Below are 53,727 nucleotides of genomic sequence, written 5' to 3' on the forward strand. Positions count from 1 at the left end.
ACGCGACTGCCCATGCCACCGTCGCACAGCAGAACCTGGTCCTTGAGCGCGTCGAGAAGATGCGGGCGAGACATGCTGGGCATACCCTTCAGCGAGACGGAACGGAGACGGAAACGGGCTGGCGCTGGGCCAGCCAAAGCCGCACGGCAAGTGGCCCATCGATGCTGCGCGCGGTTCGAAGCGCACAGCCCGCGGCCCCGAGCCAGCCGGCCATCTGGGCATCATCAAAACCCGGCCAGCGATGCGCGTGCCGGCCGAGCAGGTCGGCTCGCGCATGTGGTGCGAGGTCCACGATCAGCAATGCGCCATCCGGCCGCAGGACGCGCGCCGCCTCGGCCAGCGCAGCGGCCGGGTCTTCGGCATAGTGCAGCACCATCTGCAGCGTCACGGCATCGAACCCTGCATCCGGCAAGGGCAGGCGGTACATGTCTGCCTGGCGGACGGAACAATGGCTCAACCCCCGCTCCGCCAGACGCGCGCGCGCCAGCGCCAGCATCTCCCGGCTTGCATCAACGCCGAGTGCGCCGGCGCAGCGGGATGCCAGAACCTCCAGCAGCCGGCCCGTGCCACTGCCGATGTCGAGCAGCCGATCGAGCCGTTCGGGCAGCGCCTTGATCAGCGCGGCCTCGATTTCGGCAGCAGGCAGTTCCAGTGCCCGCATCTCATCCCAATCAGCGCCATGACGCTGAAAGGCGTCCGAGGCTGCGCGCGCACGCTCCGCAGCCAGCCGGGCGGCAGCGCGCCGGTCGGCGGCCAGCAGGGGGTCATCCTCGGGCAGGCGAGCCAGGATCTGACGGGCCAGGTCGGCATGGGCCGGTAACTGGAAAAAGACGTTGGCACCTTCCGGCATGCGCTCGAGCAATCCTGCCTCCACCAGCAGCTTCAGATGCCGCGAAAGCCGAGGCTGCGACTGGCCGAGAATGCCGCAGAGGTCCGAAACGCAGAATGAACCGCGCGCACACAGCGAGAGCAGACGCAGCCGCGTCGGCTCGGCGGAGGCGCGAAGCTGGGCCAGAAGATCATCCATGCGCTTGTAAATGACATAAAGATATCCTTATGTCTAGTGTATGGCTTGGTCCGTCGACGCCCGCATCCCCCTGCACCTACTCAGCCCGCTCCTCCTGGACGCGGCATTGCGGAGTGCACCTGCCACCGCGCTGCTGGTTGAGGGTCGGGAGTTGGAGGGCCTGGCCGCCCCAGCCGTCCTCCAGGTCCAGTTCAATCCTGGCGACCAGCGGCACAGGCTGGACTGCAATTGCTGCGCCGGACGCGGCCCGGTGGCTGAGGCGCTGGACCGGATGTTTCAGGCCCGCATCCGCGGCCAATGCGTCTGGTTCGAACAGGTGATCGGCGTGGTGCAAAGCGCAGAAGCGCGAGCCGAAGTGCTTGAGGCCTTGGCGCAGGACCCGCTGGCGAAGGCGCGCTTTCGGCCCGCCTGACGCCGTGGTTTCAGACGAACTGAGCCTCCGCCTTGCCGAGGCCGGAAAACCGCGCCGTCAAAGGCACCCCAGGCGCGGGCCGTCGCGCCGGCGTCAAACCTGCCACGACCAGGACAGCGCCCGCCGGCAGGCCGCCACGGGCACGCGCAGCCGACGCAGCCTCCATGAAGGCCGCTTACAGATCGAGAATTCCGCCGCGCGCGCGGCTGGCCGGATTGCCCAGCGCCACGCGTAGAGGCGTTGACGGCCGAGCACGCGACTTCTTGACAACAAGGTAGCCGAGCAGCGCCCGATCCGCGATGCAGGACTGGTAGAAGCTCTGGATCATGTAGCTCTTGGCCCCGTCCGGGTTGCCAAGAATGCGGTCTGAGGAGGGGTTGTTGAACTCGGCCCCATCGATCACCCCGCGCTCCAGCGCTGGCACGATCTCCCCGCCCGGCAGCGCCGTCACCGCCGCGCCCATCGCGTTGAACAGATCCGTCGCCAAGCCAACCGTGCGATAGCGCAGGCCGCGAAGCTGATCGACGCTGGTGATCGGGTTCTTCAACCAGCCGAGAGGCTGGGTCAGCATCGGGCTGGTCTGGAAGCCGACGACATTGACCCGCAGAATGTCGCGGGTCCACTCATTCTACAGGGCCTCGCCGCCGCCGTAGTTGAACCAACCCAGATATTCGTGCGCATGGCCGAACCAGGCCGGTGGAGTGCCGAACAGGCTGAAGGTCTTGCTGTTGTCGAACCAATAGGCCGAGACGCCGTGGCCGCCATCCAGGGCGTCGGCGGAAACCGCTTCCAGGAGCTGGAATGCGCCCACGACGCCGCCGGCCAGCGACAATTTCAGCCGCACCCGGCCGCTCGCCATGGCGTTGACGCGGGTGACGAAATGATTGGCAAATTCGTGAAAGATGTCGCGCTGAAGCTAGGTGGACTGGAACCGCAGATTTACCGTCTGCGCGCGGCTGACATTGGGGGTGGCCAGAACGGCCGTTCCCGTGGCGCCAACAGCGGCCGCCTTGAGCAGCCGACGACGGCAGGTCCCATGCGATGTGTTCTAGGTCCTGCTTCCCTCCAGACGTGCCGCCTGTTCAATTTCGGAACGCTCGACGGCGTGCTTCCCCGAAATCATTGAGCAACGTCAGACTGGTAAGTGACCGTTTGAAAACACCGGCGGGTCGGTCCCACGGTGCTTTGCTGCTATTTCGTGACGAACGCCTTCTCGACCACGTAGGTCGCCGGCCGATTATTGGCCCCCTCTGTAAAGCCTCGCGCCTCCAGAATGGCTCGCATGTCCGCGTTCATCGCCTCACTTCCACATAGCATGGCTCGGTCGCGCTCGGGGGAGAGCGCTGGCAGGCCGAGATCGGCGCAGAGACGCCCGGATTCCACCAGCGTCGTTGGCCGCCCCTGGTTGCGGAACGGCTCCCGCGTCACGCTGGGGTAATAGACCAGCTTGTCATTCACCAGCTCGCCCAGCAATTCATGCTCCGGCAGGTCCTTGACGAGCAGGTCGTGATAGGCAAGCTCGGCAACCTCCCGCACCGCATGGACCACAACGACACGATCGAAGCGGTCGTAGGTCTCTGGCTCACGCACCAGGCTCAGGAAGGGGGCAAGTCCGGTGCCCGTCGCGAACAGCCACAGGGTGCCGCCCGGGAGCAGGTTGTCGGTCACCAGCGTGCCGGTGGCCTTCCGCCCGATCAGGACCCCGTCACCCGGTAATACGTGCTGGAGGCGGGAGGTCAGGGGGCCGTCCTGCACCTTGATGGACAGGAACTCCAGGTGCTCCTCCCACGGTGCGCTGACGACGGAATAGGCGCGTACCAGCGGCTTGCCCTCGACCAGAAGGCCGATCATCGCAAATTGGCCGGCCACGAACCGGAAATGCGGATCGCGCGTGCAAGTAAAGGAAAACAGGCGGTCCGTCCAATGATGGACCGCCAGGACCCGCTCCAGGAAAAAACCGGGCGGTGCGGCCATGGCGGCCGGCGGAGCGCTGGGGGAGGACATGGCGCCCGTATGCGACAAAGCGGGTTCTGCTGCAATGCGGATGGTTGCGCGCAGACCCCGGCTCGCCGAACGCGCAAGCCTGCGGCATTGTGGCGGTTCTGAACCTGCCGAAGGTCCCACTCTGCATGACCCAGCCGCCGCCCCTCGGTGCGCCTGTCGACCCGACGCCTCGTCCCTTGCCCGCGCGCGTGCCGCATCGGGGGAAGGCGGTGACCTTGGAGCCGCTCGCCGTCAGGCACGCCGCCGAGCTGTGGGATGCGGCCCAGGCGGATGCCGGCGGCGAGGGCTGGGACTATATGGGCTATGGTCCCTTTGCCGATGCTGCCGCCATGCAGCGTCATGTCGCGGCCTTTGCCTCGCAGCACGACCCCATGGCCTGGGCCATACGCCCGCACAGCAGCGGCGCCGTCGCCGGCTGGCTTACCCTGATGGAGATGCAGCCCGCCAACGCGGCGATCGAGCTCGGCCACATCTGGTTCTCCCCGCGGCTGCAACGCACGAGGGCGGCAACGGAGGCGATGTTCCTGCTGATGCGCCACGCCATGGACGACCTGGGCTACCGCCGCCTGGTCTGGAAGTGCAACGCCCTGAACGCACCGTCCCGCCGCGCCGCGACGCGACTCGGCTTTGTCTATGAGGGCGAGCTTCGCGCCCATCTGGTCGTCAAGGGCCGACGGCGCGATACGAGCTTCTACTCGATCCTGGCCGACGAATGGCCTGCACGGCGAGACCGGATCGCGGCGTGGCTGGACGACGGCAACTGGGACCACCAGGCACGCCCACGCCGGTCCTTGAGCGAGGCCCCACTTGCCGACGTCGGCTGATAGGTCGGGCGCTTGCGTGAAGCAGGTCGCCGCAGCCTGCCAGTTGTATTTAGATAAATCCTATCGCAGGGTACTGTCCGGTTCGGGATGGTAACAGGAGCATTGCCATGCCGCTTGGTTTGGAAGACAGCGTTGGGGCTTTCGTGCCGGGCGACCGGGTGGAGTTGGTCGGCGCCACGGCGGGACCACTCGCGGAGCTCGACTTCGCCGTCAAGGACCTGTTCGATGTGGCTGGCGCCACGACCGGCTACGGCAACCCCGACTGGGCCCGGACCCATGCCCCTGCCGCCGCGACCGCGCCAATCGTCATGGCCCTGCTTCAGGCCGGCGCCACTCTGCGTGGCAAGACCAAGACCGTGGAACTCGCCTATGGACTGACCGGCGAAAACGTCTGGTACGGAACGCCCATCAACCCGGCGGCGCCCGACCGGTTTCCAGGTGGTTCCTCCTGTGGGTCGGCCGCCGCCGTCGCCGCAGGCCTGGTCGATTTTGCGCTTGGCACAGACACCGGCGGATCCGTGCGGATCCCCGCAAGCTATTGCGGCATTTTCGGCATCCGTCCCTCCTGGGGCGCCGTGAACCTGACCGCCGCCTGCCCGCTCGGCCCGAGCTTCGATACCGCAGGCTGGTTTGCGAGCCGCGCCTCGGTCCTGCGTCGGGTGGGCGATGTTCTCCTGCCGCCGGGGGGCGAGGGCGCACTGGGTCCGCTGGTCAAGGTGCAGGAAGCCTGGGTCAACGCCGTACCCCACACGGCGACCGCGCTGGTCGGTGCTATCGCGAAGATCGAGCGCGTTCTCGGCCCCTGCCTTTCCATGCATGTTGCGCCGGAAGGCCTGACCCAGCTTTTCGAGAATTTCCGGGCTGCACAGGCCGAGGAAGCCTGGGCGAGCCTCGGTTCCTGGGTCGAGGCGATCCGCCCGACCTTCGGCCCCGGGGTCGGGGAGCGCTTTGCCGCTGCCAAGGCCACAGACCCGGCCGTGGCGGCCGAGGCGCGGGCGTTCCGCGGCCTGTTCCGGCAGCGAGTGCAGGCCCTGCTCGCGGGTGGCGCCGTGCTTGTCTACCCAACCTCCCCGGTCCCGGCGCCGCGCCTGGATGTGGCTTTAGAGGCCCAACAGGCGGTACGGGAACGCACGATGGGCGTGACGGCGATTGCTGGCCTTGCAGGCCTTTGCGAAGTGTCCCTGCCGGCTGCCCGGGTTAACGGCGCGCCGGTAGGCCTTTCGCTGGCGGCAGCGCCGGGGCGTGACCGCGCCCTGCTGGCGGTGGCGGAGCGCGTCGCCGCGGAGCTGCGCCTTGCGGTCTGAGCCCGCGATGCTTGCCCCCAAATCCGCGTCAGCCTATCGCTGAAGCTTGGCGCCGCCTCCGGGACCCTTACCCATGCTGATCCGTGACGCAATCGCGGCCGATCTTCCCGCCATCACTGCGATCTACGCCCATCACGTGAAGGTCGGCACCGGCACCTTCGAGGAGGAACCGCCGGGCCTGGAGGAAATGGCGCAGCGCATCGCCAAGGTTCAGGATGCCGGCTGGACCTGGCTGGTGGCGGAGCAGGACGGCGTGGTGATCGGCTACGCCTACTTCAACCAGTTCCGGGATCGCTCGGCCTACCGTTTCTGCGCCGAGAATTCGATCTATGTCCGGGATGATGTCCGTGGCCAGGGCGTCGGCAAGGCCCTGGTCGAAATCCTGCTGCGCCGCGCCACAGATTGCGGCTTCAGGCAGATGCTGGCGGTAATCGGCGATTCCGAGAATGTCGGCTCCATCGGCCTGCACGTCTCACTCGGCTTCCGGCAAGCAGGCGTGCTCAAGGCAGCCGGGTTGAAGTTCGGCCGCTGGGTGGATGTGGTCTTTATGCAGCGCGCGCTGGGTGACGGCGATCGCACCTCGCCGCTCTGAGAGCCCATCGTCACCGGATTGGCAGATGCCTGACGATGCCCCAACTGGATCTTCAAGCCTGCCCGGCGGCGTCCCCCCGCCAGATCTGCAATTTGCGGTAGATCGTCGAAGGGTTGACCCCGAGTAGCGCGGCCGCCCGCGGCACGTCCTGCGCCACGCGGTCGAGTGCTGCTAGGATGTGCCGTTTCTCGACCTCTGCCAGCGGCTGGAATGCCTCCGTCTGCTGCGGGGGCGCCAAGGGTACCGTCTCGTAAGACGCGAACATCTGAGCGGGTGGGGTCAGCGTGGGCAGGGGCGGCTCCATCGGCACGGCCAGCCGCGCATCGGGTTCAGTGGGTGGGGGGCCAGCGGGGTCCGGCACTGCGGCAGCCGGTCCCGCCGCGCCGCGCAGCAGCATCGGGGGCAGCATGGACAGTTCCACCCGATCGCCATCGTGCAGCACCGCGATGTTGCGAACCACATTCTGCAACTGCCGCACATTCCCAGGCCAGGAGTAGGCGCGAAGCACCTGCTCCACCTCCCAAGCGCAGCCGCGCAGGCGCTTCCCTTCCTCCCGCGCGAAAGCGGCCAGGAAATGACGTGCGATCAGCAGCCTGTCTTCGCCGCGCTCACGCAGCGGCGGAAGGTGCAGCGGCACCACATAGAGGCGATAATACAGATCCTCCCGAAACCGCCCCGTCTCGACCTCAACCCACGGATCGCGATTGGTCGCCGATACGATGCGAACATCCACCTTTTCTGGGCGGGAGGCGCCTACCGGTTGGAAGGTGCCGGTCTGCACGAATCGCAACAGCTTGACCTGCATTTCGAGCGGCATTTCGCCAATCTCGTCGAGGAACAGGGTGCCGCCATCAGCGAGTTTCGCGGCGCCGGCACGGCTGTCCGTGGCGCCGGTGAACGCCCCCTTCACATGGCCGAATATCTCGGACTCCAGAAGGTCCCGCGGGATGGCGCCACAGTTCAGGGTGATGAAGGCCCTGTCCCTACGCGGGCTGGCCCGATGAATCGCGTCCGCCGCGAGTTCCTTTCCGGTACCACTTTCCCCGGTGATGAAGACGCTGGCCTTGCTCGCTGCAACGCTATCGATCGTCCGGTAGACGGCCTGCATGGCCGCCGAGGCGCCGATGAAGCCAAAGAAGCGATCGCGACCAAGCTGTGCCTTTGCCTCCCGCAACTCGGTCGCCAATGCGCGCTTCTCCAGCGCGTTCTGCAGCGTCACCGTCAGGCGCGCCTTGGCGTAGGGCTTGACGATGAAGTCAACGGCACCCTCGCGCATCGCCTCCACCGCATGGTTCACGCTGCCATGCGCGGTGACGACGATGATAGCTGCCTCCACGCCCTCGGCACGAAGCCGGCGCATGGTCTCGAATCCGGAGAAATCCGGCAGTTCCAGATCCATGAGGATGGCATCCGGGCGCCAGGCCTGAGCGATCTGGACTGCTTGTGCGCCAGTTTCCGCGACCCGGGTTTCCAGGCCGAGTGTCCGCAACAAGGCCCCAGCGACTTCGGCCTGCGTCGGTGTATCCTCGACAATCAGGACCCGAGCCGCGGACGCGGCCATGCGGCGCTAGCTCGCCCCGGGCGGGTGCTCCGCCAAGGCGGACAGTTCGGCCAGCGCCTGGGCTGCTTCCTGCCTGACCTGAAGCGCCAAGGCACGCGGGTCGGCGGCGTTGCGATGATCCATGGCGATCCGCGCAACCTGCTCCAGGCGCCGCGCGCCTACGGCGGCGGCTGCGCCGGCAAGGCTGTGCGCCGACCGCCTGTAACCTTCCTCATCGCCAGCAGCGACGGCCTCTTCCAAAAGCCGCGCCAGCCGCCCCAGGTCGTCCTCGAACGTCCGCAGGATTCGCACGAAATCCTCGCGCGGTAGGTCCGACGCAAGCTGTCCAGCGATTTCCGGGTCAATTGCGCTCACGGTCTATTTCTCGCATTGCAGGGCAATCCGGTCAACGCGTGCGGCGTTTCGAAGGCATCGAGACCGCCCCTACTGCACCCGCTGGTCCAGGGCCCGGAGGCCGAACAAGTCACGGGCCGCGGCACGCGCCATCGTGCTGCTCGGCTGCTGGGCAAAGGCCGAAAGCCGCAGAAGTGCGGCCTGGACACGAAGCCCAGCCAGCGCCGCACAATCGGCCTCCAGTGCCAGATGGCTGGTCCTGCACTGCTGCACGGCGTCCGCATCCAACCGGCTGACCGGCGGGGCATAGGCATCCGCAACGCGGCGGCGCGCGGTGCGCCGCGCCTGGCCCTCGGAGCCATCCGGATCCACCGCGCGCACCAGCCGATCCGCCAGGCTGCGCGGCAGACAGCCAGCGGGCGCGCAGGCCGCGAGATGCAACCAAAGGTCCCAATCCTCGGCGCGCTGCAGTTGCTCGTTGAAGCCGCCTACGGCACGCAGCAGCGCGGTGCGGGCCATGACGGTGGAGGTCGCCACCACCGGCTCCGCATAGATGACCGCCTGGGCGTCCCGGTCCAGGATGAAGGCCTCACGCCGCATGCTATGGCGCGCGACAAAGGCCCGGCAGCGGCCAAAGCCCGTGGCAAGCTCGGTGCCGTCTTCGGCGAAGCGGCGATGCTCGGTGAAGGAGAAGCCGATATCGGGGTACAGCCGGTGCAGCTCCATCTGCGCAGTCATCTTGCCACGCCGCCATCTGTCATCGGCGTCGAGAAAGGCAACCAGCGGCGCCTGTGCCGCCGCAAGACCGGCGTTGCGCGCCGCCGCCGGCCCGGCCGCGGTCGTGGCCAGGGGCCGCACCCGACGATCGTAGGCCGCGATGCCGCGGAGGTAGCCGCCCGTCCCATCCTGGGATCCGTCATCGACAGCCAGGATTTCGATCTCGTTTGAAGCGCCAAGCGAGGCGATCGCACCCGGCAGCCAACGCAAGGCGTTGCGGGCGGGGATCACGACACTGAGCCGGGGCTGGGGGTGCAAGACGGACCTCTCGATTTGCATCGGGCGACCAGGAATGGGGTCGCCATGAGGTCCTCACTGCATGCGGCGTACCGGCAACCTGCATCGCATTTTGCGAATCCTGAGGCGGTGCCGCTTTGGTCAGCGGGCGCCGTAGCGCAGCAGCATGGCGCGCAGCGGGTCGGCGCCCGGATTATGCGCCTCCATCGCCACCACGATCTGCCGCGCGGCATGGTCGCGTCCGTAATAGGCGCGTGCGGAGTTCGGCCGGTAGGACAGCACCGACCCGGACAGGGACACTCCGGCAAACAGGCCCCGCGACTTGGCAATCGCCACGATATCGGCGCCCGCGGCCGCCGTGGTGCTGCCCTGGATTCCACCGCCGATGGTGGCGAAGACGAGCGAGGCGTCCGCACCGACCTTGAACTGGCTGTCCATGATCGCCTGAAGCCCACGATCGCTCATGATCATCATGGCCACCATGGCATCCTGCACGCCGATCTGCAGGCCGATGCTGCCGGACGCGAGGCCATAGAAAGCGGGCGATGACCAGGACCCGGCGCCGTCCCGGCCGACCAGGACGCAGGACCCGCCCTCCCCGCCCAGGATGAAGCCGGCGCGGAAGACGCGCGGGCAGACCATGACCGCCCGCGCCCGTTGCAGGAAGCCGATCGCATCGGCCGTCATATCGCCGGTGCTCATCAATTCCTGCACCGCAAGCGTCGCGCGGTCGACCAGCGCCTGTTCTTCCTGCTGCGCGACCGCCGGCAGGGACACCACCGGCAGGGAGAACAGCAGCCCGATGGCAAGCATCATCCCACGGAACATGAAAAGCCCCCCGCAACCCTATGTCGGGGAACACTCTACATGCCTGCGACTCGGGTGTCCAAGGCGAAGCGACAGGGCGCCGGAGCCCTATTCCGTGGCGGGCAGGGTGAAGGGCTCTTCATTCACCGCGGCCACGCGCCAATCCGCTCCGTGCCGCTCCAGCCGGGTCATGGACAGGTTCCGGACCGAGAAGATCAGCGCCTGGTGTGGGCTCAGCCCCATCGCCTGTGCGATCGCCGCACGAATCGAGCCGCCATGCGCGACGATCACGATGTCGCGGCCCGGCGTGTCCTGCACCAGCCGGTCCAGCACCGCCGAGACCCGCTCCACCACCTCGGCAAAGGATTCGCCTCCCGGCGGCTTCTCCTCCGCCGCATGGGGCCAGAAGGGGTGCGGCGGGTGGCGGATCAGGGCTGCGAAGCGTTCGTGCGACAAGCCCTGCCATTCGCCCAGATTTTGTTCCGCGAGATCCGGCTCCACCACCAGCGGCGTCGGCGCGTAGCCGGCCGCAAAGATGGCGGCCGCGGTGGCGCGGGTGCGGGAGAGTGGCGTCACGACCCAGCGCGCACCCTCCGGCAGCCGCGCCGCCAGCCAGCGATAGGCCGCGGCCTCCTGCCGCAAGGCGAGCTCGCATAGGGCAACATCCATGCTGCCGTAGACGACGGCGCGGGCGGAGGGCTCCACCAGCGCATGACGGACAAGAAACAACCGGGTGATCTGCACGGCCCCGGTCTAGCCGGAGCGCCGACGCTCCACCAGAGCACCCTGGAAGACGCGGATCCCGACTTCCCACCCCCAGGCGATGGCGGCAGGACGATCGACGCCGACCAGGACCACCTGCTCCGGCCGCAGCAAAGCCCGGTCGAGGCAGGCCGGCGTTGCCACCGGCAGGTCGGCCGACCAGCGCAGCCGCAGAAAATCCAGTTCCAGACGCTCCGGCGGCAGGACCGCGAGCAATTCGGGTGGTGCGTCATCCAGCGCCGTCCGGTACCCGCGACCCCGCGCCGTGTCACGCGCGGTGATGAACCCGGCCGGGTCCGCCAGGATATCCGCAGGTCTGAAAGCCAGCGTGATGTCCTGTCGCCGCCCGGATGGCAGGCTGCTGTCAAATCGCTGAAAGGCCGGTGTCGCCAGCGTGGCCGGCACCACCGCCAGGCCAACGCGGCGCCAGGCGAGTTGCACCGCCGGCCGCCCAATCTCGGCCAACATCCGTAGCTCCGCCAAGCGCGCCAGCCGCCGCTGGAGGGCGGAGCAGCTCCCGATATCGACGCCCGGCAGCACGGCCTCCGCCAGGCTGCCCCAGGCGAGGCGCCGATCCTCCCAAAGCGACTCCGCAGGTTCCCCCTCGGGGTCAAGTCGGCAGACGCCCTGCGCGATCGTCATCGCCTCCAGATCCGCCTGTGCCAGCGCCCGCTCGGCCATGGCCAGGTCGAAGCTGTTGATGGGGCTGGCATCCGCCACCACCCGGGGTGCCTCGTCGATCTGCCCCATACCCAGGCTTTCGGCGGTGATCGCCAGCAACTGCGCGGCCCCGGCCGGCAATCGCATGGCCTGCACTGCCTCGCCGGCCGCGGCATCCAGCGTCCGCAGCAGCGCGAGGCGGGCGGTCTCCAGCACCAGACCCGGCGGGGCGGAAACCGCCACCACATCGCCGTTGGGCAGGTCGAAGACACGGGTGCGCGCCGCGGCGAGAACCGGCTCCAGCGCATCGCGCAGCAGCCGCTGGTGATGTGGCCGGCGCGCCGCGGGTCCGAGGCCGGACAGGCGAAGGTGCAGCACCTCCCGCACCGCATTCGCGGCGACGCTTTCCCGGACCAGCGTTGCCAGCTCGGCGGCGGCGCGGACCCCGCCCGGGCGCCGGTCGCCGTCGATCTCGACCCTCATGCGGCGGGCCGGGCCGGTGCGGCTGCCGGCTGGAAGTTGGCCGCGCTGAGCGCCGCCGAGACCGGCAGTGCAACCTGAAGCCCCGGCCCGGCCTCGGCGGCGGGCCCCTCAAGCAGGCGCAGCCCACAATTCCCGGCCCAATCCAGGGCCACGTCATCACACACCCCGGCAAGAATGATACGCCCGGGGTCGGCCCGGCGCAGTGCCGACATGGCGGCTGGCGCCGCCAGGGCCGGAGACCAGGTGATGCGAAGCCAATCAGCCGGCAGCGCCTCGATCGCCAGTAGGCGGAGCGCAGCGGCGTCGATTCCCTCAAGCTCCAGCGCCCACCCTTGCAGGGCCAGGCTTTCCCGCCGAGCTTGCAGGGCGGCCGGATTGGCGGCCATCTCCAGCCCCAGCGTCGCCACCAGCGCACCGCGCCCGCCTCCGCTGCCGCCGTCGCCACGGCCACTCAGCGGCGCCGGCGGCACGGGCAGATGAAGCGGCCCCGGCAGCGAACTGCCCATCAGTTCCCGCCGCTGCGACGGATCTCCAATTGCGATCAGCAGCCTTGCTGCCAGGGTACGCGTTGCGTGATCGAGCAGATCTGCATCGCGGCCCAGGCCGCCGAGCAGGCAGGCCAATGGCTGGCGCCCAATCGAGAGACGCAGGAAGGCGGGCCTAGCCGGGCCGCCCGAGGGATCCAGGCGCATCCCGGTGACCCGTCGCACCACCCGCTCCAGCGGCAGGGCACGCAACCACGCGTCGAGGCAGGCCAAGGCCGGGCCGGTGCCAGTTGGGCCAGGCGCCCCGGCCTCCGCCGCGGTCGCATAGGCCTGCAGCGCCGCAGCATCCCGCTCCAGCGACCAGAGTCCGGTGACCTGGCTTCCGATCAGCCGGTCGATCAGCCCACGAAGCCGCACCGCCCGGCCAGCTTCGGCGCCGATCAGAAGCAATTCTTCATTTGGTCCATCCAGCACCACCCCGCCCGCGGCAAGCGCGCCTTCCTGCAGTAGCGCGCGGGCCACACGACGCCGGTGCGGCGGCATCGCCGGGACCCGTAGCGCCACCCGACCCATGGGGTTGCGCAGCGCCTCCCGCATCACGGCGAGCAGCGGCGTCTGAAAGCCGGCGGCTGCGGCCGCGGTGGTTGAGTTGGAACCTTCGGACATGTTGCGTGAGACCGCGAGGATCGGGATGGCGACGGCGCCCCCGGCCCGGCTACAGTCCACTCGCAATGGCTACCAGACAATTAATCGGCGCAACGTCCACAGCGTTCTCACTGGCGCCGGCGCCCGGCTCGCTCCCGGCGGGCAAGCGGATATACGCGATCGGTGATACCCATGGCTGTTTTGCGCGGCTGGCCGATCTGCACGGAATGATCATCGCAGACCTGGCGGCGCGCCCGATCGCCCAGCCTCTGCTGCTTCATCTGGGGGACTATGTCGATCGCGGCCCCGACAGCGCCGGCGTGCTGGCCCGGCTGGCGCAGCCGATACCGGGCCTGCCCATGGTGAACCTGATGGGCAACCACGACCGCATGATGCTGGATGCATTGGCCCAGGGAGCGGCAACGGAGGCCGTCTCGCTCTGGCTGCTCAATGGCGCGGGCCCGACCCTGGAAAGCTACGGCGCATCGCCCCGCAAGCCGGAGAGCTGGGCGCGGATCCCGACGGTACATCTCCAACTGCTGCACGCCTGCCGCACCAGCTTCGCTGCAGGTGGCTATCTGTTCGTTCACGCGGGCATCCGACCTGACCGCGCGCTGGACAGGCAGGATGATGCGGACCTGCTCTGGATCCGGGAGCCCTTCCTGTCCTGGCGCGGGGCGCTACCGGCTGTTGTTGTGCACGGGCACACCCCAGCGCCCGGCCCGGAGATCCGCCCACACAGGGTTGGCCTCGACACCGGCGCGGTTATGGGCGGGGACCTGACCTGCGGCGTGTTCGAAACGAACCAGATTGGTTTCCTGCGTGCCTGAGGGCCGTTTTCCGGCGCTGCTTTCGGGACGCGCACCGCCAGCGTGCCTTGCACCGAGCGCGGCGTTTGCGCTACGCCAGCAGGATGCAAGGCCCCGCGCCCGCCGATCTACCCATGCCAGAAATCCCGGTCGGCGAACTGACCGAGGCGGTGCGCCTCCTCAAGCGCGCCTCGGTTCTTGTTGTCGGCGACGCCATGTTGGATCGTTACGTCTATGGGCAGGTTGAACGGGTCAGTCCGGAAGCCCCCGTCGCCGTCCTGGCGGTCGAGCGGGAAGTCGCGATGCCCGGCGGGGCCGGCAACGTGGTCCGCAACCTCACGGCGCTAGGCGTGGCGGTCGCCTTCGTATCGGTGGTGGGTGACGATCAGGCGGGCAGTGACCTGACTGGTCTGATCGGCGGCCAGCCGAATGTGGAGCCCTGGCTTCTGGTGCAGGGCGGACGCGCCACCACCACCAAGACACGCTTCATCGCTGCCGGTCAGCAATTGCTGCGGGCCGATCACGAGATGCCCGGCCCGATCCATCCGCGCCTGGCGGAACGCCTGGTGCGGATTGCCGCCGATGCCGTGGCCGCGACCACGGTGATGGTCTTGTCCGACTACAACAAGGGTGTACTCTCCGGTGACACCGCCCAGCGCCTGATTGCCGCCGCGCGCGGCGCCGGGCGGCGTGTGGTGGTTGACCCCAAGGGCATCGATTACGCGCGGTATGCCGGCGCCGACCTCATCACCCCCAACCGCGCCGAGCTGAAGCTGGCGACCGGCATGCCGGTGGACACGGAAGCCGCCCTGGTTGCCGCAGCTGAGCGTTTGCGGGCGGATCACGGATTCGGCGCCGTGCTGGTAACCCGCAGCGAGGACGGCATGACCCTGGTGGCCGCCGAGGGCGTGCGTCACTTCCCCGCGGAAGCCCCTGAGGTACACGATGTCTCCGGCGCTGGGGACACGGTGGTGGCGGTCGTCGCGGCAGGCCTTGCGGCCGGGTTGTCCGCGCTGGTGTCCGCGCGGCTGGCAAATATTGGTGCAGGCATCGTGGTTGGCAAAGTCGGCACCGCCGTGGCGCGCGAGAGCGACCTGCTAGAGGCGCTGACGCCGGAACGGGGCGCCCTGCGAAAGGTCGTATCGCGCGCCCAGGCGCAGGAACAGGTGGAGCGCTGGCGTCGGCGTGGCTGGCGCATCGGCTTCACCAATGGCTGCTTCGACCTTCTGCACCCTGGCCATGTCCACCTACTGGAACAGGCACGGTCCTGGTGCGACCGCCTCGTGGTCGGGATGAACGCGGATTCCAGCGTGAAGCGCCTGAAGGGCGAAACCCGGCCGATCCAGGGCGAGGCCGCCCGCGCCGCCGTGCTCGCCTCCCTGGCCTCTGTGGATCTGGTCACAGTGTTCGAGGAGGACACGCCCCTCGAATTGCTGCGTCTGCTGCGGCCGGAAATTCTGGTGAAGGGCGCTGACTACACCGTGGACAAGGTGGTCGGCGCCGATCTGGTGACCGATTGGGGCGGGCAGGTGCGCCTTGCAGCCCTTCTGCCTGGCCAGAGCACCACGGCCACCGTCGCCCGCATCCGCGGCTGATCTACTCCACCCGCAGGGCGGACCTGATCTCGGACTGCCCGGCCGGATCCTGGATCGCCGCCAGCCGCCCCGCCGCCACCGTGGCGTAGCGATGCAGAAGTGCGCGGCGCCGTGCGGGGGCCAGTGGATGCGCCGCGGCTTCCCGGACCAGGGAGGCATCCGGCCCATCCGCCACCATCAGGCCGACCTCCGGCGGCAGCAGGACTTCGGGGAAGTCGAGATCGACGGCGAAATACAGCCGGTCGCAGAAGGCCCGGTACTCCGGCCATTTCCCATCGCTGAGGAAATCCCGCGCGCAGGACTTCACCTCCACCACCGCGAACCCGCCATCGGGTAGCAGCGCCAGGATGTCGGCGCGCCGCCCATTTGGCAGCGGCATTTCTCTCAGCGGAGCCCAGCCGCGCTGGGCGCAGAAGCGGGCCGCGGCTCGGCACACGGACAGGGTGCGTTCGGGCGTGGTCGTAGCGATTGCCTGGGACATGGCGTCATGTTCGCCTTGTGTTCGCCAAAAGGTCAACTGCGTTGCACATTGCGGAACCAATCGCTTCGCCGCGCGTGTAGGAATTATGGTCGCCACACGCTTCGCAGTTGCTGTGCATATCCTCCTGTTGCTGGCCAATGCGCCAGGCGGCCAGCTCACCAGCGGCCGCCTCGCGGAAAGCGTCGGCACCAACCCCGTGGTGATTCGCCGCTTGGCTGGTCAATTGGCCAGGGCCGGCCTCATCCGCATCCGCCGCGGTCCGGGCGGCGCGGAGCTGGCCAAGGCGCCGGACAGCATCACGCTCGGTCAGGTCTGGCAGGCGATGCGCCGCAAGGGCCTGCCCCTGTTGCCGGTTCATCGCGGCCCCGCCCGCGCCGAGACCAGCCCCGCCCCGGCCATTCCCGGCCTGCTCCGCCGCGCCTTTGATTCGGCGGAAGCGGCGATGGAGGCGGATCTGGCCGCCACCACCCTGGAAGATCTGTGCCAGCAATTGCGTCAGCCGGCAGACGCTCAGGCGACCTGATCGAGCCCCGCGCGCAGGGACGCCGCTTCGGGCGCCGAAGCATCAAGCAGCCCGTGCCGCAGAAAGAAGTCGATCAGGACCAGGTTCACGTTGAATTTGACCTGGCCCCGATCGCGCACCTCGGCAAGCAGCTGCGCGGCCGGCCAGAGCTCGAAGCGTTCCACCTCATTGTCATTCGGCCGGGGCACGAAGCCCTCCGGCAGTTCCAGGTCGTGGCAGTGCAGCACATCCCGCCGCAGGCCTTCAGGCGTCGCCATCACATAGGACACCCGCCCGACGGGCCGGGCCTGTCCGGCGAGTTCGGGCGGGATGGAGGCCTCCTCCGCCGCCTCCTTCACCATTGTCTCGGCAACCGAAAGCCCGGCGGGGACGCCGCCCGCCACCAGATTGTCGAGCTGGCCCGGCGCGACGGATTTGTTGCGCGATCGCAGACCCACCCAGACATGCAGGCCATCGGCGCGGCGGACGAAGCCATTGACATGGACCCCCTGCGACATGACGCCGAAGGCCGGCATCGCGCCGCGGTCGAGCTGGGCGAGGACCGGATCCTCCGGGCTTGGGCGGACGTCAAAATTCTCCTGCCGCAGGGTTAGATGACCGCGCCCGGCCAAGCCCCGGACCACCGCGGCCAACGCTTGGCTCCGAGCGCCAGGCGCACGCAGGCGGCTGGACAGCGCGACGCCCCGGCCGTCGAAGTGGAAATCCCGAGGGTAGAAGGCCAGCGCTCGCGCCAGATCTACCCCCACCCACCCCACCTGCTCCTCCCCGATGCGAAAGCGGATGAGATTGGCCGGGGAGGCGATGTTGTTGCAGGCAGCGACATGCCGCTCGAAGGCGGGCCAATCGGGATCGGGTCTGGGGCTGGCCGGGGTCATGCGCCCCTGTAGCGCGCTCCACGCATGCCACGGAAGCCCGGAGGGCTGTTTGCGCCGCGACTGGAAAGCCCCACCTTGAGGGCAACAAGGCTCCGGAGCTTCCCGTGCAAACCGATCAAACCCGCGAGCGCGGTCATCTGCGAACGCTGCTAACGCTCGTGCCCTATCTATGGCCTAAGGGTGAATTTGAACTCCGCCTTCGCGTGGTGGTCAGCTTGGTGCTGCTGGTCTTCGCCAAGGCGGCCAATGTGGTGGTTCCCATCGCCTTCGCTCGCGCCGTCGATGCGCTGGCCCCCACGGCTGGCCCGGCCGCGACCATCGCCGCGGTTCCGATCGCCCTGGTCCTGGCCTATGGACTGCTGCGCTTGACCAGCAGCGCCTTCAACGAGGCCCGCGACGCCATCTTCGTGAAGGTGCAGGGCCGCGCCTCCCGCCGCATCGCGCTGCAGGTGTTCCGCCACCTGCACGCCCTGTCGCTCCGCTTCCACCTGGACCGGCAGACCGGCGGCCTGTCCCGCGTGCTGGAGCGCGGCACGCGCGGCATGACCTTCGTGCTGGACTTCCTGCTGTTCAACATCGTCCCGACCATCTTCGAGATTGTTCTGGTTGCGCTGATCCTGTGGGGGATGTTCGACTTTACCTTCAGCGCCGTCATCATCGTAACGGTCGGCATCTACATTGCCTTCACCCTGATGTTCACCGAATGGCGCCTGCGCTTGCGCCGGGCGATGAACGACACGGACACGGAGGCCAACACCCGGGCCGTGGACAGCCTGCTGAACTTCGAGACGGTGAAGTATTTCGGCAATGAGACGCATGAGGCGCGCCGCTACGATGCCAGCCTGGAACGCTATGAACGCGCCTATGTCCGGTCCGAAATCAGCCTGAACGGGCTGAATTTCGGCCAACAGACGGTTATCGCCATAGGCCTTACGGTGGTCATGATGATGGCCGCTGGGCGCGTTTCCCAGGGCGGGATGTCGGTAGGCGACTTCGTGCTGGTCAATACCTACATGATCCAGCTGTTTCAGCCGCTGAATATCCTCGGCTTTGCCTACCGCGAGATCAAGCAGGGGCTGGTGGACATGGAGGCGATGTTCACCTTGATGAAGCAGGATCGCGAGATCGCCGACGCCCCCGCGGCCCACGCTTTGGTCGCCACCGGCGGCGAGGTGCGGTTCGAGGATGTGCGCTTCGGCTACCGCCCGGACCGGGAGATCCTGAAGGGCGTCAGCTTCACCGTGCCGCCGGGCCAGACACTCGCCATCGTCGGCCCGACCGGCGCCGGCAAATCCACCATCAGCCGTTTGCTGTTCCGCTTCTACGACACCACGGGCGGCCGCGTGCTGATTGATGGGCAGGATGTGCGCGACGTGCAGCAGGACAGCGTTCGTGCCGCCATCGGCGTGGTGCCGCAGGACACCGTGCTGTTCAACGACACCATCCGCTACAACATCGCCTATGGCCGCCCCGGCGCAACCCAGGAGGAAGTGGAGGCCGCAGCCCGCGCCGCGCAGGTGCATGATTTCGTGGTGCGCCTGCCGGATGGCTACGACACCAAGGTCGGCGAACGTGGCCTGAAGCTCTCGGGCGGGGAAAAACAGCGGGTCGCCATCGCCCGCACCCTGTTGAAGAACCCCCGCATCGTCATCCTGGACGAAGCCACCAGCGCACTCGACACGCGCACGGAACAGGACATCCAGGCAGCGCTCCGCGATGCAGCTCGCGGCCGCACCACGCTGGTCATCGCGCACCGGCTATCCACCGTGGTGGAGGCGGATGAAATCCTGGTGCTGCAGGAGGGCCAGGTGGCCGAGCGCGGGCCGCATGCGGCCTTGATCGCGGCCGATGGTCTGTATGCCGCCATGTGGCGCCGCCAGTCCGAAGCCGTGGCGGCGGCGGAAGCGGCGGCGGCGGCCCAGGCCGCGGCGGAGCTGCCCGCTTGACCCCCGCCAGCAGGCCCACTGGATGGGCGGCGGGGGTTTCCATGCCGCGCCCGCCTGCCTATGTCCGTTCATTGTAAGGGAGGCCACCTATGCAGTTCGACCCCCAGGGCGTGGCCCCGGAAGATCTCAGCCACGCCGGTTCCGTGGTGGACAAGGCGATAGAGTACATGATCGAGCAGGGCATCGCGCCGATCTCCATCGCGTCCGCCCTGCTGGGCGGCTCCCTCGGCATGCTGGCGCGCAGCATGGATGACCGGTCCGTCGCTGGCGTGCTGAAAAGCGCCCTGGCCTCGGTCGAGGGCGGCGAGTTGGCCGAGATGCGGCGCGCGGCGGAAGCCGAGCCGGCTGCGAATACCTGACCAAGGCTTGACGGGATGGGGCTTATCCGCGATACGCCCCGGCTCCGGACCACCTCCGCGCGCGGCTGCCTGGACCACTCGGCCCAGGACCCGTGCGTGTGCTTTTCGGGATGAATTAGTCATGGCCCGCCGCTGCGGTATCACCGGCAAGGGCGTGCTGACGGGTAACAACGTCAGCCACGCCAATAACAAGACGCGCCGGCGTTTTCTGCCGAACATGCAGGAGACGTCGTTCTTCTCCGACATCCTCGGCACGCCCGTTCGCATGCGCCTGTCGGTGAACGGCATCCGCACGGTTGAGCATAATGGGGGCCTCGACTCCTTCCTGCTTGGCACGCCGGATCGCCGCCTGCCGGTGGAGGCGCTGGTCCTCAAGCGGCGCCTGGTGCGGGCGCGGGACAAGAAGGCCGCGGCCTGATCTGCCCAGTGCGGCCTGCCTATGGCGGTGCCGCGCTCTACGGTTGACTTAAGGCGGGTTACATCGCGGGTGCCATTGGCACAAAATCGAGTGGGTTAAGCCGCCAAATCGGTCGCCTTAACCACAAGGCAACAGTCCTACGCCAATCTCTCGGCGATGTGGACCGAGTCGACCCTCGCCGTTGCCCTGACCTTCACCTTGATCCTGATCGCCCTGGCGATCCGGACCCGGGCGGCCCTTCGGAATGCGCGCGATCGCGTCGCCTCCGCCGAAAGGCTGGCGGCGGCGCGAGGACGTTGCCTTTCGCTGGCTGCGCAGGAATTGCGTGGACCGGGCCTGGCGCTAATGGCGCAAACGTCGGAGCCGCAACCCGGCGCCGTGGCGCTCCCCCGTGAAGACAGCCAAACCCAAGCGGTCGCGAAGCAGTTGCTCCGCCTCGCCGATGACCTGGCCGATTTTGCCACCGAACCCTGCCCGCGCGCCCTGCATGAAACGCCAGCCCTTATTGGGCCGGTCATCGATGCCGCCGTGGCAAGCGTAGCGGCCCAGCTTCGCCCCGGGCGGCGCCATTGGAAGATCGAGCCGGAACTGCGCGGTCTCCGGGTCCGGGCCGACAGCCGGGCGCTGGAAGGCGCCCTCGCCGCCCTGCTCCGCCGCGCAGCCCGGCATTCCCGGGACGGCGATGTGGTGGCCCTGCGCCACATGCTGGGCAGTGAGACGATGGCGATCGTGGTGGAGGATGAGGGGGATGGCCTGCCAGCCCAGGACCTCGTCACGGAGGCCGCAAGCAGCGGACCCGGTCTGGGGTTCAGCACCGCCAATGGCACAAGGGGCCTAGACCTCGGCCTGACCCTGGCGCGATCCCTGGCCGCCGCGCATGGCGGTGAGATCCGGCTGGAAAGCGCACCGGGGATCGGTGCGCGGGCCTGGCTCACCCTGCCGCGTTCGCGACTGCTGGATGCCGCCTGATCAAAGCGGCATCTCGAACAGCAACAGCAGGCTGCGCTGCCAGATGCTCTCATTGTCATCCGACACCAGCGCCACCAGCACCCGCCCTTCCCGCTCCGTCACCGCCACACCCTCGTAATTGTCTGTGGGCAGTGGCGGGACCAGATCCATGAGCGGTTCGCCCTCGATCACCCCGCCAGCGGCAGCCGCGCGCAACACCGCGGGCGAAAGCCGCACCAGGCGGCCGGCGAATCCGGCAAGCAGGCCGAAGGATCGCTCCAGCACCAGGAACCCGCCATCCGGCATGGCGGCGGCATCGACTGGGACATGACCGGCGGCCGGAAGGTAGCCGAAGCTGCGCCACTGGCACGGCTGGCCGATCCAGCCCATGCGGCCGCCCTGCGGCGCGGCGAGCCCCTCCGAAAGGGCAAGCCAGCGCCCGTCAGGCAGCACCGCGAGCGATTCCAGCGCGGCATTGCGGGGGGAACGCTCCAGGCCAGGCGGCGCCAACACCAGCTCGCCCGGCCCATCCAGCCGCCGGTGGCGCTGAATCCGGTGCCTTCGTTCAAAGCCGATCAGCCAGGATCCGTCCGGCAACCGCGCCAGCGCTTCCGCATCACGCCAGGTTGCGGTGACCGGCTGCCCGCGCGTGTTGCGAAGTGGCCCGGATCGGACCAGGTCCAGCCGGCGCGGGCGCCAATCTTCGTCCAGCGTCAGCGCCATTTCCACGAAGTGGCCCAGATCGCTGATCGCCGTCAGCATCAGCTCCGAGGTCATGTGCAGCCCGGAAAGCCCACCAAAGCCGAGCACGCCGGTATTGATCTGCAGGCCACCAAGCAGCCGCAGGTCGCCCGGCACCGGATCCGGCAGGTCAAGCGGCAGGCTGAACGCGGCACGCTCCGCCCCACCGGCGCAGCCCGGCAGGGTGGCCAGCGCGGTGGCGAGAAGGCCGCGGCGGGTGGTCAGGCGACCAGCGGTGCGCGCTCTCGGCTCGCCCGCTGCCAGGCCAGTGCCGCGTCCTCGTCGAACAGCTCGGCCAGCTTCTTCATCATGGTGCCGCCCAGCTCCTCGGCATCCACGATGGTGACGGCGCGGCGGTAGTAGCGGGTGACGTCGTGGCCGATGCCGATGGCGATCAGCTCCACCGCCTCCCGCCCCTCGATCTCGCCGATCACCTTGCGGAGGTGGCGCTCCAGGTAGTTACCGGGGTTCACCGAGAGCGTGCTGTCATCCACCGGTGCGCCATCCGAGATCACCATCAGGATGCGGCGATGCTCAGTGCGGGTCAGCAGGCGCCTGTAGGCCCATTCCAGCGCCTCGCCGTCGATGTTCTCCTTCAGAAGCCCCTCGCGCAGCATCAGGCCGAGGTTCTTGCGGGCGCGGCGCCAGGGGGCGTCGGCAGATTTGTAGACAACGTGGCGCAGGTCGTTCAGCCGGCCCGGATTGCGCGGCTTGCCCTCCTGCACCCACCGCTCGCGGGACTGGCCGCCCTTCCAGGCGCGGGTGGTGAAGCCCAGGATCTCGACCTTCACCGAACACCGTTCCAACGTGCGGGCCAGGATGTCGCAGCACATGGCGGCCACCGTGATCGGCCGGCCGCGCATCGAACCGGAGTTGTCGATCAGCAGCGTCACCACCGTATCGCGGAAATCCGCCTCGCGCTCCTTCTTATAGGACAGCGACTGCATCGGGTTCACCACGACGCGCGCCAGCCGCGCGACGTCCAGGATTCCCTCCTCCAGGTCGAATTCCCATGCGCGCTGCTGCTGCGCCATCAGCCGGCGCTGCAGCCGGTTGGCCAGTTTGGAAACCACGCCCTGCAGATGCGAAAGCTGCTGGTCGAGTTGCTGGCGAAGGCGGGCCAGCTCGTCCGCGTCACAGAGGTCGTCCGCTTCCACCACCTCGTCGAAGGATTTGTTGAAGGCGCGGTACAGCGAGGCGTCATCCGTCGCCGGCACCTCCTTGCGCTGCTGCGGACCGCCCGGGCGGTCATCGCCCTCGGCGGCAGCGCCTTCCTCCTCGCCCTCCTGACTGTCATCCTCGGCGGCGTCGCCTTGCATGGTCTCGGGCTGGGCGCCGAGCATGCTCTCGGTGTCCTGGGCCTGGGATTCACCCTCGCCGGACTGGTCCTGCTGAGAGGAGGTTTCGCCGCCCTCGCCTTCCTCCTCATCCTGCTCGGCCTCGGTCTCCACCTCCGCCTCGGCCAGGTCGAGGGCGGCCAGCAGCTTGCGCGCGGCGCGCCCGAAGGCGTCCTGGTCGGTGCTGCGCTCCGCCATTTCGGCCAGGGCCGTCTCGGCCGATTCGCCGAGCGTGTCCCGCCACATATCCAGCACACGCTGCGCCGCTTCGGGCGCCGGTTCGCCAGACAGCCTTTCGCGCGCCAGCAGGCCCAGCGCGGCCGCGAGCGGCAACTGGTCCTTCCGCGTCATGCGATCATAGCCTTCCGACTCGCACTGGTCGGAAAGCCGGGCGCGGAGGTTGGCGGCGACGCCGGCCATATGCTGGCTGCCCACCACCTCGACCCGCACATCCTCCAGCGCGTCGAACACTTCCCGAGCTTCACGGCGGGCGGGAATACGGTTGGCGTGCACGCCTTCATCATGGTGGCGCAGCTTCAGCGCGATGGCATCCGCCGCACCGCGCAGCTTGGCCATCTCGGAAGGTGGCAGCGCGCGAGTCGGTAGCGGCAGGCGGGCGCGCTTGCCGGCAAGGCCGGAGGGGCCGGGCTGGTAGGCGACCTGCACTTCCGGCTGGCGCGCGATGGCGCGCACAGCGCCGGCGGTGGCCCGCTTGAATTCTTCCTGGCGCGTCTGGTCGGGCTTGCCGCTCATCGGTCGTGATCCGTCATCTAAGCCCGGACCCCGGGCGCGCATCTGGCCCGTACCCCGGGCGCGGCGGGCGGCGGGTTCAAGCCCCGCCGCCCCATGGCAATCCGCGTTTAGCCTGCCTTACGCAGCAGGCTGCCGGAGGACAGTTCCTCATTGAAGCAGCGCTGGTAGTACTCGGCCACCGTGCCGCGCTCCGCCTCGTCGCACTTGTTCAGGAAGGTCATGCGGAAGGCAAAGCCGAGGTCACCGAAGATCCGGGCATTCTCGGCCCAGGTGATGACGGTGCGCGGCGACATGACGGTGGAGATGTCGCCGGCGATGAAGCCGGCCCGTGTCAGGTCGGCCAGCGCCACCATGGCTTCCGTCTGCCGCTTCATCTTCGCGTCCTTCTCGTCCCAGCCGAGCTTGGCCATGACGATCGACGTCTCCTGCGCATGCGGCAGGTAGTTCAGCGTGGCGACGATGTTCCAGCGGTCCATCTGCCCTTGGTTGATCTGCTGCGTGCCGTGGTACAGGCCCGTCGTGTCGCCCAGGCCAACAGTGTTGGCGGTGGCAAAGAGACGAAACATCGGGTGCGGGCGGATCACCTTGTTCTGGTCGAGCAAGGTGAGCTTGCCCTCCACTTCCAGCACGCGCTGGATCACGAACATCACATCCGGGCGGCCGGCATCGTATTCGTCGAAGACCAGGGCGCAGGGATGCTGCAAGGCCCAGGGCAGGATGCCTTCACGGAATTCCGTAATCTGCTTCCCATCCTTGAGCACAATCGCGTCTTTCCCGATCAGATCGATTCGGGAAATGTGGCTGTCCAGGTTCACCCGGATGCAGGGCCAGTTCAGCCGCGCCGCCACCTGCTCGATATGCGTCGACTTGCCAGTGCCGTGATAGCCCTGGACCATGACGCGCCGGTTGAAGGCGAAGCCGGCCAGGATGGCGAGCGTCGTGTCGCGGTCGAAGCGGTAGGTGCTGTCCACCTCCGGCACATGTTCAGTGCGGCGGCTATAGGCCGGCACCACCATGTCGCTTTCAAAGCCGAAGACGTCGCGTACTGCGACTTTCGTATCCGGCATGTCGATGGCGGAGGTGGGGCTGGTCTCGGCGAGGCTGGCGGCCTTGTTCATCTGTCGGTCCGGCTGTGACATTCGATCATAATCCTAAGGCGCCAGAACGGGCGCGGCTACCCGGCAGGTGCGGGTGCGGGCGTGGCTTTGCCCGGAAGCTTGCGACGAACCAGGCTGTAGGCGCGGTTAATGTCCTTCAACCGTTCCTCCGCCTGACGATCCCCGCCATTGGCGTCGGGGTGGAAGCGCTTGGCGAGTTCTTTGTAACGCGAACGCAGCGCCAGGGAATCCACCGGCCAGACAAGGCCCAGAACGTCCAGCGCGGCGCGGAGTTCAGGCGGCGGCTCATCCGGTCGTGGCTGCTTCGGGCGGCGTTGGGCATGCAGCGGCGTGGCGCCCAGCACGCCCAGTGGGTCGCGCAGCACCTCGGGGTCGAAGGGGTTGGCGCCACCGAGGCGGCCCAACGGCCAGGTGGGGCGCTGCCAGCCGCTATCTTCTCGCAAATGCCGTTCGATCTCGCCTGGGGACATGCCCTTGTAATAGTCCCAGGCGCGGTTGTAGGCCCGCACATGTTCCAGGCAGAACCAGCGATATTCGTTCAGGGATTTGCGATCGCGCGGCGCGCGAAAGGCGCCGGGTTCCGGGCAACCGGGGGACTCGCAGGGGCGCACAGGCGCCTCCGGCTCCGCAGTCATTGTTCCGATACGGTCGCCACGTCGCGCCATGTGCCGGTTATGGTCGCGGGGTCCCAACCGCGCAAGGCGCGGGCACGAAACGGAGCCATGCCGGATTCGGCCATGGCGAAGCCCACAATACCGCCCATATCAAAGGAGTATTCATGTCCGACCGCGCCACCCGCATTCAAACCAGCCTGCAGCAGGCCTTCGCCCCGGCCGAGGTCACGGTGCAGGATGACAGCGCCCAGCATGCCGGGCACGCCGGCGCCCGGCCGGGTGGAGAGACGCATTATTCGGTGCGGGTGGTGAGCCCCGCCTTCGCCGGCCAGTCCCGTGTCGCCCGGTCCCGCGCCGCGCATGAGGCTGTGGCAGCGGAGTTCGAGGCCGGGCTGCATGCCCTGTCGCTCCGCCTGCTGACGCCGGATGAGGCTGCGAAGGGGTAGTCTACTCCGCGCCGCCACCCTCTCGGTGCCGCTGCACCACGGGGCTATCCTCGGCATAGGCATAGCAACTGCCGATCGGCAGGCGCCGCGGCGGCGGCGCGGCGGTCACGTCGCCAGCGGCAATCGCCGCCTCCCGCGCCGCCCGTTCGCGCCGCCACTTCCAGGGCGCGATGGTCTGGTAGGCCACCGTCGCCATCTGGGCCATCACCTCCCGCAGGTGGGTGCAGCCCAGCACGCCGCCGACCCGGTCCTTCACCGCCCGGTTGAAGCCCGGCCCGATGGAGACGCCAGCCAGCGAGGCGAAATTCGCCGCCACCTTCGGGCAGACTTCATAGGGGGTGAAGTCGGACACCGCCTCGCAGGCGCGGATCACCATGGACTCGTCCACCGTCAGCCGCACCCACATGCCATGCAGCGCCTCCCCCGGTGCGATGGTGCCGCGGTCCATGTTGTCGAAGGGGTAGGATTTGGTATCGACGAGGTGCGCCTCGATGTCGAACAGCCCGTCGGTCCGGTGGTAGCCGTCCATGGTGATCTGGCGGCGGTGCAGCGGAACGCGCGGAACCTCGGGCTCGGAAAGCGGCATCGGGCAGGAACCCCCGGATGGTGCGGTGCGATGTGGTGCTATGGCATGCACCTGCCCAACCGGGAAGGCTACTCCCCGGCCCCCTCATCCCGCAGAAGGGTGGCCACGGTGCCGGGCGGCACCTCGGCCGTGGTGAAGGTATCCCCTGGCGCACGCAGCAGCACGAAGCGCATCGCCCCGTCGCGGACCTTCTTGTCCTTGCGCATCCGCGCCATCAGCCGCTCCGCGGAGAAGCCACGCGGCAGATCCGCGATACGCGCCGGCAAGCCGCAGGCTTGCAGGTGGGAGATCACCCGCCCCGGTAATTCCTGTGAACAGAAGCCCATCCGGGCCGAGAGCGACGCGGCCAGACAAAGCCCTACCGCCACCGCCTCCCCATGCAGCAGCGTGCCGCTATAGCCGCACTCGGCCTCGAAGGCATGGCCGAAGGTGTGGCCGAGGTTGAGCAGGGCTCGGCCACCCTCCGCACTCTCCTCCCGCTCATCCGCCGCCACCACGCCGGCCTTGAGGCGGCAGGATTCCAGCACCGCATGGGCCAGCGCCGCCGGGTCTCCGGCCACCGCTCGCGCACCCTCCGCCTCGCACCAATCCCACAACGCGCCCTGCAACAGCCCGTGCTTGGCCACCTCCGCATAGCCGGCGCGCAGCTCCCTCGGCGGCAGCGTCGCCAGCACGCCGGTATCGGCCAGCACCAGCAGCGGCTGATGGAAAGCGCCGACCAGATTCTTTCCCAGGCCAAGATTGATCCCGGTCTTGCCACCCACCGAACTGTCCACCTGCGCCAGCAGCGAGGTGGGCACCTGGATGAAGGGCAGCCCGCGCAACGCCACCGCCGCGGCGAAGCCCGCCAGGTCACCCACCACGCCGCCACCCAGTGCCAGCACCGCGGTGCGCCGGTCCGCCCCCGCGGCCAGCGTCGCCTCCACCACCCGCTCCAGTTGGGCGAAGGATTTGCTGGCCTCGCCCGGCGGCACCGCGATGGTTGTAACTACCACGATGCCCGCCTCCGCCAACCCTCCCAGCAGGGTGGGCAGATGCAGCGGCGCCACGCTGGAATCAGTCACCACCACCACGCGCCGCGCCGGCAGCACGGGCGCCAGCAGCGCGCCGGCCCGGGCCAGCAGACCCTCACCCACCAGGATATCGTAGCTGCGTTCCGCGAGGCGCACCTTCATCCGCGCCGGCTCCCGATGCGCGTCCAAGGCCTCCATAACCCGGCGCGTGGTGGTCTCCGGCGGCTCGTCGGTGCAATCCACGATGATTTTCGCCTCTGCGAAGGTGGGGTGGCGCTCGATCATCAGGCGTTCCAGCACCTCGCGCGGGTCCCGGTTGAGAAACAGCGGCCGATGTTCCCGCCCCGCCACGCGGCGCAGCAGCACCGGCAGCGTGCAGCGCAGCCAAAGGGCGAGCGCGCCCGAATCGGCCACGGCGCGGCGGGTTCGCGCATCTGTGAAGGCGCCGCCGCCGGTGGCCAGGACCAGCGGCGGCCCGGCCAGCAGGCGCGCGATCACCCGGCGTTCCCCATCGCGAAAATGCGGCTCCCCATACCGCGTGAAGATTTCCGTGATGGGCAGGCCGGCGGCCAGCTCGATCTCGGTATCTGCGTCCACGAAGGGCAGGCCGAGCTTCGTCGCCAGGCGCCGCCCGATGGAGGATTTGCCGCAGCCGGGCATGCCCACCAATACCACGCTGCGGCGTGGCGGGGTGGGGTTCGCCGGTTCGGGCGAGGGGGCGTCCGGCGTGGGCCAGGCCGGAAAGGCGGTGTTGCGTGACACGGTGGTGAAGGCTAGCACACCGGAACGCGCACGAGGATCCGCCCCCACGATGTTCCGAAATCCCCTCCTGCTGCTGCTCGCCCTGGCCGCTGCGCTGCTGGGGATCGGCCTGCTCGGGATCGGCGCCTTCCCGCCCTCCGTGACGCCGGAGCCGGTAGAGCGCGTGGTGCCGGCGGACCGCTTCGGAACGCGCTGACCGCAGCAAAAGCCAGATGGACCGCCACGGCGAAGCCTTCCTGGAGATGCTGGCCGCGGAACGTGGCGCCGCGCGCAACACGCTGGCCGCCTATGCCGCGGATCTGGCGGATTTCGCCGAATTCTGCACTCCGCGAGGCATTTCCTCTCTAACGGCGGATGCCGCCACCATCCAGAGCTACCTCCGCGCCGTTTCCGATGCCGGCCTGTCGGCGCGCACCGCCGCCCGCCGGCTTTCCGCCCTGCGCCAGTTCTTTCGCTTCCTGGTGCAGGAGGGTCTGCGCAAGGACGACCCGACCGAATTGCAGCAAAGCCCGCGCCTGCCCGCCAGTCTGCCCAAGCCATTGGCCGAGGCCGAGCTTGCCGCACTGCTGGACGGCGCCGCTCGCCTGCCCGGCCCCCGCGGCTCCTTCGCCCTGGCGCTGATCGAATTGCTCTACAGCAGCGGCCTGCGCGTGAGCGAGTTGGTCGCCCTGCCCGCCAATGCGCTGCGCCCCGACCAGCCGCTGGTCACCGTGCGCGGCAAGGGCAACAAGGAAAGGCTGGTGCCGATCTCCGCCCGCGCGCGCGACGCGGTGCTGGCCGCCGCGGCCGCCAAGCCGGAGCCGGAGCGGAAATCCCGCTGGCTGTTCCCCTCCCGCGCCGCCGGCGGCCATGTCACCCGCCAGACCATTGGCCTGGTCTTGAAGGATGCGGCGCTGGCCGCGGGGCTGGACCCGGCGCGGGTCAGCCCGCATGTGCTGCGCCATTCCTTCGCCTCCCACCTGTTGGCGCATGGCGCGGATCTGCGCAGCCTGCAGATGCTGCTGGGCCATGCCGATATCGCGACCACGCAGATCTACACCAAGGTGCTCGAGGAACGGCTGCAACGCCTGGTCGAGGAACACCACCCACTCGCCATCCAGGAGCCCGCCGCATGACCGCCCTCGCCCGCCCGCACCGCAGCGAACTCGCCGTCCCAGCGATTCGCCCCGAACTGTTCCCCAAGGCCGCCGCCGGCGCCGCCGATGCCGTGTTCCTCGATTTGGAAGACAGCGTGCCGGAGGCGGAGAAGGACCGCGCCCGCGCCAATGCTGTCGCCGCGATCCGCGACATCGACTGGGGCCGCAAGATCCTGGCGGTGCGGGTGAACGGCCAGGACACGCCGCATTTCTACAAGGACCTGATCGCCCTGCTCGAAGCCGGGGACCGACTGGACGTGGTGATGATCCCGAAGGTGGGCGACCCGCGGGAGGTCTTCGCCGCCGACCTGCTCGCCACCCAGATCGAGGCGAGTGCCGGCCGCGCCCGCCGTGTCGGCCTCGGCCTGGTGATCGAGACGGCGAAGGGCTTGGCCCATGTCGAGGCCATCGCCACCGCCTCCCCCCGCACCGCGAGCCTGCATCTCGGCGTGGCGGACCTGGCCGCCAGCCTGGGCATGCGCACCACGGCAATCGGCGGGCTGAACCCGGATTATGCCAGCCCGGCCGGCCTGCTGGACCCCTGGCATTTCGCGGTCGCCCGTCTGATCACCGCCGCGCGCGCCGCTGGCCTCCGCCCGATCGACGGCCCCTATGGCGATTTCCGCGATGCCGAGGGCCTGGAAGCCAGCGCCCGCCGGGCCCGCGCGATGGGCGCCGAGGGCAAGATGGCGATCCACCCCGGCCAGGTCGCAGCGCTGAACGCCGCCTTCCAGCCGGATGAAAAGGAAGTCGCCCAGGCGCGGCGCGTGCTGGCGGCGATGGAAGCCGGGCGGCTGGAAGGCCGCGCCGCGGTGGCGCTGGACGGCAAGTTGCTGGACATCGCCTCCATTCGCCAGGCGGAAGCCATGGTGGCGAAGGCCGAACGCGCCGCCTGAGCTGTCCCTATGCCTTGTGGACGCGGAGCGGCCCGAAGCTCTGCGCCACGGGCATCACCTGCAGCGTGTTCACATTCACCCGCGCCGGCCGCGTCGCTACCCAGTGCACTGCGTCCGCAATGTCTTCCGGGTTCAGCGCCTCCGTCCCCGCATAGGGGGCGGCGGCCTTCTCGGCATCGCCCTTGAAGCGCACTGCGCTGAATTCGGTGCCGCCGACCAGCCCCGGCTCGATATCCGTCACCCGCACTGCCGTGCCGAACAGATCGGCGCGCAGGTTCAGGCTGAAATGGCGGACGAACGCCTTGGTCGCGCCATAGACATTGCCGCCGGGATAGGGCCATTCGCCGGCGGTCGAGCCGATGTTCACCACATGCCCGCGATCCCGCGCCACCATCCCCGGCAGCACGGCGCGCGTCACATACATCAGCCCCTTGCAGTTGGTGTCGACCATCGCGTCCCAGTCATCGAGGTCCGCGCCCTGGGCCGGGTTCAGACCGAGCGCCAGCCCGGCATTGTTCACCAGCAAGTCGATCTGCTCCCACCCCGCCGGCAGGCTGGCCACGGCGTGCTCCACCGCCGCGCGGTCCCGCACATCCAGCACCACGCAATGGCAACGCGCCGCGCCGAGCTCGGCCACCAGCGCATCCAACCTTTCCGCGCGCCGCCCGGCGGCCAGGATGCGCCAGCCATCGGCGGCGAAGCGCCGGGCGATGGCCAGGCCGAAGCCGGCGGTGGCGCCGGTGATGAAGGCGGTCGGGGCGTGCATCGGGCTTCTCCAGGTTTCAGCCGACGCGCAACAGCGTCGGCCCATGGGTTCGCAGCCAGGCGGCCGCGGCGTTGCGGTGTGGGGTCAGGTGGCTGACATGGGCCCAGAACCGGGCCGAGTGATTCATCTCCCGCAGATGCGCCACCTCATGTGCCACCGCGTAATCCAGCACCCATTCGGGTGCCATCACCAGCCGCCAGGAAAACGCCAGCGAGCCATCCGGGGCGCAGCTTCCCCAACGGCTGCGCGTATCCTTCAGGCGGATGGCGGCGGGCCGCACCGCCAGCGCTTGGCTGTGCCGCACGGCCAGCACGCCGATCCGCCGCTGCGCTTCCGCCCGCAGGAAGGCCATCACGCGGCCCGGCAAATCCGCCGCCACCCCGCCCACCACAATGCGATCACCCTCCAGCGAGCCGTCCGCGGATCGTGGATCGTGCCGGATCGTGCAGTCTTGCCCGCCGAGCATCACGCTGCCGCCATCCAGCAGCTTGTTGGCCGGTGCCAGCGCCGAAAGCCGGGCCAGCACCCAGGGCCCATTGGCGCGCAGCAGCGCCAGCCCCGCCCGGCGCGCCGCCTGCGGTGGCAGCACCACCACCACCGCCCCCTGCCGAGGACAAATGCGCAGCGAAACCCGCCTCGCCCGCGCCGAGCGCTTCCACTGAACCTGGCAGGATCCGCCCGCCTCCGGCAACGCGATGATTTCCGCCTCGGTCATCCTGGCCGCCGAAACGCCTCTCGCACCCGCGCTGCCTGCGCGCGGAAGGCACAACCCTCGGCATGGTCGTTGATCAGCCCCATCGCCTGCATGAAGGCATGCAGCGTGGTCGGCCCGACAAAGGCCCAGCCGCGCCTCTTGAGGTCCTTGGACAGCGTGATCGAGGCAGCGGAGGTCGCAGCCCCGTGCGGCGGCAGGCTGGCCGCATCCGGCTCATGCCGCCAGACATAGGCGGCCAGCGAGCCTTCGCGCGCCACCAGCTCCTGCGCCCGCCGGGCATTGTTGATCACCGCCTCGATCTTGCCGCGGTGGCGGACGATGCCGGCATCGGCCAGTAGGCGCGCCACATCGGCCTCCGTGTAGCGGGCGATGCGGTCGATTTCGAAATTGTCGAAGGCCGCGCGGAAATTCTCGCGCTTGGCCAGGATGGTTCGCCAGCTCAGCCCGGACTGAAACCCTTCCAGGCAGAGCTTTTCGAACAGGCGCCGGTCGTCGGCGACGGGAAAACCCCATTCGCGATCGTGGTAGGCGATGTAGTCGGGCGTCGCGCCGCACCAGTGGCAACGCGGACGCCCATCCGGGCCTGTGATCGTGCCGGTCATGGCTCAGCCCGCCAGCGCCTTCAGTTCCACCTCGACGAAGGACAGTTTTTGCGTCCCCGCATTGACCACATTGTGCTCCACGCCCGGGTCGCGGGTGTAGGACAAGCCCGCGGTCAGCGTGGCGTTGGCGGTGGCGCCGCCGGGCAGTTCCAGCAGCAGCGTGCCGTCCGTGATCGGAATCACCACGTAGCCCCAGCCATGGCGATGCCAGCCGGTCTCCGCGCCGGGATCGAAATCCCAGCGCGTGACGCGGACCATGGCATCATCCTGCTGCACCGTGCCGATCGCTGGCGCCCGGCACGTCAGCGGCGTGCTCACTCCGCCGCCACCTTCATGCCCAGGCCCGGCAGCGGCAAGGCGCCGGCCGCTTCCATGTTGTCCCACGCCTTCTGCCCGGCTTCGGTCGAGAGCGGCAGGTGCGGCGGACGGATGTTGCGCCAGGCGGCATCGCCAGTCGCGCGGGCAATGATCTCGCGCAGGCCGGGGATCAGCGGGGACGCGGTGGCGGCCTTGCGGGTCGCGTTCAGCACCGCCTGCGCGGCATCGGCCTCCGGCCCCGTGCGGTGCTTGTAGACGATGGCGCCGAAGCGGGCGTTGACGTTGCCGGCGGCGGTGATGCAGCCCGCGCCGCCCTCGGCCAGGATCTTTTGCACGTATTCGTCGGAACCCGAATAGACCTCGAAGCCGTCCTTGGCGAAATTGTCGATCATTGCCTTCATGTTGGCGTAGTCGCCGGAGCTGTCCTTCACGCCCTTGATCTGCCCCGGGAAGGCCTTCAGCAGCCGCCCGATCAGATCCAGGCTGAACGGCACCGCGGATTGCTGCGGGAAGTGATACAGGTAGATGGCGATGCCGCCGCCAACCCGGTTCACCACTTCAGAGAAGTAGGCGAAAAGCCCGTCATCCGACGGCGCCTTGTAGTAGAAGGGCGGCAGTACCAGCACGCCGCGGCAGCCCTGCGCCTTGGCGTGCTTCGTCAGCTCCACCGTATCGACGAGGGACGCGCAGCCGGTGCCCGGCATCAGCTTCGTAGCCGGCACGCCGCGGGCAATGATGCCCTCCAGGATCTGCTTGCGTTCATCGAAGCCGAAGCTGTTCGCCTCGCCCGTGGTGCCCAGGATGCCGAGGCCGTTGCAGCCATTCGCCAGCAGCCAGTTGCAGTGTGCGGCATAGCGATCGAGGTCCGGCGTGTAGTCCGCCGTCATGGCGGTCAGGGCCGCCGCGTTGATGCCGCCGAAAATCGCGTCTTTCATGGCTTCGGGTCCTTCCCGTTGGGTAATCTTCAGGCCCGCCTGAGGCGGGGTATCGGCCGTGCCGCTGCGGGCCAGCGGCCCGGCCAGTCCACGGCATTTTCCTCCAGCGCGCCAGCATCCCGTTCCGCCACGCTGCGGCCGCGGACGGAAACACCGGCACTGTGCACCGTCTCCGGATTGCCGGAGACCAGCGGATGCCACCAGGGCAGGTCCCGCCCCTCGGCCAGCAGGCGATAGGCGCAGGTTGGCGGCAGCCAGTCGATCGAGGCCACCTTGGCCGGCGTCAGCTTCACGCAATCCGGCACGCGCGCCTTGCGGTTCGCGTAGTCCTTGCATTGGCAACTCTGCCCGTCCAGCAGCCGGCAGGCGACGCTGGTCCAGACCAGTTCCTCGGTCTCCGCATCCCGCAGCTTGTGCAGGCAGCAGCGGCCGCAGCCATCGCACAAGCTTTCCCATTCCGGCCGCGTCATCGCGCCGAGCGTCTTGGTCCGCCAGAAGGGTTCGGGGCCAGGTACGGGGGTCGCCATGGCTGGAACGCTACCCCCGGCGGCAGCGGCTGAAAACGCCGCTCTCCGCATATCAGCCCTCGGCTGTGTCGCGGAAATAGGGCTCCACGGTGCCCTTCAGCTTCAGCGTCAGCGGCATGCCCTTGCGGTCCACCGCCTTGCCGACCGAAACCCGCACCCAGCCTTCGCTGACGCAGTATTCCTCGACATTGGTTTTCTCGGTGCCGTTGAAGCGGATGCCGATGCCGCGCGCCAGCAGCGCCTCCTGATAATGGGGGCTGCGCGGGTCCACGGACAGGCGGTCGGGCAGGGTCTCGGGTGCGTCTTCGCTCATGCCGAGGTGGTAGTCGCAGCGGGCCGCGATGCCAAGGGTTCCTGCAAGCGGCGCAGCGCCGCCAGGAAACGTGCGGCAGCCTGTTCCGGCGGCCAGGGCTGCCAGGGGGTGCCGCCATGTTCCGCCACCAGCGGGTCCTCCTCCATCACCGGGGCGCGGATGCCGAGGGTCGCGCGCACCTCGGCGCGGGACCAGCCGGCGACATGCACCGCCTCCGCCGCCGCCATCGCGACATCCAGCTTCTTGTGCAGCTTTTTCTCGACGGGATTCCACGGCGGCAGGGCGTAGCGCTGCGCCACCACCGCCCAGAGCCGGTCTTGCAAGGCCAGGAAGCCGGGGCCCAAAAAGGGCTTCAGCGGGGAGATGCAGTCGAAATTGGTCAGCCCCTCCTCCGCATCGTGCAGCAGTTCGCGCAGCGCCTCCGCGCGCCCCGGTGCGGGTGTTGTCCGCAGCCGCAGCGCCAGCACGGCCAGCGAGTGCTGCGCCACCGAAAGCGGCGCGCCCGGCCAGATGGAGTGCCCACCCCACCGAAAAGTCCGCGCCAGGCCGGTGGCCAGATCCTCATCCGTCCAGTCGAAGGGGGTCGGCGCCAGCAGGTCCAGCCGGCGGCCGGAGGGCAGGCGGACCCAGGCGCGAGCCTCGTTCAAGGTGCCGTCAGGTCGAAATCGGCGGTCACGGCCAGATCCTCGCTGAACCAGGACCGGATCGCCGCCTGGCGCTGGCCGCAATATTCCGGGTGGCCCGCCGCATCCAGCCGCATGGTTAAATCATGCCCCGGCACCAGCAGCGTCCCCGGTACCGCCCGCCACAGCGACCAGATGCCCGCCATGGAGGAGCAGGAGGCCGCCGCATCCATCGTCATGTCGGCCGCCATGGACAGCATCTCCGCCCGGTTCTTCGCCGCATCCCCGCTGAAGATGACGGGCGGGTCGTTCACCGCCAGGTAATACACCAGGCAGCCCGGCGTGTGGCCGGGCGCGGCGATGGCATGCACCCCCGGCAACGGCTCATCCCCTGCCGAAATCCGCCGCGTGCGCGGGTTTTGGGCCAGTTCGCGCACATGCAGCTCCGGCAGCGCGTTGAAATCCCAGGGCTCGGCTTCCGCCCATTCCATCTCGGCGGCGCCGATCCAGACGGTGGCGTTGGGTAACAGCGGCGCATTCACGCTGTGGTCCCAATGCGCATGGGTCAGCAGGATATCCGTCACCTCCTCCCGCTTCACGCCGCGCGCCGCCAACTGCTTGGCCAATTCGGGCCGCACGCCGAAGGACCCGACATCCACCAGGGCGATCCGCCCCTCCCCGCGCAGCAGCGCGATGGTGCTCCAGCCTAACGCGCCATGGCAGACGGATTTGCCCGGGTAGCCCTGTACCAGCACGTCCAGCGTATACATCAGCGAGCCCTCGATCATCCCTCCCACAGTAGCGGGGTTGCGGAGCGCGCCAAGCCGGCCGATTCTGGCAGGCACATGAAGTTCCTGCACGCCGCCGATATCCACCTCGATAGCCCCATGGCCGGATTGCAGGCGCGCGCCGACCTGCCGCCGGACCTGCTGCGCCACTGCACCCGCCGCGCCTTCGCCGCGCTGGTCGACCTGGCGATCGCGGAGGACGTGGCCTTCGTCATCATCGCCGGCGATTTGTATGACGGGGACTGGAAGGATTTCTCCACCGGTTTGTTCGTCGCCGAACAGATGAAGCGCCTGGCGCGCCCCTGCTTCCTGCTGCGCGGCAACCATGATGCCCGCTCCGTCATCACGAAGGAGCTGGCGCTGCCGGCGAACGTCTTCGAATTCTCCACCCGCACCTGCCAGACGCATGAGCTGGGCGCGATCGGCATCGCGCTGCACGGCCATTCCTTCCCGAACCGGGCGGTGCCGGAGGATCTCTCCGCCGGCTATCCCGAGCCGCGCCGCGGCTGGCTCAACATCGGCGTGCTGCACACCTCCGGCAACGATCCCGGCGAGCACGAAACCTATGCCCCCTGCGACCCCGGCCTGCTGCGGCTGAAGGGCTACGACTACTGGGCGCTCGGCCATATCCACCAGCGCCAGGTGCTGGGCGAGCATCCCTGGATCGTCTTCCCCGGCAACATCCAGGGCCGCCACATCCGGGAGACAGGCGCCAAGGGCTGCAGCCTGGTTACGGTGGAAGACGGGCGCATCGCCGCCGTCGAACATCGCGCCCTGGACAACCTCCGCTGGGCGCTGCTGGAGGTTGAGGCGGCGGAGGACGCGCCGCTGGCCCGCCGCATCGCCGATACCGTCGCCGCTGCGCTGACCGCCGCCGAGGACCGCCCCCTGCTCGCCCGCCTGATCCTGACCGGGGAGGCGATGCCCGGCCTCGCCACCGATGCCGAGCGCCTGGCCGCCGAATGCCGCAACGCCGCCATCGAGGCCGGCGGCACCCTGTTCATGGAAGCCGTGCGCCTGCGCACCCGCCCGCGCCGCAGCCTGGAGGCCGGCGCGCTGGACCCGCTGCGCGCCGCCTTCGAGGCCGGCCTGGCCGACCCCGCCCGCATCGCGGCCCTGCTGGCCGAAATGGCGGCCCTGCGCGCCAAGGTGCCCGCGCCAGCGCGGGATGCGCTGGACCTGCCGCAGGATGCGGAGGGCCTGTCGCGCCTGGGCGAGGAAGCCTGGGCTCTGGCGGCGGCCGCCATCGCCGCGGAACAGCCGGCGTGAGGCTGCTGCGGCTGGACCTGCTGCGCTACGGGCATCTGACCGACACGCAGCTTGATTTTCCCGAATCGGCGCCGCTGGTGGTGGTGCTCGGCCCGAACGAGGCCGGCAAGTCCACCACCCTGTCGGCAATCGGCGATGCGCTGTTCGGCTTCCCGGCGCGCAGCCCCTACGCCTTCCTGCACGAAACCAGCGCGCTGCGCCTCGGCTTCGAGGTGTTGGGCCGCGACGGCAGCCGCAGCGCCTTCCAGCGCCGCAAGGGCAACAAGAACACGCTGCTGGATGCCGCCGAAAATCCGGTGCCGGATGCGGCGCTGCTGCGCCTGCTCGGCGGCGCGAGCCGCGCCCTGTTCGAGACCACCTACGGGCTGAACGGCGCGACGCTGCGCGACGGCGCGCTGTCCCTGCTGCAAAGCGGCGGCGAGGCCGGCGAAAGCCTGCTGGCCGGCATGGGCCTGCCGCATCTCCGCAAGGCGCTGGACCGGCTGGATGCGGAGGCCAGGGCCCTGCATGGCGATGGCCGTGGCCGCCGCGCCCTGTCCGCCGCCGCCGAATCCTGGGCCGAACAGCGCCGCGCCGCGGAAGACGCCGCCATCCGCCCGCGCGACTGGCTGGAGATCAAGGCCGCCTATGACGGCCTTTCCACTGCCATCGAGGAGGCCACCGCCCAAGGCGACACCCTGGCCGCCGAGGCCGCCCGGCTGCACCGCGCCCGCCGCATCCTACCGCTGCTGGCCAGCCTCGACGCGCTGCGGTCGGAGGCCGAGGCGGTGGCCGATGCGCCCGCTTTGCCCGCCGATGCCGCCGCCACGTTGCGCCAGCTTCTGGAAGATCACCGCCTGGCCGCTGAGGACCAGCGGCGCGAATCGGCGGAAGCGCAGGCGCTGGAGGCCGAAAGCGCCGCCCTGCGACAGGACCCGGAGGTGCTTGCGGCGCAGGACGAACTCGACCTGCTGGCCGCCCGCCGCAGCGGCGCGCTGGAAGCCGCGCGCGACCTGCCCGGCGTGCAGCGCAAGGTGGAGGGTTTCCGCGCCGAGGTGGAGGAAGCCGCCGCCCTGCTCGGCAGCACGGCCAGCCCGGAGGACTTGCGCGAGGCCCTGCCCCGCGCCGCCAACCGCCAGGCCGCCCAGGCGCTGATCCGTCGGCACACCGAACTGGCCACCGCCCAGCGCAGCGCCGAGGCGGCGCTGGCCGAAGCCATCCGCCAGAGGGATGCGGCGACCGCTCGCCTCGCCGCCTGCCCCGTGCCGCCCGCCACCGCCCCGTTGCGCCGCGCCATCGATGCCGCGCGCGGTGAAGGCCAATTGGATCGCGAATTGGTCGCGGCGGACCGCGCGCTGGCGGAGGCTGCGCGGCAGGTTGCCACGGCGCTCTCCGCGCTGCCGATCTGGTCCGGCGACGCCGCGACGCTGGCCGCCCTGCCGCTGCCCCTGCCCCCTGCGACCGAGGCGGCCGCGAAGCAGCTCGCCGATGCCACCGCCGCGGCCGACGCCGCCCGTGCGACCGAAGCGGCGCTCGCGGCCGAGATCGCCGACCTTGAGGAGGCACTGCAACACCTCGCCCGCGGCGAGACGGTGCCGACCCCCGCCCGCATCGCCGCCGAGCGCGCCCGCCGCGATGCCGCCTGGGCCGCGCTGCGCACACATTTGACGGCCGGTACCCCCGCCGACCCGGCCCTCCCCGACACCTTCGAGGCCCTGCGCGACCAGGCCGACCGCCTGGCCGATGCCCGCGCCGACGATGCCGGCCGCGTCAGCGACTACACGACCAAATCCGCCCGCCGCGACCTGCTCCGCGCCCGCGAGCCGATGGTCCGCGCGGCCTGCCTTGAGGCGGATGCGGCGGCGGCAGCGGCCGAGGTCGCTTGGCAGGCGCTATGGCAACCCGCCGGCGTCGTGGCGCAGAACGCCGCCACCATGGCCGAGTGGCGCCGCAACCGCGCCGAGGTGCTGCGCCTGGCAGAACAGGAGGCCGCCGCGCAGCGGAAGCGGGATGAACTCGCCGCCCGCCGCGACGCCGCGCTGGCCGCCCTGCACGCCGTATTGCCCGGTTCGGAAACCTCACTGGCGCCCCTGCTCGACCGCGCCCAGGATTCGCTGGCCGAGGCCGAGGCCGCGCAGCAGCAGCACCGCGACCTGGCCCGGCGCGCCGCGGAGGCCGCGGAGCAGGTGGAAGCCGCCCGCCACGCCCAGTCCCGTGCCGCCGCCGCGCTGACCGGTTTCGCCCCGGAGTGGCGCGCCGCCACCGAGGCGCTGCGCCTGCCGGCCGACGCCTCGGCTGAGGCGGTGGAACGCGCGCTCGGGGCCTGGACCCGCGTGGCGGAGGCCGCAAAAGCCTGGCGCGGCGATGCGGCGCGCGTCGCCGACATGACCCAGGCAACCGAGACCTTCGGCCGGGACACAACGCAGGTGTTGGACCGCCTCGGCATCCCGCCCGGTGAGGACTCCGCGCCGGCCCTGGTCGCCCAGCTCACCCGCCGCCTCGCCACCGCGCGGGAGTCGGCGAAGGAATCCGCCGCACTCGCCAAACGCCTGCAGGACCGCCGCCAGGCCGCCGCCACCGCCACCACCCGTCTCGCGGAGGCCGAACGCCGCCTCGCCGCCTTGCGCGAGGCCGCGGGCGCCGAAGACGTGCCGGCGCTGGAGGAGGCGATCCGCCGCGCCGCCGCCCGCACCACGCTCCGCAGCGCCATCACCCATGCCGAGGCCGCGCTGCGCGCCCAGGGCGATGGCCATGACGAGGCTGCCCTGCGGACTGAGGCCGCCGGCACCGACCCGGACCAGGCCACCGCCCGGCTGCATCGCATCGAGGCCGAGCAGGCCGCGCTCCGCGAACGCCTGGCCACCCTCGGCGCCCAGCGCCAGGATGCGGAGGCTCGGCTGGCCGCCATGCAGCAGGGGCGGGACGCCGCCGCCCATGCCCAGCAGGCCCGCCACCATCTGGCGGAGGCCAGCACGGCGGCCGAACGCTACGCCCGGCTGCACCTGGCCCGCACCCTGCTGCAATCCGGCATCGAGCGCATCCGCCAGGAACGCCAGGGCCCGCTGCTGCGCGAGGCCAGCCAGCATTTCGCGCTGCTGACGGAGGGCCGCTACGCCCGCCTCGCCACAGATGAAGATGAGTCCGGCCGCACCCTGCTGCGCGCGGTGCGCGATACCGGCACCGAATGCCCGGTGGACGCGCTCAGCGAGGGCACGCGGGACCAGCTTTTCCTCGCGCTGCGCGTCGCCGCCGTGGAAGCCCAGGCCGCCTCCGGCGAACCGCTGCCCTTCATCGCGGACGACCTGCTGGCCACCTTCGACGATCGCCGCGCCAGCGCCGCGCTGGCCCTGCTGACGCGCCTCGGCGCCACCACCCAGACCATATTGTTCACTCACCACGCGCATCTGGCGGAGCTCGCCGCGCGGCAGGGGGCGGTGGTACGGGAGATGCCCGGCTTCCAAGCCCTGGCCCAGCCGGCGTAAGCTCCGCCAAACGGAGGAATACGAGAATGGACGCCACCACGCTGCCGCCGGTGCTCCGCCTGGCCCCTGATGACGGTGTGCTGATCGCCCGCATCGCCCTGCCGCCCGGCACCACCGTGGCGCCGGGCATCACGGTCGGCGAGAAGCGCATCCCGCCCGGCCACAAGGTCGCGGTCCGCCCGCACGCCCCGGGCGAGGAAATCCGTCGCTATGGCCAGATCATCGGCTTCGCCACCGGCCCGATCGCGCCCGGCGACTGGGTGCACACCCACAACTGCGCCATGGGCGATTTCTCGAAGGATTACGCGTACAGCCGGGAGGTGAAGGCCACCGCCTATGCCAACACGCCCGCCAGCTTCATGGGCTTCCGGCGCCCGGATGGCCGCGCGGCGACGCGCAACTACATCGGCATCATCACCAGCGTAAACTGCTCCGCCCATGTCGCGGACCTCGTCGCCGATGCCTTCAAGCGCAACCCCTTCACCGGCACCGACCCGCTGGCCGATTTTCCGAATGTGGACGGCGTGGTGGCGCTGACCCACAAGACCGGCTGTGGCATGACGGAAGGCGAGCCGCTGCGGCTGCTGCGCCGGACGCTGGCCGGCTATGCGCGGCACGCCAATTTCTCCCACGTCATCGCCATCGGCCTGGGCTGCGAGGTGAATCAGCTCGGCGGGCTGCTGGAGGAACAGCGCCTGGCCGGCCGCCTCCGCAGCATGGACATCCAGGAGATGGGCGGTACCCGGAAGACCGTGGAAGCCGGCATCGCCTTCGTCCGCGAGGTGCTGGCCGAGGCCAACGCCGCGCAGCGCGAACCGATCCCGGCGAGTGAGCTGGTGGTCGCCCTGCAATGCGGCGGCTCCGACGGCTATTCCGGCATCACCGCCAACCCCGCCCTCGGCTACGCCTCCGACCTGGTGGTGCGGCACGGCGGCACCGTGATCCTGTCCGAAACCCCCGAGACCTACGGCGCCGAACACCTGCTGACCCGCCGCGCCGTCTCCCGCGAGGTCGGCGAAAAGCTGGTCGATCTGATGCGGTGGTGGGAGGATTACACGGCAAAGGAGGGCGCGGAGATGAACGCCAACCCCTCCCCCGGCAACAAGGCCGGCGGGCTGACCACCATCCTGGAAAAGTCCCTCGGCGCCATGGCCAAGGCCGGCACGACCAACCTGGTCGAGGTCTATCGCTACGCCGAGCCCGTGACCGCGAAGGGCTTCGTTTTCATGGACACCCCCGGCTACGACCCTGTCGCCGCCACCGGCCAGGTTGCCGGCGGCGCCAACCTGGTCTGCTTCACCACCGGCCGCGGCAGCGTGTTCGGCGCCAAGCCCGCGCCCTCCATCAAGCTCGCCACAAACACGCTGATGTATGAGCGCATGTCGGAAGACATGGACGTGAACTGCGGCACCATCGTCACCGGCGAGGAGACCATCGAGCAGGCCGGCCAGCGCATCTTCGAACTGATGCTGCGCGTCGCCAGCGGCGAGCGCACGAAAAGCGAGAGCTATGATTTCGGCGGCGCCGAATTCGCCCCCTGGGTGATCGGCGCGACGATGTGAGATTGCACCCCGACCCGCGCAGCTCGCATCCGGCGCTGCGCGGGTTGGTGCACGCCCGCCCGGTGCCGCGTCAGCCGATCGGCCCGCGGTCGATGCGGGTCAGCACGTCATTCACGCCACGATAGGTCGCCTCGATCCCGGTCACACCGCGCGCGGCAAGCCGGGCGGCGTGCATGGCATGGTAGGCCTCCGCCGCCTCGCGCGTCTCGAACAGATAGACGCCACCGGCGCGGCCAGCCTCGGCTCCTCCGTCCAGATCTCCCACAGCAGGCCCGGCTGGCCAGCAATATCCGCGGCCAGGGGCTTCAGCGCCTCCGTCCGCTCGGGACCGAAGGCGCTGTTCGGAAAATCGAAGATCAGGACGGTGGCGGTCATGCCGCTGGGGACTCAGGCCGCCGGCGGCGCCGCCGGGGCGTTCAGGTCGAGGAACTTCAGCGGACGCCAGCCGGAGACGTTGTTCGCCTCGAAGCTCAGCTTCCAGGAGCGGCCATTGGTGCTGTCCACCAGCACCACGAACATGCCGGTGCCCACCGGACAGGCCACAACCTGGAACCGGCCCGTCTCACTCGTCTCGGACATCAAGAAGTCTCCCGCTCACTCAATTCAAGCGTAAGCTACTGTGCGCTGCACCTGTTCGCCCAGCCCCTGAATCGACAAGCGAATCGTCTGCCCCGGCTTCAGGAAGACCGGCGGTTTCTGGCCGAGGCCAACGCCCGGTGGCGTGCCGGTGGAAATCACGTCGCCCGGATGCAGCGTGATGAAGTGGGAGACGTAGGAGACCAGGTGCCGCACGCCGAAGATCATGGTGCGGGTGGATCCGTCCTGCATCCGCGCGCCGTCGATATCCAGCGTCATCGACAGGTCCTGCGGATCCGCCACCTCATCCTTGGTAACCAGCCAGGGGCCGAGCGGCCCGAATGTGTCGCAGCCCTTGCCCTTGTCCCAGGTGCCGCCGCGCTCGATCTGCCATTCGCGCTCGGAGACATCGTTGCACACGGCGTAGCCCGCCACATGCTCCATCGCCGTTTCCTCCGGCACGCATTTCGCGGTGCTGCCGATGATGATGGCGAGCTCGACTTCCCAATCGGTCTTCACCGAGTCCTTCGGGATCATCACATCGTCATTCGGTCCGCAGACAGCGCCGAGCGACTTCAGGAACACGATCGGCTCCTTCGGGATGGCGGCGCCGGTTTCCGCTGCATGGTCCGCGTAGTTCAGGCCGATGCAGATGAAGTTCTTCATGCCGGTGACGCAGGGCCCGAGCCGCGGCGTGCCGGTGACGGCCGGCAGGCTGGCCGGATCCAGCGCCGCGATCTGCGCCAGGCCGGCAGCCGAAAGTGCGACCCCCGCCAGGTCCGGGATCACGCCCGAAAGGTCACGGATGGTGCCGGAGCTGTCCAGCAGGCCGGGTTTTTCCTGGCCCGCAGGGCCATAGCGCAAGAGCTTCATGAGGACTGCCTATACCCGTGTTGGGGGAAGCGGGGAACTGGAGGCCAACGCCTCCTGCCTATCGGTTGGTGCGTTTTCCGAGTCGTCAGGCGAAGCCGCCTGACTTGAAAACGCTCTACAGCGTCCAGCCGCCATCGATGACGATGGCCTGGCCGGTGACAAAAGCGCTCTCGTCGCTGGCGAGATAGACGGCGAGCGCCGCCATTTCCTCCGCCGTCGCCAGCCTGCCCATCGCCTGCCGCGCCACGAAGGCGGCGCGCGCCGCTTCCTCGCTGCCCGCCGCCGCCGCATTGGCGCTGATGCGCTCACCGAGGCTCGGCGTGTCCACCGTGCCCGGGCAGATCGCGTTGCAGCGGATGCCTTGCGTCACGTATTCGGTGGCCACCGACTTGGTCAGGCCGATGACGGCGGCCTTGGTGGTGCCGTAGAGGAAGCGATTCGGCGCGCCCTTGATCGAGGAGCAGCCGGAGGACATGTTGACGATGGTGCCGCGCTTGCGCTCCAGCATCCCCGGCAGCACCGCCTGCACCATCTTCCACATCGAACGCACATTCAGCGCGAAGCCGAAATCCCATTCGGCGTCGGTGGCGGTCAGCACCGTGTTCTGGTGCACGAAGCCGGCGCAGTTGAACAGGATGTCGATCTGCCCGGCCTCTCGCACCGCCGCCTCGATCGCCGCCTGGTCCAGCACATCGAGGCCGCGCGTGGTGATCCCTTGCGCCGTCAAATCCGCCAGCTTCGCGACATCCTTGTCGGTGGCGATCACTTCAGCGCCCTCTTGCGCGAAGGCCAGCGCCGTGGCCCGCCCGATGCCCTGCGCCGCCGCCGTCACCAGGCAACGCTTTCCTGCCAAACGTCCCGCCATGTCGCCGCTCCTCAATGGTTGTGCCGGCTTTCGCCGCGCGTCTCCAGGATGTTGAGGAACAGCGTCGCCGGCTCCAGGCAGCCGCCGGTGCCGAGCTGGCCGACCATGCTGCGGTAGATCTCCTCCCATGGCGTCTTGTGCAGCAGCACCGGTGCGGTCCAGGCCGCACGCCGAGCTGCCATCTCCTCCGCCGGGATCAGCACATCCACGCGCCGCGCCTTCAGGTCGATGCGGATCGGGTCGCCATGCTTCAGCAGCGCCAAGCCCCCGCCCACCACCGCTTCCGGCGTGACATTGAGAATGGAAGGCGAGCCGCTGGTGCCGGATTGGCGCCCATCGCCCATCGTCGGCAGCGCCGTGATGCCGCGTTTGATCAGCGCGGCCGGCGGCTGCATGTTCACCACCTCCGCCGCGCCGGGATAGCCCACGGCGCCGCAGTTCCGCACCACCAGCACCGTCTTCTCATCAATGCCGAGCGACGGGTCCTCGATACGCGCGTGGTAATCCTCCGGCCCCTCGAACACCGCGACCTTGCCCTCGAACACATCGGGCGTGTCGGACAGGAAGCGGGCGCGGAACTCCTTGTCGATGACGCTGATCTTCATCACCGCGCTGTCGAACAGATTGCCGGTCAGCACGATGAAGCCGGCGTGCTCCTTCATGGGCGCGGCGAAGCTGCGGATCACTTCGCGGTCCGGCTCGCCGAGGCCTTCCAGATTCTCCGCCACCGTCTTGCCGGTCACGGTCATCACATCGCCATGCAGGATGCCGGCATCCAGCAGTTCCTTCATCACCGCCGGCACGCCGCCGGCGCGATAGAAAGCCTCGCCCAGGAAGCGCCCGGCGGGCTGGCAATCCACCAGCAGCGGCACCTCGGCGCCGACGCGCTGCCAATCGGCCAGATCGTGCTCCACCCCCATATGGCGCGCGATCGCCACCATGTGGATCGGGCAGTTGGAGGAAGCGCCGATGGCGGACGCCACCATCACCGCATTCTCGAAGGCCTTCTTCGTCATGACGTCGGAGGGGCGGAGATTGGCCTTCACCATTTCCACCGCCCGCACGCCGGTCATGTAGGCCATCTGCGCCCGCTGCCGGTACGGCCCGGGGATCGCCGCGGACCCCGTCAGCGTCATGCCCACCGCTTCCGCCAGCGAATTCATCGACAGCGCCGTGCCCATGGTCGAGCAATGCCCGACGGAGGTGGAGCTAGCCGCCACCATCTCGATGAACCCCTCATAATCGATCTCACCGGCGGCGAGCTTCTTCCGCGCCTCCCAGACGATGGTGCCGGACCCCGCGAGGCGCCCATGCCACCAGCCATCCAGCATCGGCCCGCCCGGCAGGGCGACCGCCGGGATGTTCATGGTCGCCGCGCCCATCAGCATGGCCGGCGTGGTCTTGTCGCAGCCCGTGGTCAGCACGACGCCGTCGATCGGGTAGCCGTGCAGGATTTCCACCAGCGACAGGTACTGCAGGTTGCGGTCGAGCGAGGCGGTGGGCCGCTTCAGCGTCTCTTGGATCGGGTGGACCGGAAACTCCAGTGGCACACCCCCCGCATCCCGGATGCCCGCCTTCACCCGCTCCGCCAAGGCAATGTGATGCCGGTTGCAGGGGGAAATGTCGGAGCCGGTCTGCGCGATGCCGATCATCGGGCGGCCGGACTGCAATTCGGCCCGGGTCATGCCGAAATTCAGCTGGCGCTCGATGTAGAGCGAGGTCATGCCGGGGTCCTGCGGGTCGTCGAACCAGCGCTGGCTGCGAAGCTTGAAGGGCTTCTTCGTCTGGTCGTGGTCGTCCATGGCCTTTTCCCCCTCGGCTGCCGCCGTTTGGGGGAGTGAGGCGCCACCCCGCGCTTTCGTCAACCTCTCCCTGCACCGGCGGGCAGCGATGCGCGGGCCAAGCCCCCCGCCAGCCATTGCTGGAACAGCCGGTTCCAGAGCGAGCCTCCCCCGGACCCCTCCCCTTCGCAGGACATGCGGTGCCTCCACGATCACGTCGCCGACTTCTGCCGCGCCTCCATTTCGCGACGATTTCACGAGCGTCGCCACTTAATTGCGCCCAGCGCACCAACATGCTGCCCTGCCGCAGCCCGACGCCCCAGTCGTAAAGGATCCCACCCGCATGGCGGATGCCCCCGCCATCATCATCTGCGACGATGACGCCGATCTGCGCGATTCGGTCGCCGAATACCTGACCGATCAAGGCCTCGACGTGCGCAGCGCGGAGGGGTCGGCGGCGCTGCGCGGCCTGCTGGCGGAACGTGGCGCCGATCTGGTGGTACTGGACATCGCCATGCCGGGCGAGGATGGCCTGTCCATCGCCCGCGCGCTCCGCGCCCAGTCCGACATCGGCATCGTCATCCTCTCGGCCGCGGGGGGCGTACTGGACCGGGTGGTGGGGCTGGAGGTCGGCGCCGATGACTACATCGCCAAGCCGGTCGAGCTGCGGGAGCTGCTGGCCCGGCTGCGCGCGGTGCTGCGGCGGCGCCGGGCGCGGCTGGCCGCCCCCACCCCCACCCGGACGGCGCCGCCCGAGGCCCCGGTCAGCCACCGCATCCGGATGGGCCGCGCCTGGCTGGACCTGGAGGCGCGGCGGCTGACCGGGGCCGCGGGGCAGGAAGTCCCGCTCGGCCCCTTCGAATTCGCGCTGCTGCGCGCCTTCGCCGAGCGTCCTGGCCGTGTCCTGACGCGCGACGCGCTGCTCGAACTGGCGCATCCGCGCGGCGCGGACCATTTCGACCGGTCCATTGATGTCCGCATCGCCCGCATCCGCCGCAAGCTGGAGGCGGTGCCGGGCCGCCCGGCCATCATCCGCACCATCCGCGGCGCCGGCTACGTCTTCGATCCTGCGGGCGAGTAGAACCCCGTCAGGCCGCCACTTCCTCCAGGAAACCCTGCACCGCCTGGAACAGCGCGCCGCGGTTGCGCTCCATCCACATGTTGTGGGTGCCCTCCGCCAGCACGACCATGCGCTTGCCGGGTGACTGGCTCAGCTCGGAGAATACCGCGAAGCCCAGCCCCGGCGGCGTGGTGCGGTCCCATTCACCCACCACGACCAGTGTGGGCGCGGTGACCTTGGCCGGCTCCCACCACGGCTTGCCGGCGTTCCAGAATTCCCGCCCATCCGCCACCGGCCCGTTCGGCACCCGGAGGACGGAGGGGTTGGCGCGGATGCCATCCGGGTCCAGCGCCCAGGTCACGCCGGCGAAATGCTCGAACCAGCCGGGCGGGATCAGCGCGGCGCGCTGCGCCTCCGGGGCCTGGGATAGTATTCCTTCCCGCACCGCGCGCTGGGTCAGCGGCCGCCAGGCGCCGAGCGGCCCGCCGCCAGGATCGGTCCGGCTCGGCCCGTCGCGCAGCCAGGGCGGCGCGAACAGCACCAGGCGTTCCACCTGCGCTGGCTGGTCCGCGGCGAAGCGGCCGACCAGCTTGGTGCCCCAGCTATGGCCAAGCAGCACCAGCTTTTCGATCGAGCGGCGCTGCTTGATGAAGGCGACCGCCGCCGTCAGGTCCACCAGCGCCTGTTCGCCGCGCGCCACCGGCGGGTTCTGGTCGGCCGGCTGGGACATGGCGGGCGGACGGGTGGAGCGGCCAAACCCGGAAATGTCCAGCGTCCAGACATCGAAACCACGGCCGGCGATGTAGTCCATCCAGGAAAGGCCGCCGAAGGGCAGGTCGAAGCTCGTGCTCGCCCCGAAACCGGCGCCATGCACCATCAGCAGGGTGCGGGATGCCCCGGTGGTCGCGCCTTCCTGCCGCTTGTTGCGGAGGAACACCTCGATGCCCTCGCCGCTCGGCACCATGAATTCCTCGGTCACGACCTGCGGTGTGGCCTGGGCGCGAACCGCCGCCGGCAGCGCGGCGGCCGCCGCCGCCAGGGCAGGCGCGGCGAGGATGAGGCGTCGCTTCATGAACCAGGCTCCGGACGTCATTGGCGCGCATTGTAGCCGCCACCGGGGCCGCCCCCAAGCGGCCAACAGGGGGCCAACAGGTGGAACGCATGAGACACGCGGGAAGGTCATGGGACGGCCTCGGCAATCCAGGCTAACACGCCGCCGCCATGTCACACGCAACACGCAGCACAACCGGCCGCCTCGGTGCCTGGGGGCCGGAAGTCCGCGCCACCCTGGCGCTGGCCTGGCCGCTGGTGCTGACCAACCTGTCCCAATTCGCCCTGTCACTGACGGATGCGCTGTTCCTCGGCCGCGTGGCGACGGAGGCACTGGCCGCCGCGACCCTCGGCGGCAATCTGTTCTTCGCGATGCTGTCGCCCGCCTTCGGCCTGGCATTGGCCGCCGGGCCGATGTGCGCGCAGACCCGCGGACGCGGCCGAGGCCATCTGCGCGGCATGCGGCGCGATGTGCGGGCCGCCTTCTGGGCCTGCGCGGCGGCAACCATCCCAGTCTGGCTGGCGCTGTGGCACACGGAATGGCTGCTGGTCGGCCTGGGGCAGGACCCGGTGCTGGCGGCGCTGGCCGGGCAGTATGTCGGCGCGCTGATGTGGGGCATGCCGCTGTTCTGCGGCTTCGTGGTGCTGCGCGGCTTCCTCTCGGCGGAACAGCGGCCGCTTTCCGCCCTGGTGGTGTCCTTTATCGGCGTCGCGCTGAACATTCCGCTGAACTACTGGCTGATCCATGGCGGATTTGGCGTGCCGGCGCTCGGCGTGGTCGGCGCCGGCATCGCGTCCTCGCTCTGCAACCTGTTCATGTTCGCGGGGCTGGCGGTGGTGATCGCGCATGACCGGCATCTGCGCCGCTACCACCTGTTCGGCCGCCTCTGGCGCCTGGATGTGGCGCGGCTGCGGGAGGTGGCGCAGATCGGGCTGCCCATCGCCGGCTCCATGGCCCTGGAGATTTCCGTCTTCGCCTTCGCCGCCATCGCCATGGGCTGGTTCGGTGCCGTGGCGGTGGCCGCGCATGCCATCGCGGTGCAGATCGCATCCGCCACCTTCATGGTGCCGATGGGCATCGGCCAGGCCGCCACCGCGCGGGTCGGGCTGATGACAGGCGCCGGGCGGACACGGGAAGCGGCGCGGGCGGGCTGGATCGGCATCGCGCTCGGCGCCGGCTTCATGGTGGCGTCGGCCACCACGCTGGTGCTGCTGGCCACGCCGCTGGCCTGGCTGTTCCTGTCGCCCGGCAATCCCGGCGCCACCGAAACCGCGGCGCTGGCCGCCGTGATGCTGGTGATGGCAGGCTTCTTCCAGCTTTCGGATGGGGTGCAGGCCGTCGCCTCCGGCGCGCTGCGCGGGTTAAAGGATACGCGGGTGCCGATGCTGCTGGCCGGGCTCGGCTACTGGATCATCGGCCTGCCGCTCGGCCTGGTGCTGGCGCTGTGGCTGGATGTGGGGCCGATCGGCATCTGGATCGGCCTGTCCGTCGGGCTGTTCCTGGTGGCGGGCATGATGCTGGCGCGCTGGATGCGGCTTTCCGCCTCCGGTGGCTTGACGTTCCGCCGCCGGCTGGGATGACTGGCCGCCGGACTGCGACGGATGCTTCGATGACCCTGTGGAAACGCGACTGGACCCCGACGCAGATCAATGCGCGCATGGCGGACAACATGGCCGGGATGCTGGGCATCGTGATCACCGAGATCGCGGCGGATGCGGTGCACGCGACCATGCCGGTCGATGCCCGCCACGTGCAGCCCTTCGGCCTGCTGCATGGCGGCGCCAGCGTGGTGCTGAGCGAGACGATCGGCACGCTGGCCTGCATCCTGACCCTGCCCGAACACCAGCGCGCCGTGGGCATCGAGGTGAATGCCAACCACATGGCCGGCGTGAAGCGCGGCGAAACGGTCACCGCCATCTGCCGCCCGCTGCACACCGGCGCGCGCACCCATGTCTGGCAGACCGAGATTCGCCGCCCCGACGGCAAGCTCGCCTGCGTCTCCCGTCTCACCTGCGCCGTGGTGGATGCGTGATGAACAAGCCCAAGGTCGCGATCATCGGCACGGGCGGAACCATTGCCTCGCAGGGCCTGCATCCGCTGGATGTGCAGGACTACGCCTCCTCCGGCCGGCCGATCCTGGATGCGGCGGCGCTGGTCGCTGGCGTCCCGGATCTGGCGCGGGTGGCGGATGTGTTTGCCGTGCCCTACGCCAACATCCCCTCCACCGCCGTCGGCTGGTCCGACTGGCGCGCCTTGGTCGCCAAGATCGTGGAGCTGGAGGCGGCGCATCCGGACCTGGCCGGAATCGTCATCACCCATGGCACGGCGACGCTGGAGGAGACGGCCTATCTGCTTTCGCTGACCCTGCCCACCGACCTGCCGGTGGTGGTCACCGGCGCGCAGCGGCCCTTCACCGGCCTGTCCACCGACGGGCCGATGAACCTGGTCGCCGCGGTGCGGGTGGCGGCGGACCCGCAAGCACGCGGCCTCGGCGTGCTGGTGGTGCTGAACGACGAGATCCATGCGGCGCGGGAGGTGACGAAGACCTCCACCGGCCGGATGCAGACCTTCTGCAGCCCGGATCTCGGCGCGCTCGGCCATGTGGATGCCGACCGCAACAGCTTCTGGCGCCGCCCGACGCGGGTGCTGCCGGTGGCGGAGCGCTTCAACATTCTCAAGGTGGAACAGCCGCCGCGCGTCGATGTGCTGTATTCGGTGGCGGGCGGGGATGGCGTGGCGGTGCCGGCCTTCCTGGCCGCCGGCGCTACCGGCATCGTCGCCGCCGCACTGGCGCCGGGCTTCCTGACGCCCGCTGAGCGCGTCGCCATGGTGGCGGCCATCGCCCAGGGCTGCGTCGCGGTGCTGTCCTCCCGCGCCGGATCGGGTCGGACCTTCCCGACCAAACGCTATGGGGAGGAAGGTTTTCTCAACGCCGACAACCTCAACCCGCAGAAGGCGCGCATCCTGCTGATGCTGGCCCTGACGCGCGGCGGGGACCGGGCAGCGATCGCTAGGCTGTTCGAGACGGCCTGATCAGCAACCACCGGGCAGCAGGGTCATTTCCAGCGCCTGCCCGGTGACGGAGAACTCGCCGAAATCCATCACCAGTTCGTCGGCGATGCCATTCTCGAAATAGCGCAGCCCGACCTCGTATTCGGGCTGCGAGGCGCCACCGGCGCCGGCCCCGCGCTCGAAGAACGCGATCCGCATGTGGCCGGAGGCCTGGTTGGCCAGCAGCGGGAAGCGCGGCGCGCCGGAGGCGGGCACCCAGCTCGGGATGATGGTGGTGGTGTCCTGCGCGCCCTCATTCGTGGTGCCGTCGAACAGGGGTGCCGCGAACAGCCGCTGGCCGGCGCGCGCGGCTTCCACCGCCAGCACCGTGTGGCGCATCGGCAGCAGCGTGCCGGGGGGCAGCGTTTCCTCAAGACCCGCCGGTTCGCTGAAGCGCACCGTGCCGCTGCCATCGGGGCGCAGCTCGGCCTCCCCCGAGACACGCTGGCTCACGGCGCCCTGGGTGGATTGGGTGAGGGAGAAGCGCAGGCCGGAATTGTCCTTCGCCTCATAGGTCGCGTAGTCGGAGACGGTCTCGATCTCCTGCCCGTCGCGATCCACCACCGTCATGGTCATGCGCTGGCGCGTGGCCCAGCCCTCGCAGGCATCGGCCACCTCGAACACCATGGCGCCGCGCACCCCGGTGATGCCGGAATTGCGCCCCTCCCCCAGATCCAGCCGGTAGGCGGCGCGGTGCGGGGCCATGCGGGCGACGCCGGCCGCCAGCGCCTCCGTCGTCACGCCTGGTGCGCGCGGGCCGGTGGTGACCGGCTGCGGCTGCGCCAAAGCGGGCAGGGTGAAGCAGCAGAACGCGGCGAGGAGGCTCAGGCGACGGGTGGACGGCATAGGGATTCCTCGGTGCGTGCTGCGCTGCATCTAGGAAGCCTTGGGCCCGGCCGCACCACCCTTCGGCGGCGGCAGGTCGAGCTTGATGGAAAGCTCCTTCAACCGCGCCGCATCCACCGGCGCCGGCGCGCCCATCATCAAGTCCTCGGCCTGCTGATTCATGGGAAAGAGAATGACTTCCCGAATATTCGGCTCATCGGCCAACAGCATGACAATGCGGTCGATGCCCGGTGCCGAGCCACCATGCGGCGGCGCGCCGTAGCGGAAAGCATTCAGCATGCCGCCGAAGCGCGCCTCCACCACTTCCGCGCCATAGCCGGCGATCTCGAAGGCGCGGAGCATGATATCCGGGCGGTGGTTGCGGATGGCGCCCGACGAAAGCTCGATACCGTTGCAGACGATGTCGTACTGATACGCCTTGATCTTCAGGGGATCCATGGTGTTCAGCGCCTCCAGCTCACCCTGGGGCATGCTGAAGGGGTTGTGACTGAAGTCGATCTGGCCGGTGTCTTCGTTCAATTCATACATGGGGAAGTCGGTGACCCAGCAGAACCGGTAGGAGTCCTTCTCGATCAAGCCGAGTTCATTCCCGAGCCTGGTACGGGCCTGGCCGGCGAGCTTGGCGGCGGCTTCCACCTTGTCGGCGGCGAAGAACACCGCATCGCCATCCGCCAGCTTGCAGGCGGCCTTCAGGGCGGCGACGCGTTCCGGCTGCAGGTTCTTGGCGATCGGGCCACCGGCTTCCCCATTGGCGAAGGTGATGTAGCCGAGGCCGCCGGCGCCCTGTTCGCGCGCCCATTCATTCATCTTGTCGAAGAAGCTGCGCGGATTGCCCGCCGCGCCCGGGGCCGGAATGGCGCGGACCACGGCGCCCTTCTCGATCGCACGCGCGAACAGGCCGAAGCCGCCGCCCGCAAAATGTTCCGTCACGTCGGCGATGCGGATCGGGTTGCGGAGGTCCGGCTTGTCCGAGCCGAATTCCAGCATCGCCTGGTCGAAGGGGATGCGCGGGAAGGGCGCGGGCGTCACGGACCGCCTGGTGCCGGAGAAATCGGCAAATTCCTCGAAGACGCCCGCCAGCACCGGCTCGATGGCGGCAAAGACGTCTTCCTGCGTCACGAAGCTCATCTCGAAGTCGAGCTGGTAGAATTCGCCGGGGGAACGGTCGGCCCGGGACGCTTCATCCCGGAAGCAGGGGGCGATCTGGAAGTAGCGGTCGAATCCGGCCACCATCGCCAACTGCTTGAACTGCTGCGGCGCCTGCGGCAGGGCGTAGAACTTGCCGGGGTGGTTTCGCGCCGGCACCAGGAAGTCCCGCGCGCCTTCGGGGCTGCTTGCCGTCAGGATCGGGGTCTGGAACTCGGTAAAGCCCTGGTCGATCATGCGGCGGCGGATGCTGGCGATGACGGCGCTGCGCAGCATCAGGTTGCGGTGCTGGCGTTCGCGGCGCAGGTCGATGAAGCGGTAGCGCAGGCG

The 53,727-nt window shown here is 69.3% G+C and carries 58 protein-coding genes and 1 pseudogene (2 of these 59 cut by a window edge); 22 read left to right on the forward strand and 37 right to left on the reverse strand.

All coding sequences use genetic code 11. From position 1 onward, the window contains the following. Together metH and ACFHNC_RS08380 are read right to left on the reverse strand one after the other, a co-directional pair. A protein-coding gene (gene metH / locus ACFHNC_RS08375; RefSeq protein WP_437168768.1) for a methionine synthase crosses the window boundary here: on the reverse strand, positions 1–74 show its beginning. Its footprint begins 3,427 nt before the window's first position; 74 of the gene's 3,501 nt are visible here — the first part of the coding sequence; it begins with the start codon at positions 72–74; its stop codon lies beyond the left edge, outside the window. 14 nt (positions 75–88) lie between these two features. Next, on the reverse strand, positions 89–1,027 hold the full coding sequence (locus ACFHNC_RS08380) for an ArsR/SmtB family transcription factor (protein ID WP_437168769.1): 939 nt from the start codon (positions 1,025–1,027) through the stop codon (positions 89–91). A 106-nt stretch (positions 1,028–1,133) separates the two neighbouring features. Here ACFHNC_RS08380 and ACFHNC_RS08385 point away from each other — a divergent pair, with 106 nt between their 5' ends. After that, positions 1,134–1,439 (forward strand): hypothetical protein, encoded by a 306-nt coding sequence (locus ACFHNC_RS08385; protein WP_437168770.1) that lies wholly within the window; start codon positions 1,134–1,136, stop codon positions 1,437–1,439. Between the two features lie 175 nt (positions 1,440–1,614). Here ACFHNC_RS08385 and ACFHNC_RS08390 read toward each other — a convergent pair whose 3' ends face one another. From ACFHNC_RS08390 to ACFHNC_RS08400, 3 genes are all read right to left on the reverse strand, one after another. Next, positions 1,615–2,010 carry a hypothetical protein gene (locus ACFHNC_RS08390; RefSeq protein ID WP_437168771.1) on the reverse strand — a complete coding sequence of 132 codons (396 nt, stop codon included), beginning with the start codon at positions 2,008–2,010 and terminating at the stop codon, positions 1,615–1,617. 57 nt (positions 2,011–2,067) lie between these two features. Beyond that, positions 2,068–2,298, reverse strand: coding sequence for a hypothetical protein (locus ACFHNC_RS08395; protein WP_437168772.1), 231 nt, complete (start codon positions 2,296–2,298; stop codon positions 2,068–2,070). Between the two features lie 332 nt (positions 2,299–2,630). After that, on the reverse strand, positions 2,631–3,443 hold the full coding sequence (locus ACFHNC_RS08400; protein WP_437168773.1) for a ferredoxin--NADP reductase: 813 nt from the start codon (positions 3,441–3,443) through the stop codon (positions 2,631–2,633). Positions 3,444–3,652: 209 nt separating this feature from the next. Here ACFHNC_RS08400 and ACFHNC_RS08405 point away from each other — a divergent pair, with 209 nt between their 5' ends. From ACFHNC_RS08405 to ACFHNC_RS08415, 3 genes are all read left to right on the forward strand, one after another. After that, the gene (locus ACFHNC_RS08405) at positions 3,653–4,267 is read left to right on the forward strand and encodes a GNAT family N-acetyltransferase (RefSeq protein WP_437168774.1); all 615 of its coding nucleotides are present in this window, start codon (positions 3,653–3,655) and stop codon (positions 4,265–4,267) included. Between the two features lie 107 nt (positions 4,268–4,374). Next, positions 4,375–5,571, forward strand: coding sequence for an amidase (locus ACFHNC_RS08410; RefSeq protein ID WP_437168775.1), 1,197 nt, complete (start codon positions 4,375–4,377; stop codon positions 5,569–5,571). Between the two features lie 73 nt (positions 5,572–5,644). Continuing rightward, positions 5,645–6,163: an N-acetyltransferase family protein gene (locus tag ACFHNC_RS08415; RefSeq protein WP_437168776.1), complete on the forward strand. Its 519-nt coding sequence runs from the start codon at positions 5,645–5,647 to the stop codon at positions 6,161–6,163. 52 nt (positions 6,164–6,215) lie between these two features. Here the strand turns inward: ACFHNC_RS08415 and ACFHNC_RS08420 are convergent, their stop codons facing one another. The 7 genes from ACFHNC_RS08420 to ACFHNC_RS08450 form a co-directional block, all read right to left on the reverse strand. After that, the gene (locus tag ACFHNC_RS08420; RefSeq protein ID WP_437168777.1) at positions 6,216–7,724 is read right to left on the reverse strand and encodes a sigma-54-dependent transcriptional regulator; all 1,509 of its coding nucleotides are present in this window, start codon (positions 7,722–7,724) and stop codon (positions 6,216–6,218) included. A gap of 6 nt (positions 7,725–7,730) precedes the next feature. Beyond that, a complete protein-coding gene (locus ACFHNC_RS08425; protein WP_437168778.1) occupies positions 7,731–8,078 on the reverse strand; it encodes an Hpt domain-containing protein in 348 nt (115 codons plus the stop codon). A gap of 69 nt (positions 8,079–8,147) precedes the next feature. After that, complete coding sequence (locus ACFHNC_RS08430; RefSeq protein ID WP_437168779.1) at positions 8,148–9,065, reverse strand: glycosyltransferase family 2 protein; 918 nt, start codon at positions 9,063–9,065, stop codon at positions 8,148–8,150. Positions 9,066–9,212: 147 nt separating this feature from the next. After that, entirely contained in the window at positions 9,213–9,887 is a 675-nt protein-coding gene (locus tag ACFHNC_RS08435) for a lipid-binding SYLF domain-containing protein (RefSeq protein ID WP_437168780.1), read from the reverse strand. A gap of 99 nt (positions 9,888–9,986) precedes the next feature. Then, on the reverse strand, positions 9,987–10,622 hold the full coding sequence (locus ACFHNC_RS08440; protein ID WP_437168781.1) for a histidine phosphatase family protein: 636 nt from the start codon (positions 10,620–10,622) through the stop codon (positions 9,987–9,989). A 9-nt stretch (positions 10,623–10,631) separates the two neighbouring features. Then, entirely contained in the window at positions 10,632–11,783 is a 1,152-nt protein-coding gene (locus tag ACFHNC_RS08445; RefSeq protein ID WP_437168782.1) for a hypothetical protein, read from the reverse strand. Further along, positions 11,780–12,934 (reverse strand): hypothetical protein, encoded by a 1,155-nt coding sequence (locus tag ACFHNC_RS08450; protein ID WP_437168783.1) that lies wholly within the window; start codon positions 12,932–12,934, stop codon positions 11,780–11,782. Before ACFHNC_RS08450 ends, ACFHNC_RS08445 begins: the two co-directional genes overlap by 4 nt. 65 nt (positions 12,935–12,999) lie before the next feature. Between ACFHNC_RS08450 and ACFHNC_RS08455 the strand changes: the two genes are divergently transcribed. Together ACFHNC_RS08455 and rfaE1 are read left to right on the forward strand one after the other, a co-directional pair. Next, positions 13,000–13,743 (forward strand): metallophosphoesterase, encoded by a 744-nt coding sequence (locus ACFHNC_RS08455; RefSeq protein ID WP_437168784.1) that lies wholly within the window; start codon positions 13,000–13,002, stop codon positions 13,741–13,743. 113 nt (positions 13,744–13,856) lie between these two features. Continuing rightward, positions 13,857–15,317, forward strand: a complete 1,461-nt coding sequence (gene rfaE1 / locus ACFHNC_RS08460; protein WP_437168785.1) for a D-glycero-beta-D-manno-heptose-7-phosphate kinase — start codon at positions 13,857–13,859, stop codon at positions 15,315–15,317. A gap of 1 nt (position 15,318) precedes the next feature. Here rfaE1 and ACFHNC_RS08465 read toward each other — a convergent pair whose 3' ends face one another. Continuing rightward, positions 15,319–15,798, reverse strand: coding sequence for an MmcB family DNA repair protein (locus ACFHNC_RS08465; protein ID WP_437168786.1), 480 nt, complete (start codon positions 15,796–15,798; stop codon positions 15,319–15,321). An 85-nt stretch (positions 15,799–15,883) separates the two neighbouring features. Here ACFHNC_RS08465 and ACFHNC_RS08470 point away from each other — a divergent pair, with 85 nt between their 5' ends. Beyond that, on the forward strand, positions 15,884–16,321 hold the full coding sequence (locus ACFHNC_RS08470; RefSeq protein WP_437168787.1) for an Rrf2 family transcriptional regulator: 438 nt from the start codon (positions 15,884–15,886) through the stop codon (positions 16,319–16,321). Here ACFHNC_RS08470 and ACFHNC_RS08475 read toward each other — a convergent pair. After that, on the reverse strand, positions 16,309–17,196 hold the full coding sequence (locus ACFHNC_RS08475; protein WP_437168788.1) for a DUF4743 domain-containing protein: 888 nt from the start codon (positions 17,194–17,196) through the stop codon (positions 16,309–16,311). The two genes, ACFHNC_RS08470 and ACFHNC_RS08475, sit on opposite strands and share 13 nt — an antisense overlap. 104 nt (positions 17,197–17,300) lie before the next feature. On the opposite strand from ACFHNC_RS08475, the gene ACFHNC_RS08480 reads away from it, so the two are divergent. From ACFHNC_RS08480 to ACFHNC_RS08495, 4 genes are all read left to right on the forward strand, one after another. Next, positions 17,301–19,142: an ABCB family ABC transporter ATP-binding protein/permease gene (locus tag ACFHNC_RS08480; protein ID WP_437168789.1), complete on the forward strand. Its 1,842-nt coding sequence runs from the start codon at positions 17,301–17,303 to the stop codon at positions 19,140–19,142. Positions 19,143–19,231: 89 nt separating this feature from the next. Continuing rightward, a complete protein-coding gene (locus ACFHNC_RS08485) occupies positions 19,232–19,501 on the forward strand; it encodes a hypothetical protein (protein WP_437168790.1) in 270 nt (89 codons plus the stop codon). A gap of 121 nt (positions 19,502–19,622) precedes the next feature. Next, on the forward strand, positions 19,623–19,919 hold the full coding sequence (gene rpmB / locus ACFHNC_RS08490) for a 50S ribosomal protein L28 (RefSeq protein ID WP_168051475.1): 297 nt from the start codon (positions 19,623–19,625) through the stop codon (positions 19,917–19,919). Between the two features lie 156 nt (positions 19,920–20,075). Then, the gene (locus ACFHNC_RS08495) at positions 20,076–20,888 is read left to right on the forward strand and encodes a sensor histidine kinase (RefSeq protein WP_437168791.1); all 813 of its coding nucleotides are present in this window, start codon (positions 20,076–20,078) and stop codon (positions 20,886–20,888) included. Here ACFHNC_RS08495 and ACFHNC_RS08500 read toward each other — a convergent pair whose 3' ends face one another. The 4 genes from ACFHNC_RS08500 to ACFHNC_RS08515 all read right to left on the reverse strand — a co-directional run bounded on the left by ACFHNC_RS08500 (position 20,889) and on the right by ACFHNC_RS08515 (position 25,481). Then, the gene (locus ACFHNC_RS08500; protein WP_437168792.1) at positions 20,889–21,725 is read right to left on the reverse strand and encodes an esterase-like activity of phytase family protein; all 837 of its coding nucleotides are present in this window, start codon (positions 21,723–21,725) and stop codon (positions 20,889–20,891) included. 104 nt (positions 21,726–21,829) lie between these two features. Further along, positions 21,830–23,698 carry a cobaltochelatase subunit CobT gene (cobT, locus tag ACFHNC_RS08505; protein WP_437168793.1) on the reverse strand — a complete coding sequence of 623 codons (1,869 nt, stop codon included), beginning with the start codon at positions 23,696–23,698 and terminating at the stop codon, positions 21,830–21,832. A 107-nt stretch (positions 23,699–23,805) separates the two neighbouring features. Further along, complete coding sequence (gene cobS / locus ACFHNC_RS08510; RefSeq protein ID WP_437168939.1) at positions 23,806–24,816, reverse strand: cobaltochelatase subunit CobS; 1,011 nt, start codon at positions 24,814–24,816, stop codon at positions 23,806–23,808. 56 nt (positions 24,817–24,872) lie between these two features. Continuing rightward, positions 24,873–25,481, reverse strand: a complete 609-nt coding sequence (locus ACFHNC_RS08515; RefSeq protein ID WP_437168794.1) for a J domain-containing protein — start codon at positions 25,479–25,481, stop codon at positions 24,873–24,875. A 113-nt stretch (positions 25,482–25,594) separates the two neighbouring features. Between ACFHNC_RS08515 and ACFHNC_RS08520 the strand changes: the two genes are divergently transcribed. Next, complete coding sequence (locus ACFHNC_RS08520) at positions 25,595–25,876, forward strand: BolA family protein (RefSeq protein ID WP_437168795.1); 282 nt, start codon at positions 25,595–25,597, stop codon at positions 25,874–25,876. 1 nt (position 25,877) lies between these two features. Here the strand turns inward: ACFHNC_RS08520 and ACFHNC_RS08525 are convergent, their stop codons facing one another. Then, positions 25,878–26,462, reverse strand: coding sequence for a DUF2889 domain-containing protein (locus tag ACFHNC_RS08525; protein ID WP_437168796.1), 585 nt, complete (start codon positions 26,460–26,462; stop codon positions 25,878–25,880). Between the two features lie 68 nt (positions 26,463–26,530). Continuing rightward, the gene (gene aroB / locus ACFHNC_RS08530) at positions 26,531–28,237 is read right to left on the reverse strand and encodes a 3-dehydroquinate synthase (RefSeq protein ID WP_437168797.1); all 1,707 of its coding nucleotides are present in this window, start codon (positions 28,235–28,237) and stop codon (positions 26,531–26,533) included. A gap of 49 nt (positions 28,238–28,286) precedes the next feature. Here aroB and ACFHNC_RS08535 point away from each other — a divergent pair, with 49 nt between their 5' ends. From ACFHNC_RS08535 to ACFHNC_RS08545, 3 genes are read left to right on the forward strand one after another with little or no spacing between them, the layout of a single operon-like run. Continuing rightward, positions 28,287–28,433, forward strand: coding sequence for a hypothetical protein (locus ACFHNC_RS08535; protein WP_437168798.1), 147 nt, complete (start codon positions 28,287–28,289; stop codon positions 28,431–28,433). A gap of 16 nt (positions 28,434–28,449) precedes the next feature. After that, a complete protein-coding gene (locus ACFHNC_RS08540) occupies positions 28,450–29,352 on the forward strand; it encodes a tyrosine recombinase (protein WP_437168799.1) in 903 nt (300 codons plus the stop codon). Continuing rightward, positions 29,349–30,269 (forward strand): HpcH/HpaI aldolase/citrate lyase family protein, encoded by a 921-nt coding sequence (locus ACFHNC_RS08545; RefSeq protein WP_437168800.1) that lies wholly within the window; start codon positions 29,349–29,351, stop codon positions 30,267–30,269. The genes ACFHNC_RS08540 and ACFHNC_RS08545 overlap by 4 nt, the downstream gene beginning before the upstream one ends. 7 nt (positions 30,270–30,276) lie before the next feature. On the opposite strand, the gene ACFHNC_RS08550 is transcribed toward ACFHNC_RS08545, so the two are convergent. The 9 genes from ACFHNC_RS08550 to ACFHNC_RS08590 are packed head-to-tail and all read right to left on the reverse strand — an operon-like array spanning position 30,277 to position 35,913. Beyond that, complete coding sequence (locus tag ACFHNC_RS08550; protein WP_437168801.1) at positions 30,277–31,035, reverse strand: SDR family NAD(P)-dependent oxidoreductase; 759 nt, start codon at positions 31,033–31,035, stop codon at positions 30,277–30,279. 16 nt (positions 31,036–31,051) lie between these two features. After that, positions 31,052–31,750, reverse strand: coding sequence for a M48 family metallopeptidase (locus ACFHNC_RS08555; RefSeq protein WP_437168802.1), 699 nt, complete (start codon positions 31,748–31,750; stop codon positions 31,052–31,054). Continuing rightward, positions 31,747–32,352 (reverse strand): DNA-3-methyladenine glycosylase I, encoded by a 606-nt coding sequence (locus tag ACFHNC_RS08560; protein ID WP_437168803.1) that lies wholly within the window; start codon positions 32,350–32,352, stop codon positions 31,747–31,749. Before ACFHNC_RS08560 ends, ACFHNC_RS08555 begins: the two co-directional genes overlap by 4 nt. A 3-nt stretch (positions 32,353–32,355) precedes the next feature. Next, complete coding sequence (locus tag ACFHNC_RS08565; RefSeq protein WP_437168804.1) at positions 32,356–32,670, reverse strand: cupin domain-containing protein; 315 nt, start codon at positions 32,668–32,670, stop codon at positions 32,356–32,358. Beyond that, positions 32,667–33,605, reverse strand: a complete 939-nt coding sequence (locus ACFHNC_RS08570) for a dihydrodipicolinate synthase family protein (protein WP_437168805.1) — start codon at positions 33,603–33,605, stop codon at positions 32,667–32,669. The genes ACFHNC_RS08565 and ACFHNC_RS08570 overlap by 4 nt, the downstream gene beginning before the upstream one ends. 29 nt (positions 33,606–33,634) lie before the next feature. Beyond that, positions 33,635–34,132, reverse strand: a complete 498-nt coding sequence (locus tag ACFHNC_RS08575; protein WP_437168806.1) for a YcgN family cysteine cluster protein — start codon at positions 34,130–34,132, stop codon at positions 33,635–33,637. 52 nt (positions 34,133–34,184) lie between these two features. Next, the gene (locus ACFHNC_RS08580; protein ID WP_437168807.1) at positions 34,185–34,445 is read right to left on the reverse strand and encodes a DUF3297 family protein; all 261 of its coding nucleotides are present in this window, start codon (positions 34,443–34,445) and stop codon (positions 34,185–34,187) included. Beyond that, complete coding sequence (locus tag ACFHNC_RS08585) at positions 34,442–35,092, reverse strand: hypothetical protein (RefSeq protein WP_437168808.1); 651 nt, start codon at positions 35,090–35,092, stop codon at positions 34,442–34,444. The genes ACFHNC_RS08580 and ACFHNC_RS08585 overlap by 4 nt, the downstream gene beginning before the upstream one ends. Beyond that, on the reverse strand, positions 35,089–35,913 hold the full coding sequence (locus tag ACFHNC_RS08590) for an MBL fold metallo-hydrolase (protein WP_437168809.1): 825 nt from the start codon (positions 35,911–35,913) through the stop codon (positions 35,089–35,091). Before ACFHNC_RS08590 ends, ACFHNC_RS08585 begins: the two co-directional genes overlap by 4 nt. Between ACFHNC_RS08590 and ACFHNC_RS08595 the strand changes: the two genes are divergently transcribed. The 3 genes from ACFHNC_RS08595 to ACFHNC_RS08605 are packed head-to-tail and all read left to right on the forward strand — an operon-like array spanning position 35,914 to position 42,148. Continuing rightward, the gene (locus ACFHNC_RS08595) at positions 35,914–37,125 is read left to right on the forward strand and encodes a metallophosphoesterase family protein (protein ID WP_437168810.1); all 1,212 of its coding nucleotides are present in this window, start codon (positions 35,914–35,916) and stop codon (positions 37,123–37,125) included. Continuing rightward, the gene (locus ACFHNC_RS08600; RefSeq protein WP_437168811.1) at positions 37,122–40,586 is read left to right on the forward strand and encodes an AAA family ATPase; all 3,465 of its coding nucleotides are present in this window, start codon (positions 37,122–37,124) and stop codon (positions 40,584–40,586) included. Before ACFHNC_RS08595 ends, ACFHNC_RS08600 begins: the two co-directional genes overlap by 4 nt. Positions 40,587–40,612: 26 nt before the next feature. Beyond that, the gene (locus ACFHNC_RS08605; RefSeq protein WP_437168812.1) at positions 40,613–42,148 is read left to right on the forward strand and encodes a UxaA family hydrolase; all 1,536 of its coding nucleotides are present in this window, start codon (positions 40,613–40,615) and stop codon (positions 42,146–42,148) included. Between the two features lie 70 nt (positions 42,149–42,218). Here the strand turns inward: ACFHNC_RS08605 and ACFHNC_RS08610 are convergent. The 5 genes and pseudogenes from ACFHNC_RS08610 to ACFHNC_RS08630 form a co-directional block, all read right to left on the reverse strand. Next, a pseudogene (locus ACFHNC_RS08610) lies at positions 42,219–42,523 on the reverse strand (YdhR family protein). Between the two features lie 12 nt (positions 42,524–42,535). Beyond that, on the reverse strand, positions 42,536–42,727 hold the full coding sequence (locus ACFHNC_RS08615; protein WP_437168813.1) for a hypothetical protein: 192 nt from the start codon (positions 42,725–42,727) through the stop codon (positions 42,536–42,538). Between the two features lie 24 nt (positions 42,728–42,751). After that, complete coding sequence (locus ACFHNC_RS08620) at positions 42,752–43,597, reverse strand: fumarylacetoacetate hydrolase family protein (RefSeq protein ID WP_437168814.1); 846 nt, start codon at positions 43,595–43,597, stop codon at positions 42,752–42,754. A 115-nt stretch (positions 43,598–43,712) separates the two neighbouring features. After that, positions 43,713–44,462 (reverse strand): SDR family oxidoreductase, encoded by a 750-nt coding sequence (locus ACFHNC_RS08625; protein WP_437168815.1) that lies wholly within the window; start codon positions 44,460–44,462, stop codon positions 43,713–43,715. Positions 44,463–44,473: 11 nt separating this feature from the next. Then, positions 44,474–46,264 carry an IlvD/Edd family dehydratase gene (locus tag ACFHNC_RS08630; protein ID WP_437168816.1) on the reverse strand — a complete coding sequence of 597 codons (1,791 nt, stop codon included), beginning with the start codon at positions 46,262–46,264 and terminating at the stop codon, positions 44,474–44,476. Positions 46,265–46,586: 322 nt separating this feature from the next. Between ACFHNC_RS08630 and ACFHNC_RS08635 the strand changes: the two genes are divergently transcribed. Further along, positions 46,587–47,324, forward strand: coding sequence for a response regulator (locus ACFHNC_RS08635; protein WP_437168817.1), 738 nt, complete (start codon positions 46,587–46,589; stop codon positions 47,322–47,324). A 7-nt stretch (positions 47,325–47,331) separates the two neighbouring features. On the opposite strand, the gene ACFHNC_RS08640 is transcribed toward ACFHNC_RS08635, so the two are convergent. After that, positions 47,332–48,375, reverse strand: coding sequence for an alpha/beta hydrolase (locus ACFHNC_RS08640; protein ID WP_437168818.1), 1,044 nt, complete (start codon positions 48,373–48,375; stop codon positions 47,332–47,334). A 149-nt stretch (positions 48,376–48,524) separates the two neighbouring features. Here ACFHNC_RS08640 and ACFHNC_RS08645 point away from each other — a divergent pair, with 149 nt between their 5' ends. From ACFHNC_RS08645 to ACFHNC_RS08655, 3 genes are read left to right on the forward strand one after another with little or no spacing between them, the layout of a single operon-like run. Beyond that, positions 48,525–49,934: an MATE family efflux transporter gene (locus ACFHNC_RS08645; protein ID WP_437168819.1), complete on the forward strand. Its 1,410-nt coding sequence runs from the start codon at positions 48,525–48,527 to the stop codon at positions 49,932–49,934. Between the two features lie 29 nt (positions 49,935–49,963). Then, on the forward strand, positions 49,964–50,386 hold the full coding sequence (locus tag ACFHNC_RS08650; protein WP_437168820.1) for a hotdog fold thioesterase: 423 nt from the start codon (positions 49,964–49,966) through the stop codon (positions 50,384–50,386). Continuing rightward, positions 50,386–51,387, forward strand: a complete 1,002-nt coding sequence (locus ACFHNC_RS08655; protein WP_437168821.1) for an asparaginase — start codon at positions 50,386–50,388, stop codon at positions 51,385–51,387. Before ACFHNC_RS08650 ends, ACFHNC_RS08655 begins: the two co-directional genes overlap by 1 nt. On the opposite strand, the gene ACFHNC_RS08660 is transcribed toward ACFHNC_RS08655, so the two are convergent. Together ACFHNC_RS08660 and aspS are read right to left on the reverse strand one after the other, a co-directional pair. Beyond that, positions 51,388–52,251 (reverse strand): cell envelope integrity EipB family protein, encoded by an 864-nt coding sequence (locus tag ACFHNC_RS08660; RefSeq protein ID WP_437168822.1) that lies wholly within the window; start codon positions 52,249–52,251, stop codon positions 51,388–51,390. A gap of 30 nt (positions 52,252–52,281) precedes the next feature. Further along, positions 52,282–53,727: the 3' portion of an aspartate--tRNA ligase gene (gene aspS, locus ACFHNC_RS08665; RefSeq protein ID WP_437168823.1), read on the reverse strand. The gene runs 372 nt beyond the window's last position; only the last 1,446 of its 1,818 coding nucleotides appear in the window; its start codon lies off the right edge, out of view; its stop codon occupies positions 52,282–52,284.

Source organism: Falsiroseomonas sp. E2-1-a4, assembly GCF_051433165.1.
Classification (GTDB): Bacteria; Pseudomonadota; Alphaproteobacteria; order Acetobacterales; family Acetobacteraceae; genus Falsiroseomonas.

Excerpts from the sequence above, each read along its gene's own strand:
- ACFHNC_RS08635 (WP_437168817.1), top strand. The coding sequence starts at position 46,587 with ATGGCGGATGCCCCCGCCATCATCATCTGCGACGATGACGCCGATCTG.
- ACFHNC_RS08515 (WP_437168794.1), bottom strand. The coding sequence starts at position 25,481 with ATGGCGCGACGTGGCGACCGTATCGGAACAATGACTGCGGAGCCGGAG.
- ACFHNC_RS08650 (WP_437168820.1), top strand. The coding sequence starts at position 49,964 with ATGACCCTGTGGAAACGCGACTGGACCCCGACGCAGATCAATGCGCGC.
- ACFHNC_RS08555 (WP_437168802.1), bottom strand. The coding sequence starts at position 31,750 with ATGACCGAGGCGGAAATCATCGCGTTGCCGGAGGCGGGCGGATCCTGC.
- rpmB (WP_168051475.1), top strand. The coding sequence starts at position 19,623 with ATGGCCCGCCGCTGCGGTATCACCGGCAAGGGCGTGCTGACGGGTAAC.
- ACFHNC_RS08415 (WP_437168776.1), top strand. The coding sequence starts at position 5,645 with ATGCTGATCCGTGACGCAATCGCGGCCGATCTTCCCGCCATCACTGCG.
- ACFHNC_RS08540 (WP_437168799.1), top strand. The coding sequence starts at position 28,450 with ATGGACCGCCACGGCGAAGCCTTCCTGGAGATGCTGGCCGCGGAACGT.
- ACFHNC_RS08390 (WP_437168771.1), bottom strand. The coding sequence starts at position 2,010 with ATGCTGACCCAGCCTCTCGGCTGGTTGAAGAACCCGATCACCAGCGTC.
- ACFHNC_RS08550 (WP_437168801.1), bottom strand. The coding sequence starts at position 31,035 with ATGCACGCCCCGACCGCCTTCATCACCGGCGCCACCGCCGGCTTCGGC.
- ACFHNC_RS08380 (WP_437168769.1), bottom strand. The coding sequence starts at position 1,027 with ATGGATGATCTTCTGGCCCAGCTTCGCGCCTCCGCCGAGCCGACGCGG.
- ACFHNC_RS08630 (WP_437168816.1), bottom strand. The coding sequence starts at position 46,264 with ATGGACGACCACGACCAGACGAAGAAGCCCTTCAAGCTTCGCAGCCAG.
- ACFHNC_RS08470 (WP_437168787.1), top strand. The coding sequence starts at position 15,884 with ATGGTCGCCACACGCTTCGCAGTTGCTGTGCATATCCTCCTGTTGCTG.
- ACFHNC_RS08545 (WP_437168800.1), top strand. The coding sequence starts at position 29,349 with ATGACCGCCCTCGCCCGCCCGCACCGCAGCGAACTCGCCGTCCCAGCG.
- ACFHNC_RS08525 (WP_437168796.1), bottom strand. The coding sequence starts at position 26,462 with ATGCCGCTTTCCGAGCCCGAGGTTCCGCGCGTTCCGCTGCACCGCCGC.
- ACFHNC_RS08520 (WP_437168795.1), top strand. The coding sequence starts at position 25,595 with ATGTCCGACCGCGCCACCCGCATTCAAACCAGCCTGCAGCAGGCCTTC.
- ACFHNC_RS08560 (WP_437168803.1), bottom strand. The coding sequence starts at position 32,352 with ATGACCGGCACGATCACAGGCCCGGATGGGCGTCCGCGTTGCCACTGG.
- ACFHNC_RS08465 (WP_437168786.1), bottom strand. The coding sequence starts at position 15,798 with ATGTCCCAGGCAATCGCTACGACCACGCCCGAACGCACCCTGTCCGTG.
- cobT (WP_437168793.1), bottom strand. The coding sequence starts at position 23,698 with ATGAGCGGCAAGCCCGACCAGACGCGCCAGGAAGAATTCAAGCGGGCC.
- ACFHNC_RS08455 (WP_437168784.1), top strand. The coding sequence starts at position 13,000 with ATGGCTACCAGACAATTAATCGGCGCAACGTCCACAGCGTTCTCACTG.
- ACFHNC_RS08595 (WP_437168810.1), top strand. The coding sequence starts at position 35,914 with ATGAAGTTCCTGCACGCCGCCGATATCCACCTCGATAGCCCCATGGCC.
- ACFHNC_RS08625 (WP_437168815.1), bottom strand. The coding sequence starts at position 44,462 with ATGGCGGGACGTTTGGCAGGAAAGCGTTGCCTGGTGACGGCGGCGGCG.
- cobS (WP_437168939.1), bottom strand. The coding sequence starts at position 24,816 with ATGAACAAGGCCGCCAGCCTCGCCGAGACCAGCCCCACCTCCGCCATC.
- ACFHNC_RS08475 (WP_437168788.1), bottom strand. The coding sequence starts at position 17,196 with ATGACCCCGGCCAGCCCCAGACCCGATCCCGATTGGCCCGCCTTCGAG.
- rfaE1 (WP_437168785.1), top strand. The coding sequence starts at position 13,857 with ATGCCAGAAATCCCGGTCGGCGAACTGACCGAGGCGGTGCGCCTCCTC.
- ACFHNC_RS08580 (WP_437168807.1), bottom strand. The coding sequence starts at position 34,445 with ATGAGCGAAGACGCACCCGAGACCCTGCCCGACCGCCTGTCCGTGGAC.
- ACFHNC_RS08485 (WP_437168790.1), top strand. The coding sequence starts at position 19,232 with ATGCAGTTCGACCCCCAGGGCGTGGCCCCGGAAGATCTCAGCCACGCC.
- ACFHNC_RS08395 (WP_437168772.1), bottom strand. The coding sequence starts at position 2,298 with ATGGCGAGCGGCCGGGTGCGGCTGAAATTGTCGCTGGCCGGCGGCGTC.
- ACFHNC_RS08605 (WP_437168812.1), top strand. The coding sequence starts at position 40,613 with ATGGACGCCACCACGCTGCCGCCGGTGCTCCGCCTGGCCCCTGATGAC.
- ACFHNC_RS08435 (WP_437168780.1), bottom strand. The coding sequence starts at position 9,887 with ATGATGCTTGCCATCGGGCTGCTGTTCTCCCTGCCGGTGGTGTCCCTG.
- ACFHNC_RS08400 (WP_437168773.1), bottom strand. The coding sequence starts at position 3,443 with ATGTCCTCCCCCAGCGCTCCGCCGGCCGCCATGGCCGCACCGCCCGGT.
- ACFHNC_RS08640 (WP_437168818.1), bottom strand. The coding sequence starts at position 48,375 with ATGAAGCGACGCCTCATCCTCGCCGCGCCTGCCCTGGCGGCGGCGGCC.
- ACFHNC_RS08620 (WP_437168814.1), bottom strand. The coding sequence starts at position 43,597 with ATGAAGCTCTTGCGCTATGGCCCTGCGGGCCAGGAAAAACCCGGCCTG.
- ACFHNC_RS08495 (WP_437168791.1), top strand. The coding sequence starts at position 20,076 with ATGTGGACCGAGTCGACCCTCGCCGTTGCCCTGACCTTCACCTTGATC.
- ACFHNC_RS08420 (WP_437168777.1), bottom strand. The coding sequence starts at position 7,724 with ATGGCCGCGTCCGCGGCTCGGGTCCTGATTGTCGAGGATACACCGACG.
- ACFHNC_RS08575 (WP_437168806.1), bottom strand. The coding sequence starts at position 34,132 with ATGGCGACCCCCGTACCTGGCCCCGAACCCTTCTGGCGGACCAAGACG.
- ACFHNC_RS08450 (WP_437168783.1), bottom strand. The coding sequence starts at position 12,934 with ATGTCCGAAGGTTCCAACTCAACCACCGCGGCCGCAGCCGCCGGCTTT.
- ACFHNC_RS08655 (WP_437168821.1), top strand. The coding sequence starts at position 50,386 with ATGAACAAGCCCAAGGTCGCGATCATCGGCACGGGCGGAACCATTGCC.
- ACFHNC_RS08570 (WP_437168805.1), bottom strand. The coding sequence starts at position 33,605 with ATGAAAGACGCGATTTTCGGCGGCATCAACGCGGCGGCCCTGACCGCC.
- ACFHNC_RS08410 (WP_437168775.1), top strand. The coding sequence starts at position 4,375 with ATGCCGCTTGGTTTGGAAGACAGCGTTGGGGCTTTCGTGCCGGGCGAC.
- ACFHNC_RS08535 (WP_437168798.1), top strand. The coding sequence starts at position 28,287 with ATGTTCCGAAATCCCCTCCTGCTGCTGCTCGCCCTGGCCGCTGCGCTG.
- ACFHNC_RS08645 (WP_437168819.1), top strand. The coding sequence starts at position 48,525 with ATGTCACACGCAACACGCAGCACAACCGGCCGCCTCGGTGCCTGGGGG.
- ACFHNC_RS08615 (WP_437168813.1), bottom strand. The coding sequence starts at position 42,727 with ATGTCCGAGACGAGTGAGACGGGCCGGTTCCAGGTTGTGGCCTGTCCG.
- ACFHNC_RS08660 (WP_437168822.1), bottom strand. The coding sequence starts at position 52,251 with ATGCCGTCCACCCGTCGCCTGAGCCTCCTCGCCGCGTTCTGCTGCTTC.
- ACFHNC_RS08445 (WP_437168782.1), bottom strand. The coding sequence starts at position 11,783 with ATGAGGGTCGAGATCGACGGCGACCGGCGCCCGGGCGGGGTCCGCGCC.